This is a genomic window from Fischerella major NIES-592 (assembly GCF_001904645.1).
Classification (GTDB): Bacteria; Cyanobacteriota; Cyanobacteriia; order Cyanobacteriales; family Nostocaceae; genus Fischerella; species Fischerella thermalis.
Genome location: NZ_MRCA01000006.1, coordinates 79,014 through 136,684 on the forward strand (window position 1 = coordinate 79,014; position 57,671 = coordinate 136,684).

Genomic DNA, 57,671 nt, shown 5'->3' on the forward strand with positions numbered 1-57,671 from the left:
GTAGCGTTTTGTAGAGCAGCTTGGCTAGCTTGGTTAACTACGGTGTTAGCAGTACCAACAGCAGCACCGTTTTGTTCCAAGTTTTGACCAGAGAATTGAGCGTTGTAACTACCATGGCAGGAAGCACCATTCTTAAATTTGGTGATATCTTGAATAGCTGTTTGGTTAGCGTTGTTTACAACTGTGTTACCAACTCCAACAGCAGCACCATTTTGAGTCGCATTTTGTTGGCTGCTTTGCACATCAGCCAGAGCCGCACCAGGAGCAATCATCAAACCAGCAGCTAGTAAACCGAAAGCAAAAGACTTCTTCAACATTGTTTTAGACCTCATTTAGTTTTGTGTTGTTTGTGTGTTTTTGGTTAGAGGGTTTACACCTTTGACTCTTTGAGGAGTTGTTTTCGGTGTCTCTGTCGTGTTTTTGTTTTGTTAATGAGAGCTACAAAGTCCAATTTATTCATTCCGGATTAGTCTGAAAGATTTTTGGAAAAAACTTTGTTTTTGTTTTGTCTACCCTCAGATATAAGGAGATAAAGGCTAGGGAATAAGGGCTTTCCAAATTCCTAACGACCTAATTACCAAAACAAGCTTTCGTCCTTGAACCTCTAGCTCATCTCTTGTAAAAATTACTTTTGCAAGAGATTTAGGATCTTAGTACACTTCACACTTAATATTCTTAACCAAAATTCTTAGGTGTAGTCAAGAGCTGGGTTAAGTTTTTAAGGCGTTAATTTTTTTTTGATGCTACGATCTACGACTATAGGTAGATCAAAAGTGCTGTAGCTGTGAAACGGAAGGCAAAACCAAACATCGCTTTTCTGCGTGAAAAAGCAGGGCTAACTCAGCTGGAGTTATCGCGTCTTGTAGGCGTGACAGAAAGCACTATTCAAAATTGGGAAAGTGGCAGGACTGGAACAGAACAAATAGAAAGAATCATTAAGTTTTGCAAAGCACTGAATTGTCAAGTAGAAGACTTAATTGAGTATGTAAACATCCCACAGGAGCCAGCTACAAAACCTAGTTCCCTTAGCGATATACACAATATGTTGGGGACAGACGAACCTTCATCAACTTCCAGCCTTGACACACAAGCTGATACAACACTGCAAGAGTCAAGACTCAAGGGTCGATAGTCAAGGGTTTGTTAGTGATTGGTTGTTGGTTGTTAGTGGGTAGGAATCAGTGAACAGTACCAGTCGCAGTTAACATTGAGAAATAGAATTTGATAACTGATAACTCAACTACACCCTCCTCATCTCTTCAGACTTTGCTGCCACAGTGTATCTATAGTTACAAAGTAAAAGCCTTGTTGGAGTAATTGGGGTATGAGTATGTTAGTTATTTCAGCTACATCTTCTCCACCACAAGCACCATCATGCAAAACGATAATAGAGCCGTTATTTACGTGTTGTAGGACTCGCTGTACAACGGTGGTAACTCCCGGTCTTACCCAATCTTCTGGTACAACACTCCACATGACAGAACGATAATTCCACCGTTGTAATAGGTTTAGAGTTTGAGGTGTAAATAAACCATTAGGTGGTCTGACGTCACGTACTTGCTCTGGTTGCAGTTCGCAGGTATCATAAATCGCAGCTTGGGTTCTTTCTAGGCTGTCTTTGAGTTCGCTAGGGGAGAGCAAAGGAAAATTATGGTGATAGTAACCGTGCAGTCCAATCCAATGTCCACGATCGCATACTTCTTTCGCTAAGCTGGGTGAACGGTTGACACAAGCACCCAACCAAAAGAAATTTGCTGTAATTTGATAATGATCTAAAACTTTTAATAATCTCGGTGTGTATTGTGGATGAGGACCATCGTCAAACGATAAAGCGATCGCTTTAGAATTGCAGTCGCCTCCCCACAAACATGTGGGAAACGTTGGTTTGAGAATTGGGTGTAAAACCGGAAATAAAGGATAAAGCTGCATTATTATTAGACATGCTGTTAATTTCTATTTTACAAAAATTAATTTATCGAAAGATGATGATACGTATATATTTGCCATATAAAGTATCATCTTCATTTCTCCCTTCCCTTGTCCTCCTGTTCCTGATCCCACCTATTTATGTAACAAATTCTGTAACAACGACACAGTTCCGGCCTTTACCCGTTTAGATTAGAACAAACTTAAGGGAAATCCCTTAATTAAGGGGTAATCAAGTTCAAAATTATACGCAATATCCGCGATTATCAAATTCTTTTTCTCTCTTTGTTCCTAATATTAGGAATTGGTACAAGAGACTAGACATTAAGACCAGAATGGATTGCGCTCATAATAGTCACCTGTCTATCAACACAATGGTTGTTGTCACAATTGTTGCTAGTTGATCGTTGGTGGTTAGTGGGAAAGATTAACAATGTTCCTTAATTACTGCTTTGGGGCTTAGCTTATTGTTGCGGGCTGACCACTGGACGACAATGGTGTTTGCAGCAGTAATAGCGATCGCCAGTAAATTTGTCTTCAAAATTGGCGACAAACATTTCTTCAATCCTGCCAATTTTGGGATTATCTCTGCTTTAATACTTACCCCTGATGCTTGGGTTTCTCCGGGACAGTGGGGTGAGGACTGGTGGTATGGGCTGTTATTTGCTGGAACTGGTGGGATGATTCTCAAGCGAGTGGGACGTTGGGATACCACAGCTGCCTTTTTGGGGGCATATGCTGCTTTAGAAGCCGTGCGTAATTTTTATCTGGGTTGGACTTGGGATGTTTACTGGCATCGTTTGATGAGTGAATCTTTGCTGCTGTTTGCTTTGTTCATGGTGACTGATCCCAGGTCAATTCCCAATGCTCGCATCGCCCGTGTAGTTTGGGCAGTGTGCATCGCTGTGTTGACTTTTATTTTGCGGAATTATTTGTTTGTTTCCACCGCCGTTTTCTGGGCATTATTTGCTTTGGCCCCATTGACTGTGCTGCTAGATGTGATTTGGCAAGCATCTCGGTTTAGGTGGGAGTTTGGGGAGGTTGGGGATGGATAGGGTCTCCACTCCCACCTTTCCTTGCCTTCTAAATACCCAGTAGTTCATCTAGTTGCAAAGTTGGTAAATCTTCTGGAATTACAGTTCTAACAACAGTAGCTTTGTGGCTTTCTTGTTGGTTGGCTGTATCTACGGCGATCGCTTCTATACGAACTTCTAAACAACCCAAAGGGATATGGATTTGAGTAGTCACCTCTAATCCTGAGGTTGTGGGTAGTAAATTGGTAAGCAAACATGGACCGTCCAGTATCCGACGGGTTTGGCAATCTTCAACCCATAGCTTGATCGCAATCTTAGGGCGTACACAATCCAACTCCACACGTACTCTTACAAATTTCCCACAGATGAGTTCGCCTTCAGGTACATAAAGTTGTGGAGTCGGCAAGGGTTCAGTAATTGCCGATGTGATCGCCGCAGGAATTTCTTCTTGCTGTGAGGAGCTACCGAGTTCTTCTTGTCCATCAGTATCATCTACGACAATTTCTTTAGCTAACCAAGCTGGTTTGTTAAATTGTCGGATTGGTAATAGGGGAGGTGGGGGAGGAAGGGGAAGTGGGGAAGAAGGGGAGATAGGGAGATGGGGAACTCGGGGCCCCCACGACCGACAGGGAGTGGGGATTAGGGGCGATGGGGGGAGTGAGAATTCTTCTGTGGTTTCCTGTTCTTCTGTTGCTTCTAATTGTGTTTCTGATTCTAGAGTTTCAGTATCAACGGGGGACGCAGACTGTTGTTGTGATATCTCTTCGTGAGTGGGTAAAGAGGTATCGTAGTCTTCATACTCGACATCGATAGGTTCAGGCAAAGAGTAGCCATGACTGTGCATCCACTTCCTAATCAAAGGTGACATGTTGGAAGCTTCTACTGTTAACAATTCCGAACTGCGTTGAACAACTACTGCTACAGAGTCATTAAAAGAATCATCTGGATTTTGTTTATCATTTGTTATTAGTTGAGGTTGATCAGCTTCTGCCAGCAAAGGCGATTTTAATTTTTCTGGTAGAATGCTTGTGATATTTTCGCGATCGCCTGGTAAGCTTTTGATTCTTCTCAAAAATGGAAAAATACTGTCATTTCTGCCTTTGTGCTTGACAATGGCAAAAGAAATATTTTTGGGCAATGACTGCAACTGTTTGGGAGTTGCACAAGCAAGGATAATAGCAGTAGTATCCGTAGTTGCCTTTTGCTCAAGATGAGTAACAGGATCTGCTTTTTCCAAAGATTCTATTGGTTTTGGGAGTTCGCAAACAGCAACAGGAGTTTGCTTTTGGGGAAGTTTGGGCAGTTGTGGCGAACGGAGATTAGTAGATTTATAAGAGTGTGTAACTAATGGTGGCAGAATATTTGTAGCAGACTGGGTAAATGAAGACTGAGCTATTTTTTGAGATTTAACAATATTAAAAAGTTCCAAATCTAGCTTGACAGATGGTTTTGGTGCTGGTTCTGGTTCACTGGCTGCTGGAGTATTAATGGCTAGTAATTGAGTAATATCGGCTGTGATTGTAAAAGATTGGCTAGCTAACAGCGTAGTTTCACTAGCAGAGGCAAGTTTACCATGCAAACTCATCTCACCCAAAATTAGTTTCGATTCGCACTCAACAGGAATTTCGATTGAAGAGTTGATTGCGAATGGCAGTAACTTTTCTGACAAGGGTTGGCGTGTTTGGGCTAATATTTCTAAGCTTTGAGGCGATCGCAATTCAAGGCGTAGTTCTCCAGCGACTAACTTTTGGAGAGTGGATGTTTCTGGAGACTGCACGCAGCCGTTAATACTGAGAGTTTGCCCCCAACGGGCGATATAGATTTCTTGTTCTAAATTCAGTAACAGCGGTAGTTCTGGGATGTCTAGAGGTAAATCTTCTAAAACTTCATCTTCTGTAAACTTTTCACAAGCAGGTAAGGCTAACTCCACTAAATGTTGTAATATTTGCTCCGCTGTCTCGCCTTGTAGCCAAACTGGGCTGACAGGCTGATCAATAGTTGCATCTTCATCGTCAATTGTACCGGTTTGGGCGATTGTGGAGATTTCTTCGTATTCACTCTCCCCATCCCCAAATTTCCCCATCAACCCATCTCTTCCTTGGGGCAAAACTTGTAGTTGTAAACTACGTAGCCAGGGTTTACCGAAAATATCTGACATTAAATTGCCAGAACATTGTAACTCCCAGAAACCAGGCTTGAGATAAGTGAAAGGAATGACCGCCATTAAGCCTTCAGCATTAGTACGACGCGATCGCTTATAAACACGCCGCTTTTTTGGCCCTTCCAGAGTTGAATAGTGAATTACCCGCACTTCCACATCCATATTAGCAAGGTTGGAGCGAGCTACAAATCTATATCTACCTTCCGATATTTCTACCTTTGGCGATTCTAGGGTATGCCACGAGCGATCGCCCTGTTTCTGTATCAGAAATTGCCAGTGTTCCATTGTCAGAGATGCCGAGAACGCAGAGCTACGCATGTAATCATAGCTTTAGTTTGTTTGCCAGTTTACACGATTATCAGGAGATATCCACATGTTCTGGTTGTGGGTGGAGAAAGTATTTTAGCTCTAGATGAGTGCCACAGCTTAATCGAGCTTTTGAAAAGCTTTGAGCGCCGGTAGCCCTGGCTCAAACTTTTTGTTGCGTCCTCTGTTGTGCGTAAGTCCAGTTTCATTTTTCACACTACAACAACTTGTAGAGGCGCAAAGCATTGCGCCCCTAACCAGTTATTTTGTTGAAACTTCCTATAAAAGCCGAAAATTGAAGTTTTAAATTTTAAAAATTTATAAATAACTAGTCTTCATGACGATGCTGCCATGCAATACCAAAAGCTGCCGCTGCTCCAGCAAATAATCCAGTACCCATTCCTTCTATAGTTTTAGTAATCGGATCTTTAGTTAAACACTCACTAGTGACCGTACTTGCTTGCAAACAGGAATTGCTTTCTGCCCAGCTAGTGGTACCACCTAGAACTACACCAGCTAAACTACAGGAAACAACGAGCAGTAAAAGGCGCTTGGTTTTTCTATCCATAGATAGTTGTTAGAAATTAAATAAGTTGCAAAGACTCCTCACCTACTTTACACAACAGGCGCGTTATCCAGCAAATTAAGTCCGTAGGAAGTGAGTTGAATGATTACACTAGCAAGTAGTGTTATTCCTTTAATCCAGCTATATTCGTCACTTTCAAGTTCGCGCGCGGTGTGATTATGATACTCATCGCCTGAATACAACAGCGTTGATTAAATTATCTTCCCATCTCACTACCGCCAAAAATCCGCCTTTGCACCAACGTAATTATAACGATGACCATTGCTAGCAGAAAAGCGATCGCAGCTCCATACCCCATTTGTAAGTTACGAAATACAGCCTGATATATCAGTAAAACTACGGTCAAAGTAGCATTGTTGGGGCCACCATTGCCATTTGAGAATATATAAGATTGATCAAAAAGCTGGAATGTCCCAATTATGCCCATCGCCACTACAAAGAAGGTAACAGGTTTGAGCATAGGAATTGTTACGTAAATAAACTTTTGCCAGTCATTAGCACCATCCAACTCCGCCGCTTCGTAGAGTGATTGGGGGATATCCTGCAACGCTGCCAAATAGATGACCATGTAAAAAGGTGCTGTTGACCAGATATTCATGATCATAATACCTTTGAGTGCTACTGCTGGATCACCTAACCAGTTATAAGTGGGTAGTCCCACAAAAGCAAGAAAATCATTGAGTAACCCATCAGTGTTGTAAATCCACATAAAGATTAGCGTCAACACAGCAGAAGAAGTAACTGTGGGTAAAAAGTAAAGGATACGCCACCAGTTTTTTCCACGAATGCCAGAATTGAGAGTCACAGCCAAGACTAACGCCAAAATAGTTTGTATTGGCACGACAATGGCAACGTATTCCACTGTATTCTTGAGAGCAATCCAAACTCGTTCATCTTCTACTAGGCGCGTAAAGTTCCGAAAACCGATGAACTCATACTTAATCCCACCAAGAAGTTGGACTTTGTGCAGCGATAGAAAAACTGCCCAAACAATTGGCAAGATGACAAAAGTAATTAAAACTAAAATAGCAGGCATCATAAATAGATACCCCGCTAAGTTTTCTGCCATATTCCCTCTGGTTTTGCGCCGCCGCTTTCTGGCTTGCAACACGAGAAAACCTCCACCAATCTCGCACCTAGTTAAATGTAGCGATCGCTGGTGCATGATTATCTATACTACTACCTTCAGTGTAGTACAGGCTAAAACTATATTCATATTTCCTTCTTCGTGTTCTTTGCGTCTTTGTGGTTAAATAATTATTTTGAACCGCAAAGACGCGAAGATACGAAGGTAAATCAAAAGCGAATCTTAAAAAAGTTACAGATTGATGTAATTAATTTTCAGCGATGATTTTACAAATATCATCTAAAAGTGAGTCATATTCAATAAACTCTTCTGGATAAAATTCCAAGTAAATTTGATTGAGATTTGGGTTAAGAGATAATATGCATACTTCAATATTAAGTTTTCCTTTCTGCCATCCTTCACTACCAATTCTCAATATCTGGCAATTAATAGCATAATTAAATTGAATCTCGCTTAGCTTGATATGATGTTCACCTAAAGATATTAAGTTAAATAGCTCTAGCATGGAAACACCGGGTTCCAGACTATTAGACTCATATACACGTCGCTGTAATCTGTGTCTAATTAGTTTCTCTACTAGTTCTTTTAGTCTACTTACTTTAAATGTATCTTTCCCTAAAAGTATAACGTCATCGCAATCTAGAGGTATAATTTTATTGTTCATATCAATAATTAGATAAATTCAAGGTATAGTGGGCAATAACCACCATACTTTAAATTAAATCCACAGGATATTCTGCTAATTATTTGACATCAATTTGGTTAAAATATCTACAAATTAGTCTTTTACAGCAATTCTCTTTGAATTGTGAACAATCAGTGAGTTGTTGTTATCATTAGAAATAAAATTAATTGAACTAGAGATCATCGTGTCGCACCCAAATTGGGAAAACTGCACGCTCACAAATTTAAAAAATCCCATTGGTTATCAGCTTTTATCTATTTTTGTCTCCCTGTCAACAAAGTAACACCTCGATAGACCAAAAGTAGTATAGTTGTAAAGAATTATTTGAGATTTCTTATTTGCAATTTCGTAAAATCTGAAAATTGTGAACTATACTTAAGAAGATGTAACAAGCGGCAACACTAATCGTTGCGAGGCAGACAATATGGATGCCAACAAGGTTTTGAAGCAATATACAGCCGGGGAAATAAATTTTAGGCTGGTAATTTGAGAGAAATAAGCTTAACTAAAGCAATTTGAACGAAATACATTTTATTAGGGCAAATTTGAGTAAATTAAACTTGAGCGACTCAGTTCTAAGCAAGACATTCTAAAGTTAATCCAAGCTGAGAGGGCAAAAAAGTTTAATGAGAGAAGGTGCAACTACTATTTCAAGTCTGCCAATTAATTTGGTGAACAGTTGACAAGAATCCATAGAGTAGACGAAAAATGGATTCTTTTTTTGCACCGATAAGCGCCAAATCAACAACTTTGCAAAAATCAATACCAACCAAGCCTAGTCATTATTTTTTGCTGGAGGTCGAGACGACAAGATATTGAGACAAGAAACTTACTTAGGCTGGTTTTTCACTTATATCATGTCCGTTTGAAGACTTATCATATCTGTGAAGGCCGGTAATTGGTAATGGGTAATAGGTAATGGGAAAAACCAATTACCAACTACCAATTACCAACAAGACCAACCATATCGTAAGTAATTAGCCGGACTTGATATTACCTCTTAATTTGTGTTGTAGTAAGCAGAACTCTTTGGGTTCTACTTCAGTTGCACAGATGTTGCATGAACAGTGATCAAACATCTTTGGTAAAAATATGAGCTTTACAACAGAGTCCACTTCCAACCTATTCGCTTTTGATTCCAGCAACCATCTGGTTAATGCTGTACTTACTACCACCGCTTTATTCAAGCGCCTTAGTGTGGATGACCAACTGGCAATGCTTTGGTACGTCTACACTGAGATGGGTCGTTCTATCACGCCAGCTGCTACAGGAGCAGCTCGTTTGCAATTAGCTGAAGGTATACTCAATCAAATCAAGCAAATGCCTCATACTCAACAGTTAGAAGTAATGCGAGACCTAGCTGCCAACAGAAACACCCAGATTAGCCGTTCTTATGGGATTTGGAGCGCCAACACTAAGTTAGCTTTCTGGTATGAATTATCGGAATTGATGGTCAAAGGCTTAGTAGTTCCAATGCCCCCAAGTTACCAGCCATCCCGCGATGTAGTGCAAGTACTAGAAGCCATCAAGCAGCTTGAATTTGGTCAACAAATAACGGTGCTGCGGAATGCTGTTGTCGATATGGGAGTTGACCCGTTAGCTGACTAAGAGAACGAAGGACATTAATTTCTACACGAATAATTTCACACAAGGTGACACCCATGCGCTACACCAATAAAAAAGGAACAACCCTCAATCTAGATGAATGTAAGAATGCCGACAGTTTCTTTATGGAGGCTGAGGTATATATCTGTGAACCATTGGAGATGCATTTCAACCAACAAGGAGAGCTAAAAGCAGGAAAGAAATCGAACAAAGCAATAGCACATCTTCGTAGTGATGGTAGTGAGTTGATCCCCGCTGAGGTCGAAGCGCGTACACACAGGCAGGGTAGTCAATTGCTTAATCTACCTCTCGTACTTGGCTACGTAGTAGATGATGAGGGAATCATGAATAACTACGCAATTGAGCCTGGTATGTCGTTGGCAGAGTATCCCTCACTAGAACAGCAACAGCGTTATATCTTCCAGGGGGCAATAGCTATCCTGTTTGTTACCCTAACACTGATGACTGCATTTACTGTCAGCTAAGCGTAACAATAGCTAGATATTGAGGATCAAACCAAGATATCTAGTACTCTGTCAAGTTTGAATTGAGGGATGAGAAAGTTCGTAGTAAGGACTTTAGTCCTTATTTTCTAAGCATTTTGATCTTGATGGCATTATGATGCGGCTCAACCGATTAGAAACCCGAGGTAAAAAGTTGATTTTCAGTGGCTACCCCCAGATCGATCGCATTCCTACTAGAACACTAGAACAGCGATTTACTAACCAAAAATATGTCTTTAATCCACGCAGCAATCAGGCTTTGATATAGTTACTAATAGTTTAAAGGCAAAAAATAGAACTGTTGGATTTTAAGCGCTAATACTATAAATTATTGTGCTGTCAAGCTCTCTTTTGTGCTTCCTCAACTCCGGCATTCAGCGTTTGATGCGCTGTTTCGTAACAGCCGAGACATAAGTCAAAGTCGGCTAGGAGGATGGGTTGCGCTCTAATACGTTATAGATGGCAATCGCATACGAAATTTATTTATGTGCGAAAAACAAAGCGTCTGTGTGGGAGAATCGCTATTAAATTGGCCAACCAACAAATGCTTCCTAGTCCTAATAAAATGTATGTGGGAGCCATAACTACTCCCATCATAAACCAAGCAAATACGTGCAGTATCATCAATAGAGCAAAGAAACTTGCAATAAGAGCAGTTAGCCAGATATGAATAGCCGGACGACCCAACAGTGTAAAAATTATTGTTGATGAGGTAGCAACTAAATTGGCTGGAATGAGAAAGGCACAAATGCCAATGCAATAAGTGCTTGAGAATGCCATTAAGGTGTTGAAATCTAATATGAATTTTCCTGGGTTAAGTGCCAAATTGTATATAAATGTTTTATGGACTTTTGTATTTATATTCTCAATATTAATTAGTTTCTATATGTACAGATTAAATTTTTTAATCTCCCTCCACAGTGGTGGTGTGAGGGATTTGTGCCAACCTACTTAATGTTGCAATTTCTAATCTGCTTCTGGAGTAGTTCTAAGAATAGATAGATGGTGTAGACGCTTGGATTTATTTGTGGAAATTTTTCTTACGTTGTCTATGTCTCGCAAGTTCCTTACGCTTACGTTTTTGCTCTGGCGTTTCAAAATGACGATGCTTCTTCATATCTGCAAAAATACCTGCCTTAGAAACTTTTCGCTTAAAACGACGCAAGGCTGATTCAATTCCTTGATTATCGTCTACTATTATTTGGGTCATTCTATGTCCTTACTTGATTACTACTGGCTAGTATTAAAGCATCCAGTAAATCTGAGAAAAAAAGGACAGACTCATTGTCTGGCCTTAAGACATTAGAGTGTAAATTTCTGAGTTCAAAGTTTAGTAGTGGTTTCGGACGCCATACTTGCCTCCGTTCCCACCAAACGAACCCTTGTTTTCTCTAGGTCTGGCTTTGTTCACTTTCAGGTTACGTCCCATCCACTCAGAACCATCAAGAGCCTCAATGGCTCATGCTTCTTCAGCATCTGAACCCATTTCTATAAAAGCAAAGCCACGGACACGACCTGTTTCGGGGTCAATGGGTAAGGACACCTGCTTTACGGAACCATATTCTGCAAACACAGTATTTAAAGTGTCTTGTGTAACTCCATAAGAGAGGTGACCTACGTAAAGTGACATAAATTGTCTGCAAAATTAAATGGTGCAGAGATTTAAATTTCGGAGACAAGTCTGTCAATAACAAAAAGAAAAAGCCTGTTACTACTAAAAACAAAATTTGTGTCCGATTTTTATTATCATCTTCAACCTTAACACGAGATTCAGTGTCTCTAAAGAATATCTTTCTAAAGGCTTATCCACAGTGTTAAGCAATCTTTCACCAATTGTATCTCAATCTCAGCTTAATGCCTATCTTAATTCAACATCTTGCTCAAAAACCAAGATAAAATCATTTACAGTTTTTTTGTATTGAAAACCATAATCCAATAAAGCTTGCTTTAAAGTTTGCAACTCAGATTCTTGGAGTTGAATTTTCTTGGGTGCTATCTCAATAGCTTCTTGATTGACTGTAAAACTGAAACACTCTTTAAATTGCTTATAATCCCAGTTTAATTTTCTAGCTGCATTTAACTCTATGGCAGCTAATGTATCATCAAATTTGCTTGCGGCCATAAATTGATCTCTCCAATCATATTACCTATATTTTAACAGTCACAAGATATAACAAACCAAATATAAATATTAATTTAGAGCTAAGAATTAAGACAAGATATTTTAGATATTTTTAAAATATCAATCTTTTGATAAATGCTTTACTAAGAGTGATGGAGTAGTAATTTATAGTTAATAAATTAATGCAATTGCTTTAACGGGAGTGGGAGTTACTTAGAACTGTTGGGCTGGGTGTTGGCTTTTTTAGTCTCATGCAATGCAATTATAGACACGCTCAAAATAATATTTACAGCTCTTTGCATCTAGATGGAGTACACCCCACCCTAATCCTCCCCACTTGCGGGGAGAGTGCGCGTAGCGCGGGTGAGGTTCTTCTGTACCTCATTCAGATGAAATCTGCTGTATATAAAATATTTAGGGAAATGTAACTGCTATAATAACAATAAAATAACTGCGATAATGCCACACATTAGTAAGGTGGCCAATACGGCTGCTAGTGAAGTCTTGAGATTATATGTAAATAGAGAAATAAATTTTAGGTAGGCAGATTTGCTCAGGATAAGTCTAACTAAAATAAATCGGAGGAATGATGATAACAATCCGTAGCTTAACCTACAAGTGAATTATTTTTTGTACTCGTCAGCATCAAATAACTACATAAACTTAAAGTTGAATTAGTACGTTTATTTCATCCCACTAATTAAGCACCAATATTGGAGAGTAATAATGTCAAAGAAAAAATGGCAATAGAGAAGCCAAAAAAACCAAAAAAGATCCTCAGAAAAAAAAGGAGAAAAAAGACCCAAACAGACATGACACTATAGGTCAATAACTGTTAGATAGCCCTAAATTTTTGGAATGTAAATTCTGCGATCGCATTGACCAAAATACCAAAACTTATATTGAGTTGGTGAGATCGCTAATAAGCGTATCCTGGCATTATTACCCATTATTATATTTCTAGTTCTTCGGGCTAAGTTCGCAAACATGAATGCCAGTTGATCTGTATGGCTTTTTAGCAGCTTAACAATACGGTCTTTGAGACCGTTTCACCAATGATGGTGATTAAAACAGCAGCTTCTAGAAGAGTGCCTGAGTCTGACATGGAGAACTCCAGAGATTAGGGTTTGGCTGAGAAAGCTTAAAGTTTTCGCTGCCCAGTCCAGCTTCTGTATTAAAAAGGCTCAAGCATTTCTGCCTAAGCTGGTACTGAATGCAATTAATGTGCTACATATTGAGTCAGCTTCAAAAGGGCGTTGTTGCGTGAATAGACAAAATGGTAAATTTTACCTATCGTCGATGTTTTCTCACCGCCTAGCCCAGAGATGAAGACGAAAGCCCAGTACAAAGTTAAGAATTGGAACGCCTATGATGCAGCACTAAAGCTTCGAGGCAGTATAACTGTTTTGGGTGAATGAAGAAGTCATCGAGCAGTGGCACAATCAACAGAAAACGGGGAGAAAGGGAGCATCGAATTATTACTCTGATGTGGCAATCGCCACTATGGGAACGATTCAATCAGTGTTTCATTTGCCTGGACGACAAGCAGAGGGATTTTTGGAGTCGTTATTCATGCTCATGGGAATTGAGCTAGCCGTGCCGGATCACTCCACACAGAATAGTTGCAAGAATCGTTGTATAAAGTTATGTAAACCATGTGAATTTTTAACAGAAGTACGAGAAAATACGCAGGTGCATACAAGTCTAACTTACAGCAATGATAAGTCAGTGTTTCCAAACTGCCACACTTGCGACGGCAGTATTAAGACAACAGCCAACAGATGAAACAGCACTTGGCGCGATCGCTTATTCTTTAAGATACATCTTTCATATCAAAGACTAGGCAGCTTTGAGAAAACTAGAAACACTCACTACCAGCGAGTTACTAACTTGGATACAACAAGCCAAAATCCCAGCATCTCAAGGACAAGTTGCTGAACGTATTCCCAGTTTGGCTGTAGCTAATTCCAGTTGGTTTGCTGTGCAAATCTGTTATCCATCAGGAGAAAGTATCGGTGCAGGCGATACGGCTTGTGTTTTTCCCTTCATGAGTGCTATTAAGCCGTTTTCATTGCTGTATCTACTGGAAGATTTGGGAGTAGAAAAGGTTTTTCGCTGGGTTGGGGTTGAACCTTCCCTTGATGCGTTCAATTCTATAGAACAATTAGTGGCTGATGGTGGATATCCTCGTAACCCGATGATCAACAGTGGAGCAATTACCATTGCTGATAAATTACCAGGAAATAACGCTAGCGATCGCACTCAAAAATTCTGTCAATGGCTGAATCAAATCGCAGGTTGTCAACTTAAGTTAGATGAAGTTACCCTCGCTTCGGTACGTTCCGCAGGTTCTGAAACTAACCGAGATATTACCCGTTATTTAGCTGAGGCTGGTTATGTAAATAACTCAGAAATAGCTCTTGACACCTATGAACAAATATGCTGTCTATCTGGGACAGTTACCGACTTAGCCTGTTTGGGAAAAATTCTCGCTTTTGCAAGTGAATTAATTTCATCGAAACATCGTCAGATTGTCAATGCTTTGATGTTAACTTGTGGGCTGTACGAAGCTTCTTTTCAATATGCTGTACAGATTGGTTTGCCGATGAAATCAGGCATTAGTGGTACACTTCTAGCGATAGTGCCAGGTCAAGGTGCGATCGCTTGTTACAGTCCCCCATTAGATCATGTAGGTAATCCTGTGGGTGCGATCGCTTTTGTTGAAGTATTATCCCAGCATTTGCAGTTGAGTATTTTTGCAAATTCATAGACGTGCTTTTATCGAGATTTTGGCTCTAAAACCCCGTCCTAGTAGTCGCCATAGGGCATTGGGAGACTCTAAACGGACGTGGAGAGACTGTAAGACTACCTAGTAGCAAGTTTCTGTGAAGCGTCAAGGAATCCTCGCTCCTTTAGGACAAGGAGGTATGTCAACAGAGGTCATAGATCCCCGACTTTTCAAAAAGTCGGGGATCTGAACAACCACAACCTGTCAAAATCAATCGGGTGGACTGGTAGGTTCGACAGTCGGTGTTGCGGTGGGGATGGGTGTGGGTTCTATTTCAAGAACAGGTGGTTTTTCTTCCTTGGGCTGTATTTCTGGTGTTGGTTCGACAGTCGGTGTTGCGGTGGGGATGGGTGTGGGTTCAACAGTTGGTGGCTTGGTTGTGTAATTAGGATCTACAATTGAGCGAACTTGATCTGCTGATAGTTCTCCTCTAACTATTCTAGAAAGGGTGTCTTTCCCCTTGGGTTCATAGGTTATCAGCCGAACTGTACTGTTAAATTCATTTTTGACGGGACTGCCCTGGTTGTCGAGAAATTCCAGTTTTACCCAGTTTTTACCTGGTTTAAAACCTTTCAGGTAAACTGCTTGCCAGCGGTCAAGCACAAAGCTTTCACCATTAATTGTGCAGCGAATGCGCCAATCTGCAAATGGATTATCAGGATTGTCTTTAGCTAGCAGATGTAACGGCGCATTGGTTAAATAAAAGTCCAGTAAAATCGGTTCTGCCCCATACTTACCATCAGGACGGTTGTAGGTTAACAAGGGCAATACTGGATCAGGCTTATTACTATCGCTCTTAGTGAAAACATGAAATGTTGTTTGGGCGTAAGCACCTTCATTCTTATAGCTTTCGTGCCAAGGACGAGAAGCAAAAACACGGAGAGTATGAGTACCTGGAGGTAAGTTAGATAAAACTAAGGGTTGATTTAGGTCATAAACTTCTATATCTGGTTGATTGTCCAGAATTACCTGGAGATGGGGGCCTAAGTTTAATTTCGAGTCTTTGTAAATAGGAAGATCCTTGACCTGAAAACGGACTGTGACTGTGTTATCTTGAAGAATTTCCTCGGACTTGGGGGAAAGTATTGATACTTGTGGTCTGTATAAGTCAGTAGTTTGCCGTAGTTCTTGGACGGTAATTGGTGGGGCAACTTCTGAGAATTGCTTTGTAGAAATTTCAGGGTTTTGCTGGAAGCTAGCAGATGGTTCTTGACTAACAGCTTTTTCACCACAACTCGTCAGACTTAATATCAGTACTAAAGCGATTAGCAACTTTAGGAGAGTTACAGCTGTCGTCCGTCGCGAGTTCATGTTTTTGACTTAACTCATTAACAACTGAAAGATTATTTTGGCTCAAAGTACCCACTCAAAAACATAACCAAAAGGTGAAATTCCTCGCCCACAAGGGGACGAGGAATTTGGTAATTGGTAATTGGTAATTGGTAATTGGTTTTCCCATTACCCTTCGGGTTCGCTACTTTGCCATCTAGGCATAAGCCAAGACGGCAAGTAGTCTCACCGATTAGCCATTAACCATTACCACGACGGGGCGACTTTTCTCTACACCTACGAGGCGTATCGCATCCCCGTCGCTTTGGTGAAATCTCCCTTACCTCTAGCAGAAAATCTGAATTTTAATTTACTGATGACAGCATAAATTAATCTTATGTAATAAAATAACTATTTTTCTTAATAGTAATTTAACCATATTTTAGTAGCCCATGTAACAGAAATACCTCGATCTGGCAATAAGGTTGTAACTAAAAGATAGAGTAGGTTACTTGAAATTGAACTATAAACTTTGCGAATTGTTTACCTTTGTAAAATATATGGAGAAACTATTGACTTTTTGACAAGTGCTTTGCACTCAAAAAGCAGATTATGCAGTTACTCCAAGGATTTTGAATTATTGTTAAAATGTCTCCAACAATGTGCGAGAGAAGACTTTATAATTCAACAGAAACCACTCTCCACACAAGGTCTTCATCGCAGCTCCAAAAATTAATGGAGAAAGCGACTAAGCTTTACCAAAGCCAGAGAAGACGTCCTGTGGTATCCATAATTCCTCAGTCCTTTTTAAGAGAGGAGGTCGAATGACAATAAGTCCTCCGGAGCGAGAGGAAAAAAAGGCAAGAGTGATAGTCGATAACGACCCGGTTCCTACTTCATTTGAGCGGTGGGCTAAGCCAGGACACTTCGACAGAACTCTAGCCAAAGGGCCCAAAACCACTACGTGGATTTGGAACCTGCACGCACTCGCCCACGATTTTGATACACATACAAGCGATTTAGAAGACATTTCCCGCAAGATATTTGCAGCACACTTCGGTCACTTAGCCGTAGTGACTCTGTGGCTGAGCGGGATGATTTTCCACGGCGCTCGTTTTTCCAATTACGAAGCTTGGTTAAGCGACCCTCTCAACGTTAGACCTAGTGCTCAAGTCGTTTGGCCAATCGTTGGTCAAGATATTTTGAATGGGGATGTCGGTGGCGGCTTCCACGGTATTCAGATTACTTCTGGCTTGTTCCAAGTTTGGCGTGGTTGGGGAATCACCAACTCGTTCCAACTGTACTGCACTGCGATCGGTGGTCTAGTACTAGCAGGCTTACTCTTGTTTGCTGGTTGGTTCCACTACCACAAGCGTGCTCCCAAGTTGGAATGGTTCCAGAATGTTGAGTCCATGCTGAATCACCACTTGCAAGTACTGCTAGGTTGTGGTTCTTTGGGCTGGGCTGGTCACATCATCCACGTATCCGCGCCAACAAACAAGCTGTTAGATGCAGGAGTCGCTGTCAAAGATATCCCCTTGCCGCACGAGTTCATCTTGAACTCAGCGAATTTGATCAACCTTTATCCCAGCTTTGCCAAGGGTCTTGCACCATTTTTCACCCTGAACTGGGGTGTATATTCAGACTTCCTCACCTTCAAGGGAGGTCTTAACCCAGTTACAGGCGGGTTGTGGATGACAGACATTGCTCATCACCATTTGGCGATCGCGGTATTGTTCATCATTGCTGGTCACCAATACCGTACCAACTGGGGTATCGGTCACAGCATTAAAGAGATCCTCGAAAACCACAAAGGTCCCTTCACTGGTGATGGTCACAAGGGTCTCTATGAAAATATGACCACATCCTGGCACGCGCAGTTAGGCACTAACCTTGCCATGCTGGGTTCATTGACCATTATCGTGGCACACCACATGTACGCGATGCCTCCGTATCCGTACTTGGCAACAGACTATGCCACCCAACTGTGTATTTTCACTCATCACATGTGGATTGGCGGCTTCTTAATTGTTGGTGGTGCAGCCCACGCTGCCATCTTTATGGTGCGCGATTACGACCCAGTAGTGAACCAAAACAACGTTTTGGATCGCGTCATTCGCCACCGAGATGCAATCATCTCTCACCTGAACTGGGTATGTATCTTCCTCGGCTTCCATAGCTTTGGACTATACGTTCACAACGACACAATGCGTGCCTTGGGCCGTCCCCAAGACATGTTCTCTGACACAGCAATTCAGTTGCAGCCGGTGTTTGCTCAGTGGGTACAAAACCTACACACCCTAGCTCCTGGTGCAACCGCACCTAATGCACTTGAACCTGTCAGCTATGCCTTCGGCGGTGGTATCCTCGCTGTAGGTGGCAAAGTGGCAATGATGCCGATCGCGTTGGGTACGGCGGACTTCATGATCCACCATATTCACGCATTCCAAATTCATGTCACCACCCTAATTCTTCTAAAAGGATTCCTGTTTGCTCGTAGTTCTCGTCTAATTCCAGACAAAGCAAACCTGGGCTTCCGCTTCCCCTGTGATGGTCCTGGTCGTGGCGGTACCTGCCAAGTATCTGGTTGGGATCACGTATTCCTGGGACTGTTCTGGATGTACAACACCATCTCGATCGCTATTTTCCACTTCAGCTGGAAGATGCAATCTGACGTCTGGGGAACAGTAGACGCAGCTGGTAACGTGTCTCATGTCACTGGTGGTAACTTTGCCCAGAGTGCCATCACCATTAATGGCTGGTTGCGTGATTTCTTATGGGCACAAGCTACACAAGTCATTAATTCCTATGGCAGCGCACTGTCAGCTTATGGATTAATGTTCTTGGGCGCACACTTCATTTGGGCATTCAGCCTAATGTTCCTGTTCAGTGGTCGTGGCTATTGGCAAGAACTGATTGAGTCCATTGTTTGGGCACATAATAAATTGAAGGTAGCACCTGCAATACAGCCCCGTGCTCTGAGTATTATTCAAGGTCGGGCTGTAGGTGTAGCTCACTACCTCTTAGGAGGAATTGCCACAACCTGGGCATTCTTCCACGCACACATCCTTTCAATAGGCTAGTAATCAGCCTGAAGAGTTAGTAGTTAGTAGTTGGTGGTTAGTAGGATTTTGTTGGTGGTTGTATCGTTAAACAACTAACAACAAGCAACTAACAACAAGCAACTAACAACTAACTACTAACCAACGCTGATACGTGATGGCTAAAAGTCAGAGGACTTATCGAAACCTATGGCAACAAAATTTCCAAAATTTAGCCAGGATCTCGCACAAGACCCGACTACACGTCGGATCTGGTATGCGATGGCTATGGGAAATGATTTTGAAAGCCATGATGGCATGACTGAAGAAAATCTTTACCAAAAGATTTTCGCTACTCACTTCGGTCACCTGGCAATCATTTTCCTGTGGGCTTCCAGCCTTCTCTTCCATGTAGCCTGGCAAGGTAACTTTGAACAGTGGATTAAAGATCCCCTTCATATCCGTCCTATTGCTCACGCGATTTGGGACCCTCACTTTGGTAAACCCGCAATAGAAGCTTTTACTCAAGGTGGTGCTAGCAACCCAGTAAATATTGCCTACTCTGGTGTTTACCACTGGTGGTACACCATCGGTATGCGGACAAATGGTGACCTTTACATGGGTTCTATTTTCCTCCTGGTGTTGGCATCCTTGTTCCTGTTTGCAGGTTGGCTGCACTTACAACCCAAATTCCGCCCAAGCCTGGCTTGGTTCAAGATGGCTGAGTCTCGTCTTAACCACCACTTGGCAGGTCTGTTTGGTGTAAGTTCACTGGCTTGGACTGGTCACTTAGTCCACGTTGCGATCCCTGAATCTCGCGGACAGCATGTAGGCTGGGATAACTTCCTCAGCACCTTACCTCACCCAGCTGGCTTACAGCCCTTCTTTACTGGTAACTGGGGTGTTTACGCAGAAAACCCAGACACTGCTAGCCACGTATTCGGTACTTCCCAAGGTGCTGGTACTGCGATTCTCACATTCTTGGGTGGTTTCCATCCCCAGACTGAATCACTGTGGTTGACTGATATGGCTCACCACCACCTAGCGATCGCAGTTCTGTTCATCGTTGCTGGTCACATGTACCGCACTAACTTTGGCATCGGTCACAGCATCAAAGAAATGATGGATGCCAAAACCTTCTTCGGTAAGCCCGTTGAAGGCCCCTTTAACATGCCTCACCAAGGCATTTATGAAACCTATAACAACTCTTTGCACTTCCAGTTGGGTTGGCACCTAGCTTGCTTGGGTGTTATCACCTCCCTGGTAGCGCAGCACATGTATTCCCTGCCTCCTTACGCATTTATTGCTAAGGACTACACAACTCAGGCAGCGTTGTACACTCACCACCAGTACATTGCTATATTCTTGATGCTCGGTGCTTTCGCTCACGGTGCCATCTTCTGGGTACGTGACTACGACCCCGAACAAAACAAGGGCAACGTACTTGAGCGCGTGCTGAAGCACAAAGAAGCGATCATCTCTCACCTAAGCTGGGTATCCCTATTCTTGGGCTTCCACACCTTGGGTCTGTATGTTCACAACGACGTAGTAGTTGCTTTTGGCACACCTGAAAAGCAAATTTTGATTGAGCCAGTGTTTGCTCAGTTCATCCAAGCTTCTCACGGTAAAGTGCTGTACGGACTCAACGTTCTGTTGTCCAACCCAGATAGCGTTGCTTACACAGCTTATCCCAACTACGGCAACGTTTGGTTGTCTGGTTGGCTGGATGCAATCAACTCTGGCACTAACTCCCTCTTCTTAACTATTGGCCCTGGTGACTTTTTAGTACACCATGCCTTCGCCCTAGCTATCCACACCACCACCTTGGTATTAGTTAAAGGTGCTTTGGATGCTCGTGGTTCTAAGCTGATGCCCGATAAAAAGGACTTCGGCTACGCCTTCCCTTGCGACGGTCCTGGTCGTGGCGGTACTTGCGACATCTCTGCTTGGGACGCCTTTTACCTCGCTACCTTCTGGGCATTAAACACAGTAGGTTGGGTAACTTTCTACTGGCACTGGAAGCATCTAGGTATTTGGCAAGGTAACGTTGCTCAGTTCAACGAATCTTCTACATACCTCATGGGCTGGTTCCGTGATTATCTGTGGGCTAACTCCGCTCAGCTGATCAACGGTTACAACCCCTACGGCATGAACAACCTGTCTGTTTGGGCTTGGATGTTCCTCTTCGGACACCTAGTTTGGGCAACCGGTTTCATGTTCCTCATCTCTTGGAGAGGTTACTGGCAAGAGTTGATCGAAACTCTTGTTTGGGCCCACGAACGGACTCCAATTGCGAACCTGGTTCGCTGGAAAGACAAGCCCGTTGCTCTGTCTATTGTTCAAGCTCGTTTGGTTGGTTTAGTTCACTTCTCTGTGGGCTACGTCCTAACCTACGCAGCATTCCTCATTGCCTCGACGGCTGGTAAATTCGGCTAACCCGGCTGCTAGTTTTGTTACCTAAGTAATAAAAATCCCCTGCCGATAGGTGGGGGATTTTTTATGGGATGTATTAAGTGTAAGGTGTGAAGGCAAGATGATTCTGACACCATCTGAGAAAAATGAAATTATTTCATTGGATTAAAATTAAGAAAAGATTTTGGGACGTGATGAAGTCTGGATTGCGGCTGTAATCTATCGTCAAGCTAGTGCTTCCGAGGAAGAGGCAAAGTTACTAGTTGAAGCATTAGGGCTTGATGAAAGTGATATGGAAGAATTAACAGAATATCCTGTCAAAGGATTAGGCCCTGTTGTACCAACAGATCCTCTGATTTACCGTTTTTACGAAATTATGCAGGTGTATGGAATGCCAATAAAAGCGGTGATTCACGAAAAGTTTGGTGATGGGATTATGAGCGCAATTGATTTTACTTTGGATATAGAAAAAAAGAAGACCCCAAAGGCGATCACGTCAAAGTGATTATGTCTGGTAAATTTCTTCCCTATAAAAAATGGTAGGTTTGATTTCTGCTGGATTTTCCTGTCCAGTACCCCTCTTTGCAAACAAGAGGGGAATTAAATAATAATTAATAACAACTTATAAATGTAAATCCTCTTGACACAAGAACACATAACACCACAAATAACAATAAGTTTAACCCCTTATTATACTCAAAAATACGGTTCAGCATATTTAGGTGATAGCCAGGAACTAATTAAATCTATCAAAGATAACAGCATAAATTTAATCCTGACTTCACCGCCATTTGCACTTACACGTCAAAAAGAATACGGTAATCAAAACGCTGAAAAATATATTGAATGGTTTTTACCTTTCGCCTACGAATTTAAACGGGTACTTGTAGATGATGGCTCATTTGTACTGGATTTAGGCGGTACTTACCTGCCTGGAAATCCAGTACGCAGTATCTACCAATATGAATTATTAATCAGGCTGTGCAAAGAAGTCGGCTTTTTCCTTGCCCAAGAATTTTATCACTATAATCCAGCACGACTGCCTACTCCTGCTGAATGGGTGACAATTAGGCGCATTCGCGTTAAAGATTCAGTAAATGTAGTTTGGTGGTTATCGAAAACACCTCACCCGAAAGCTGATAACAGAAAAGTTTTAAAGCCATATAGCCAGAGTATGAAGCAGTTACTTAAAAATGGCTATAAAGCTAAAATGCGTCCCAGTGGACATGATATTTCTGATCGTTTCCAAAAAGATAATCAAGGTGCAATACCACCTAACTTGCTAGAAATTGCCAATACCGAATCCAACAGTGGATACCTGCGTCGCTGTAAAGCAGCGGGAATACAACCCCATCCTGCACGTTTTCCCCAGGGTTTCGCGGAGTTTTTTATCAAATTTTTAACTGATGAAGGCGATTTAGTTTTAGATCCATTTGCAGGTTCCAATACAACAGGTTTCGTTGCTGAGACTTTGCAAAGGCGGTGGATTTCGTTTGAAATGAGTGAAGATTATATTATCGGCAGTCGTTATCGGTTTGAGGTGTAGGGAGCGTTAGGAAATTAGCATTTAAACACCTATCTTGACATTAAACCGAAAATTTTTTCTACAGATGCTGAAACCGTACAGTGGTTAGTAATTGATTGCAGAAAACAATTCAGCACTCAAAACATATTGTGATGATAATTGCCAATATAGTAAAAACCCTACTATTTTTGTAAGAATAGTAATTAATTAGACATGAACGACAATAGCTAAATACGTTAAAGATATTGTAAAACTAATCTCACAAGCTAGCTAATTACACTCATTCAGTGTAAATACTGTAAAAGGTGATAATTTAGCTAATGAAGAATTTTCCTGATACCAGCCAAAAAACGCTGCTTTTGGGAAAAAGAGCAACTATTGGGAGAAATTAGGATATGAGGGATGTTTATCTGTTGGCAGCAGGCTTGTTAACAGGATTAGTTTTACCAGCATCGACTTTACCACAACAACCTATTTTTCATACTGATGATCATCAAGTACATGGAAAGAACAAAGAAAACTTACAACCAGTAGTAACAGAAACATTAGTCCCCACGTTGGAAACTTCTTCACCAGAATTTAGCGAACAAAGTTTGCCTGTAGCAACAGAATCATTTTTAACACCAAGCTATAAACCAATTTGGAAGCCTACGTCTGGAAATGAACTTTATTATCATAGGTTAGCTGCTCTCAAAGCTGGTCAAATTTATACACGTATAGCCGATGAGGAATTAAAGACATTGTGGGATAGCAATAACCATCAATTAACTTATGAAGATTGGAAAAGTTTGTTGGCTATGGAAGCCAAAGCAATGGCTAAAGGTCAAGGTAAAAATCGTTTGAGCATCCTAGTTGGCGATTCTTTGAGTATGTGGTTTCCGAAAGAAATGCTCAAGCGTGAACAATTATGGTTGAATCAGGGAATTTCTGGAGATACTTCTAGTGGGGTTTTAAAAAGATTATCGGCTTTTGCCAAAACGAAACCAAGTGTTATTTATGTCATGGTTGGGATTAACGACTTACGTAAAGGTAGAAGTGATGAAGTGATTTTAAGCAATCATCGCTTGATTATCCGACGCTTACGACAAAATCATCCAGAGAGTATGATTATTGTTCAATCTATCTTGCCCAGCCGCTTGTCTAATATTTCTAATAACCGCATTCGTACTCTCAATCATCAACTTGCTTTACTTGCCCAAAAAGAAGGGGTAAATTATCTTAATCTCTACAATTGGTTTGCAGACTTTGAAGGAAACTTGCGAGAAGATTTAACTACAGATGGTTTACATCTCAGCGAATATGGATATGAAGTTTGGCGAGCAGCGATTGACCGAATAGAGTCTCAACTAGCTTTTGGTTCTTAGAGCGATCGCAACAATCGCAACAAAAATAATAACTTTGATAATGATAATTGTTGACTAACTTGTATAAAATTCACAAGCTATAAATCTTTTGTTTCGCATGGTCATTAGTTGTTAGTCAATTGACAATTGACAATTGACAATTGTCAATTGTCAATTATTAGTGGTTAGTTATTGGTTGTTTACTCCACCCTTATGGGAAGCCGCTGTTGCGTCTACACACTCCTCATACTGCCAGACACTTCAAACAGCGCGTCTCTACATTACTCCCCATCTCCCTACCTCCTCAACCTTTACTAATCATTCCACTAGACCATGTTTCATTGCAAAGCGCACTAATTCAGCTCTGTTGCTAGCGCCTGTTTTTCTCAATAAACTGCTGACGTACTTTTCCACTGTCCGAGGACTTAGGTGCAACTTTTGACCCATGTCAGCATTAGAAAGTCCATGAGTCAAAAGTTCCAGAACTTCTCGTTCTCTGGGAGTCAGCTCTAAGAACCATTGAGATTTTTGAATCTCATTTAACTGTGAGCCGTTACCATCCAAAGTGTTGGTATTTTCTAGATGAGAAAGACGGTATGCAGATTGAATAATTTGCGATCGCGCCAACAAATTACGAATAGCTGCTCCTAACTCTTCTAATTCAAAAGGCTTGGGTAAATACAAATCACACCCAGATTGATAACCAAGAATTCTTTCTTGCGTTTTTGTTCGTGCTGTCAACAAAATTACTGGCAGCAAACGAAATTCAGATTTTTGGCGGACTTGGCGTACCAGTTCATAACCATTCATTCGTGGCATGACAATATCAGTAACCATCAAATCAGGATGATACTCTTGTACCTTTGCTAAAGCCTCTTGACCGTCATCAGCAACAATTACCGAGTAGCCAGACAGTTCAAGATAATCGCTGATAGACAGACGAGTGCCCGGATCGTCATCCACTACAAGGATCGTCAAGGGCATGGACTGTACACCCCTAGCATTTTTTACTAATAAATTTGCTTTTATGATCACTATCGCTGAATACAAATAATAATAGTACTCTTATGTTTCATACTATGACAGGAGTAATAACTAATCACTCCCCAAAATGTTGAATTACAAAGTTTATCTACCCTCAGTGAGAGCTATTGTTTAAATAAAGTAACTCTAGAAAAATCAGACACTTCATAATATATGTCATTAGATGTAATTTTGTTTACAAATTTTCACAAAATATTTATTATGGAAGTAAGACATCAAGTATTTTTTAGAGGTGTACCTACATAAAATATATTTCAAATCAAAAAATTGAATAAAAAACAATAGGTAAATTAAGACAAATAAACATACTTGTAAATCTGAATGTAGCACACAAGTATCTGTTGTTTATAAGACATTGATGACATTTACCTGTTTTCCAAAAATCTTCGGATCAACTTGCTAAATCTATCCAGAGGAAAGAAGAAAATACTAAACAAATTATGTATTGTGTAGTTTAGTTTTGAAAAATCAAGAAAAAAGCCTGTGGTTCCAATTAGAGATAATAATCCAACAAAAATCACGCCTTATGTGACTTATGGGCTGATTGCCGTTAACGTTCTAGCATTTCTTTATGAATCTAGTCTCCCTCCCCAATATTTAAATGGGTTCTTTCACTTATTTGCAGTAGTCCCGCGAGAACTCACAGCTAGTTTTGCAGGTATTTCTGTAAATCAGCCAGTGCCAGAGTGGGTAACTTTATTTACTGCTCAATTTTTGCATGGCGGTTTGCTACACCTTGGTGGCAACATGCTATTTTTGTGGATTTTTGGTAACAATGTCGAAGACAAATTAGGCCATGTTAAGTATTTATTTTTCTATTTAGCTAGTGGTGTTCTCGCAACATTAGCTCAGTGGTACTTTTCACAAAATTCTGCTATTCCCTCATTAGGAGCAAGTGGTGCGATCGCTGGTGTGTTGGGAGCATACATCATCCGTTTTCCCCAAGCTGAAGTTATTGGTGTTGTCCCCTTGGGATTTTTCTTCCCTACCTTCCGTGTACCAGCATACTTTTTTCTAGGATTCTGGTTTCTGGAACAAGCTTTCTACGGTCTTGCTAGTCTGGAAGCTCCAACAAACATTGGCATGGAAAATGGAGGTATTGCTTACTGGGCCCATGCTGGTGGTTTTGTGGTTGGAGCGATTCTTGGCCCGATACTGGGATTATTTCAAGATTCAGAGCAAGAAAAATATAATTGGTAGTCATTGGTCAATGGTCAATTGACACTTGACCCTTGACCCTTGACTTTTTAATAATTTTTCATTGCCCGTTGCATCTCGCGCTGGTCTTGACGTTTTTTAATATCCTCTCGTTTGTCATGCAGCTTTTTACCTTTGACAAGGGCTATACTAACTTTTACCCAACCGCGTTTGAGATACATCTTTAAAGGAACCAAAGTCAATCCCTGCTGCTCCACCTTACCAACTAGCTTGCGAATTTCTTGGCGATGCAGCAGTAATTTGCGTGTACGACGTGGTTCATGATTAAAATACTGTCCACTGGCAGTATAGGGGGAAATATGCACGTTTATCAGCCATGCTTCTCCATTGCGGATCAAAGCATAGCCATCTTGGAGATTTACCCTACCTGCACGAATCGATTTTACCTCAGTCCCCGTCAGCTGAATACCAGCTTCGTAGGTTTCAAGAATTTCGTACAAATATCGGGCTTGCCGATTGTCACAAATAACCTTATAACCGTCGCTCTTATCGCTCATTGAAAATTTTACTTGCGTCTAAATAATAACTAAAAAATCCTTGAAGTTGCCTAGTTATTTATAAAAGGCCATTAAACCAATATAATATGCCCAACTGGATGTTAGTCCTATCCTAGCTTTTCTGAGAAGCCTGGGTTTTATATATCTTAAGCAAGAGTATATAAAGTTTTTAGTTTACAGCTGTGGATTGATTTTGTTGCGATCGCAAGTCGGTAGAGTGGTGAATAAATTTGCAACAGATCAGCAAAGCATCATTATGAAAAATAACCTTACCAAAATGGTTGGCGCTAGTGTCCTTACTTTGGGCATGACAATTCTCCCCTTGACCATACCCGCACAAGCACAAACCACGACAGACCCCACAAATAATAATCCGAATGCACCAACTACCGGAGTTTATGAAGACAGAGGTTTTGATTGGGGATGGTTAGGATTACTCGGTTTATTAGGTTTAGCAGGTCTAGCTGGTAGGAAGCGTAACGACGAACCAACTCGTTATCGCGATCCAAACGCTGTTGGTAGTAGCACCTATAGAGAATAATTCTACATCCACCATCCAATTACACCAAACCAAAAACCGTGCCACAAGCTAAACTTTTAGGAAGATGATAAAAAATGAAAGGCCTTGAGGGATATTCTACTCAAGGCTTTTTTTACAAACTTTAATTTGTTCCAAGTTGTGGATGAAGTGAATTTCCTTGTCGGTTGTGGTCTGACACCACAGGGGTCCAGTAGCTAGCAACTAAAGCAACCAATAGCCACCAGATACTATTGACTACTGGGCGATACCATACAGTGTCTACAAAACCATGACCTAGCATACCTACTAAAGCAGCGATCGCTCCAATCAACCACAAACCGTCTACGCTATTTAATTGTCGGAATCTTTGCAGTTGTAACCAACCTGTATTAAATATTACGACTAATAGCCAAACAAAACTAACCAAACCAACAATTCCTGTTTCCACAGTCACTTCCAACAGAACCGAGTAAGCGCTCAAAGCATTATACCGAGGTAGTTGGTAGAGCGGATAAATCTTATTAAAAACATCGTGTCCAGGGCCGATACCAAAAATCGGATAGTCTTGGATCATTCTGAACACCGCAGTCCAAACATTTATGCGGAAGTTATTACTACTATCATTACGGCCTGCAAAAATACTGGTAATGCGTAGGCGAAAAGTTTCTGAAACCCCAAACATGATGGCAAAAAAAGCCACAAAACACCCCAACAGTATGGGTACTAACCAAATACGCCAAAACCGGGGTAAGTAATCAGCGTACCAATACCGTAATAGCAACACAATAGCAACAAGTGCGATCGCCAAACCAATAAAGCCACCACGACTGTCAGCAAAACGAAAACAGGCAAGATTGACAACCAACATAGTGATAGCCAAACCTTTACGCAGCCATCCCCGCCAAGCAAACACCGCCACAAAACTCAAAATCACAGCTGGTAACAAATATCCAGCCAGTAAATTTGGATTACCCAAATAACTATAGACCCTGGTATTTTTAGACAATGGAGATTCAGGGTCAACCCAAGTTGCCAATTGTGCCGCACCAAAAAACTTCTGTCGCACACCATAGATACTGACAACTAAGGACACATGTAAATATAAAACCAGTAAAAAAGCTCGAATCCGGGGCGATTTGAGTATCCTGGCACAGAGGGCAAAAAACACTAAATAAAGTGTAAAATTTATCAATCCTTCTAAAGCTGCCTTTTTTTCTGGTGATAAAGCCGTAGCAACTACACAGACTCCCCAATACAGCAACACCAGCAAGTGAATTGGCGTAGCAAATAAATTATTTGAAGAGCTTATCTCATCAGACAAAGTTAACAGTAGCCAAAATCCTGCACAAGCAGCTAACAGAACCCCAAGTAGGGTTGTATTCGCCGCGGTAAAAGGTGCTAACACTAACACCAAGCTGACTAAAGTAGCCGCTATGATATCTCCCCACTGCATTAAAATACTGCTTTGCCGCCAAGAGCGCAGCACCCCTACTAGAGAACCATGCAGGTGGCTGGAGTCCAGATATTCCTTGAGTGGGAAATAGGATAATGTGAATTTTTGCCAGATTAGATTCATAAGATGCTGTAAGCAACTAGCACAGAGCGTAGAACTTGGATTTAATGATAGTTCGGTATTTTTCAAAAATAGAAAAATTTCCAGTCCATAGTCCATGCTAATTGAAGACAGACATCCGATTTTAGATTTTGGATTTTGAATTGGTTTCCTATGGAAAAGAAGGAGTTGTTGAGGAAACATCGCTCAAAGCTTCTGCTTTTTCTTGATTTAGTGGCAAACTCAGGATATAGCGGAATCCTGCCTCTGGTGATCCTTGAATTGAAATATATCCGCCGTGCAATTCTGCTAAATGACAACTGAGCAGTAAACCCAAACTTTCCCGCGAGAGAGAACCAGAACACTTAGTTGTATTGAGGATACTTGATGTCGAAACTTTCACAGTTTGGGACTTGTCCAAGCCTAATGGTAGACCGCTTGCGTCTTCTTGATCTTCTAAAAGAGTATTAAAATCAGTGGTTTTCTCGTCTGTTAGTTCTAGCAACGGTAATGCACTCAAGCGAAAATAAGGATCAACCTCGGTGATTCCATCTCCTAACCAAGGATGGGAAACCCACACCGTAATGTTAAGCGTATTTTCCTTGTGAGAAACATGAATTCGCACAACACTACCTGTAGCAGAAAGTTGAATCACACTGAAAATCAGGTGATAGAGCATCTGTCGCACCTTGTCTTTATCCAAAAGCCAAATGCGATTGCGTCCAGGTTCAAGAGATAGGCGAATATCTTGCTCGCGGCGATTAGCAGCCTCTGCAAGAGTATTAATTGCTTGTTGACACAGCATTTCAATATCTACAGGCGATAGATTCAAAGCTGTCTCAGTTTCATCCATTGCTCCCAGTTCAGAAATTTCATTTACTAGAGAAAGCAGGTATCTACCACTGTGTTGGATAATGTCTAAGTATTCTCTCTGCTTGGTAGTCAAAGGCCCATAAATTTCACGTCCCAAAACACTAGCCATACCCAGTACAGATGTTAAAGGTGTGCGTAACTCTTGGGTTAACTGTTCCAACAGTTCTAACTTTAGTTGACTAGTAGGAACCGAACGTGTTGGCAAAGTAATTGAACTGATTCTAATTTCGCTTTCACTCTTTTTAGACTCTGGGAGTGACCAGTCAGAAACGCTATGCGCTGTTTTTATTTCTGAAGTTGCTTGCAGGAGTCGGTTGCGTTCAAATTCACTCATACTCCAACGAGCGATGATTTGTAAAAACTCAATATCTCGATTAGTAAAGTTGCGCGGTACTAAATCCATTACTGCCAATGCGCCCAAACAATTTCCACAAGCATCAATTAGTGGCGCTCCCAAATAAGCACGAATGCCATAATCCTCTACTAATTTGCTGGCAACAGTACTGCCTGCATCTCCTAGTTTCCTGGTATCATTTATAACTATAATTTGCGAATTTTCTACGACCTGGGTGCAAAAAGACTCTTGACGTAGTAATTGGCGATTTTGCGCTAACTGATTCATTAATCCTAATCTAGATAAGCCTACTGCTGATTTGAACCAATGGCGCTCTTGATCGACAAATCCCAAAATGGAAATTGGTGCTTCCAAAAAGTGAGCAGCAGTTTGAGTAGCTTCTTCAAAAACTGGAATCGTTTCTGGTTGTCGTAGCCCTAATTCTGACAATGCCCTGAGACGTTGTTGTTCTCTCGTTTCCGGAGATGCCCAACCATCCTTTAAAGACAACAATTTATTTTCCGACTCTACCATTACCACTGTCACCTTGATAATTCTAGATAATGTAATTTATATAACCACTGTTTATGGGTTATTCGCTATTATTCAGCATTCCCCAATTTTGTGTCTGATCAACAAAGTAGATGTAAAATTTTTCACTCGTCAAAAATTTTTTGCATAGCTAGAACACTAGTTATAAATCAGACATAATGACTGATTTTAGTGCTTTATATCCACTAAAATCCAGTTTTTTACTCAAATTGAACCTCTAAAATTACTGAAGTTGTTGTTCTACTTGTTTCTAACTGGTACAGAACGTTTTTCAGTATTTTGGAACCATATACTGAGCATTACTGATTCTGATCTTGAAGTTTGTTAGTATCTAATTCTACATGGGTAACATAAAACTAATGGGAATGGGTAATGGGGAATAACAAAAAAATGCCAATTACCAATCACCAATTATTTTGAAAAATTTTTTGCATATTACTGAAAAATGGTTATACCAATAACAATCCCTTTTGTAGACTTGAATTTACAACATCTGCCGATTCAAAATCAGTTGCAACAAGCAATCCAAGCAGTAATAGAACAGGGAGATTTTGTTTTAGGAAAAGCACTTTCAGATTTTGAAGCAGCTTTTGCCACGGCTTCTGGTACAAAATACGGAATTGGTGTTGCATCTGGAACTGATGCGATCGCTCTCGGTTTACAAGCTTGTAATATCCATGCTGGAGATGAAGTCATCTTACCAGCTAACACTTTTGTGGCAACGTTGATTGGAGTGCTGCGTACAGGAGCAAAACCAATTTTAGTAGATTGCGATCCCCACACAGCTTTAATTGATTTAGAAGCAGCAGCAAAAGCAATTACAGCAAAAACAAAAGCACTTATTGCCGTACATCTTTATGGTCAGATGGTATCACCAAAACAGCTATTAGACTTGGCTAATACCTACAAAATCCTAATTTTTGAAGACGCCGCCCAAGCACATTTAGCCGAACGGGAAGGATATCGCGCTGGTTCAGTAGGTATAGCAGCAGCTTTTAGTTTTTATCCCAGCAAAAATTTAGGAGCATTTGGAGATGGGGGAATACTCTTAACGCAAAATCAAGATGTAGCTGAAAAAATGGTACGTTTGCGTAACTACGGTGCATCTCGCAAGTATTTTCACACAGAAATAGGAACCAACAGTCGCTTAGATACCATCCAAGCTGCGGTGCTGCACCAAAAATTACCATATCTCCAAAACTGGAATCGCGATCGCCTTACCGTTGCCCAACATTATGATAACGAATTAGCACCCCTAGCAACACAAGGTATTATCCCCATCCAAAACTACAGTTCTGAAGGGCATGTATACCACCTGTATGTGATCAGAATTTGTGAATCTTGCCCTGTAAATCGTTCTGTCATTCAAGAAGAACTTACAGCTATGGGAATTCAAACAGGAATTCATTACCCAATTCCTTGCCATCTGCAACCAGGATTTTCAGATTTGGGCTATCAAAAGGGTGATTTTCCTCATGCAGAAATGCTAGCAAACCAAATCTTGTCCTTACCCATGTATCCAGGTTTAAGCCACAGCCAAATTCAGAAAGTTACAGATGCGATCGCTCATATTCTAAAAGTTAACTCTCCCACTGAAAGCCTTTTGTTTGCTTAAAGGGAAGATGGGGAGACAAGGGAAGGGGGACGACTTGGGGGACAAACCAGACAAGGAAGAAAACAAACAACAAACAACTAACGACTAACAATTAACAATTGACCATTGACTAATGAGCAATGACCAAAATCTATGCTTAATCAACGTTCATTTCAAAATATAATTTCACCAAAGTTTCTTAGCTTAGTAATTCTAGCTATTTTAGGGCTGCTTTATGCCCCTCTTTTACTCCATTGGCTCGATGGTTGGTTACATAAAAATATCAGCACAGAACACGAATATTTTAGTCACGGTATTATTGGTTTACCTTTTGCTGCATATACAGCTTGGCTAAAGCGGAAAATTTGGCAAAGACTACCAGACCGTCAACATCCCTTTGGTGCTGTCCTCTTATTAATAGGAGGAATTTTTTATCTAAGTGGGGTCAGCGAATGGGTTAATCTTTCCTTCCCCGCCATACTTGCAGGATTGTGCTTATGGTTCAAAGGCATCCCTGGCTTAAAATTACAAAAGTTTTCCTTGCTGTTAGTTTTTCTGGCAACACCAACACTACTTCCGTATTTAATAGCACCCTACACCTTTCCTTTGCAGAGTTTCATTGCTGGCACAGCAGGCTTTATCTTAAATCAGTTTGGCATGACAGTCATCGTCGATGAGATCAATATATATGTAGGAGGAAGAATTGTAGAAGTAGCTCCCTACTGTGCAGGCTTAAAAATGTTATTTACTACTCTCTATGTCGGCTTGATGCTACTTTATTGGACTGGTAAATTATCATCTCGACGCAAGACCATTTCATTTTTATTGATTGCAATGTTGATTAGCATCAGCGGCAATATCATTCGTAATACTTTATTAACCTACTTTCATGGTACGGGTAATGAAGGAGCGTTCCATTGGTTACATGACAGTTGGGGCGGCGATATGTTTTCTGCCGTCATGTTAATGCTATTGATACCCGTGCTGAATAATATTGATAATTTCTTCTCTGAATCTGTAGAAATTCAGCAAAAACAAGTTAGTGGTTAGTGGGTAGAATGTTAAGTAAAGTAAAAATAATTCTCATATGCGAGAGTAAAAGTCAATGGTGCTATTTGGATTTGGTAAAAAATTAACCCTGCCTAGTCCTGAGGAAGCTTTGCCAGGACGAGCAGAATCTATGCCAGTTACTAACCGTCATTATGTGCTAGGTAATCCAATCCAGCCTCCGTTTCCAGAAGGGACGGAAATGGCTATTTTTGGTATGGGATGTTTTTGGGGTGCAGAACGCAAGTTCTGGGAACTGTCAGGTGTTTATACTACTGCTGTTGGTTACGCTGCTGGCATCACTCCTAACCCCACCTATAGAGAAGTTTGTACCGGTATGACTGGTCACAACGAAGTAGTGTTAGTTGTGTATGATCCCAAAGTGATTAGTTACACCGATTTACTCAAAGTCTTTTGGGAAAATCATGATCCCACCCAAGGAATGCGTCAGGGTAATGATGTTGGTACACAGTATCGTTCCGGAATTTACGTATATTCTGAAGAACAAAAAAAACTAGCTGAAGCTTCGCGGGATACATATCAAGAAGCTCTCAATAAAGCAGGTTACGGCAAGATCACTACAGAAATCCTTAATGCGCCGGAATTTTATTACGCCGAAGACTACCATCAACAATACCTGGCCAAAAACCCTGGTGGTTATTGCGGTTTAGGAGGGACAAATGTTGCTTGTCCTGTGGGATTAGTTGAATCTTAGTTACATGGCAATACGGTTCAGTTAAGAATTTTTAGTGAGATTTGATGATGTGTAGAGACGTGCCATGGCATATCTCTACATTGTTTTACGTAAATTCGTAGCGGGGCGAAGCATTTGTGTTGGAAGATGGTAACTTTGGGTTGATTGTTAGAAAAATATGATACTAATCAACAAGTATTAAGAATTACTTATAAGTGGTATAAACATTCACTTCTAGATATTAATCACCAAAAAATTGCTCATATTAGGCTTTTTCCTCGTTTATTGTACTTACGCAAAAAACCTCTCAAACTCTTATTTCTCTGTGTCCTCTGTGGTTTGTTTTTTCGTTACCCATGCCTAAGTCCTGATATAGTTGCTGGATATTTTGTTTGTTGTTAATAACTATTCAGAAATTCTTATTAAAAAATATTGCCACTACTTGAAGTAATTGCTAAAGTGTGTATTGGCAACAAGACTAGTAATCCTAGTAAAAATTACAGGAGTAAACTATGGGCCAGATCCATTCTGCCGATCGCGTAAAGTGTTAATTTTCGGCTTTGGATTTTGAGTGAAATTCGATAGTTCATTTGTCTTACCTGATACCGTGATTCCTAAAAGTCGTGATGGTGATTGTATAGCAAAGGTGGGGTAAGACTAGAATTTGGAGGTTAAAATCCATGAATATTCAAGGCAAGGTAGCTCTGATTACCGGGGCTTCCCGTGGTATTGGACGTGCCATAGCTTTAAAACTAGCGCAACAAGGTATGAAACGCTTGATCCTAGTGGCACGCGATCGCCACAAGTTGGCAGAAGTAGCTAAAGAAATCGAGGCAATGGGCGCACAAACTACAATTTTGGCATTAGATTTAACTAAACCAATCTTTGTAAATGTTGCTGTTGCTCAACTTTGGCGTAGTTATGGCCCGATTCACTTGCTGGTAAATTGTGCAGGTGTAGCCTACCAAAACTCCTTCTTGCAATCTAAACTACCCCAAGTTCAAGAGGAACTTTCTCTCAATTTATTAGGGACTTATACCCTAACTCATATGATGGCTCGACGCATGGCAAGCCGCAGCGAAGGAACAATAGTGAATGTCTCTAGCCTCATGGGGAAAGTGGCTGCACCGACTATGGCGACTTACTCGGCTACTAAATTTGCACTTTTAGGGTTTACGCAAGCTTTACGCCGCGAACTTGCTCCATACAACATCAAAGTCATAGCATTATTACCAGCTCTGACAGATACCGATATGGTACGCGACTTACAGTTATTTCGCTGGGTGATACCAATGACTCCCGAACAAGTAGCTCAAGCATTTGTATGTGGATTACAAAAAGACTCATCAGAAATTTTAGTTGGATGGCAAAGCCATTTAGCAGTTTGGTGTCAACGTTTTGCTCCTTGGTTGTTGGAGAAAATTTTACAAATGGCAACTCCCAAAGTTCAAGAATCCAGAAGACACAAAACTGACAAGCAAAATATGTTCAGGACAAGGATGCATTCATCACCAGACTTTTCACATTTTGCCAATAGTTTTGTAAAGCTTAGATAGGTAATAATTATAATTAAGGTGATCGCTCAAACTACATCTATCTTAAAAATAGGGATCGGGGAAGGTGGGGCCCCTGGTGGGGATTAGGGGCAACGGGCATTGGGGATTGATCAAGAGGTTTTCATCCCCTCATTGTGAGCATGAAAATTCTTACCCCTTCTGCCACGGCGCTCCTTGTTCGCCACCTGTGGGCGAACCCGCGCCTCCTCTGTCCTCTGCCTTCATCACAAAAAAGATGTGAGAAATGCGATCGCAGCCATCCATTGTGACAAATTGCTGAACCAAAATAGGGCTAGTTTTTTGGCGTTGCTGAATTTGGTCATGAATTGTGTTTGTCTACATTTTGTAGAGACCTAGCAATGCTACGTCTGGTCACACTCCTCCTACACCCCAACACCCATTTTCAAGCTAGACCGCCACGGGCTATTTATCCCACAATGAGGTGATGAAAACCTCTTCCCCGCTCTTCGCCCGCTCCCTGCTCCCCGATCCCTATTTTCAGGACAGATTATGACTTACGCATAAACCTTGTTGTAATATGCCTGATATTCCTCCGATAGCAGAGGTTTCCACCAGTTCTCATGGGTAAGATACCATGCAACTGTTAGACGCAAACCTTCTGCAACAGTCACTGAAGGTATCCAACCTAACTGAGTTTTAATCTTGGTGGCATCAATGGCGTATCTGCGATCGTGTCCGAGTCTATCTTTAACAAAAGTAATTAAGTTCGCTGCTGGACGTACTGGTAAATTCGGTGCTAATTCATCCATGAGTTGACATAACATTTGCACTAAATTGATATTTTCTACTTCATTGTTACCGCCGATATTGTAAGTTTCGCCTGGTATACCACGATGAATTACTACATCTAAAGCACTACAATGATCGCCTACATACAGCCAATCTCGGACATTTTTACCATCACCATATACTGGTAATTCCTTGCCCATCAATGTATTAATACACATCAGGGGAATGAGTTTTTCGGGAAACTGATAGGGGCCGTAATTATTAGAGCAATTGGTGATAATTGTTGGTAGTCCATAAGTATAGTAATAAGCACGAACTAGGTGATCGCTACCTGCTTTTGATGCCGAATAGGGACTATTGGGAGCATAGGGAGTAGTTTCACTAAAAGGGGGATCATCGGGGTTTAGACTACCGTAAACTTCATCAGTGGAAACGTGTAGAAATCGATAATTTGTAGGTTGAGAATTTGCTTGCCAATGTTGACGAAAAGCCTCTAACAGAGTGTATGTACCCACTACATTAGTTTCTACAAAAGCACCAGGCCCCAAAATCGACCGATCAACATGAGATTCTGCGGCAAAGTGGGCAATAGTATCAATATTCTCGGTTTGTAGTAGTTTGTCAACCAATGAGCGATCGCATATATTTCCTTGCACAAAACGAAAATTCTCTTGCTTCTCCAATCCTGCTAAGTTGGCAATATTTCCCGCATAAGTCAAGGCATCTAAAACTACTACCCGGTCATGAGGATAATTTTGACACCAGTGATGCACAAAATTTGACCCAATAAATCCTGCACCACCAGTTACCAATAACTGACGACTCATTACTCACTCCTCTATTTTGGCTACACTGCCGCAATATAATACTAGCCGCTTGAGAGCAGAGGTGGGAAATTCGGGATTCCCTCTGGGGATTAGGGGCTGTGGGGAGATGGGGAGTGGGTATTGAAAATAACCAAAACCACTAACAACTAACAACTGACAATTGACAATTGACCATTGACCATTGACTAACTTATCTGCCAAATTTTAATAGTTTTATCTGAACTGCCACTGACGATCAACTGACTATCAGGGCTAACAGCAATAGTATTTACTGCTGCGGTATGTCCGTTGAGAGTGCGTAGAAGTTCTCTGGTATACAAACACCAAATTTTGATGGTTTTATCAGCACTACCACTAAAAAGAAGTTGTCCATCTGGACTAACAGCGACTGATTTTACTTCATCTGCATGACCAGTGAAGGTATGCAGCATCTTCCCGCTTTCAAGTTCCCAAATTTTGATGGTTTTGTCAGCACTACCGCTAAATAAAAGTTGTCCATCTGGACTAATGGCAACTGAGTATACTTCACCTCCATGTCCGTTGAGAGTGCGTAGTGGTTCGCCTGTGCGCGGGTTCCATAAGCGAATTTTTTGATCGCTGCTGGCACTGGCTAGGATTTTACCATCAGGACTGATGGCGGCACCATGAACAGCAGAGGAATGCCACAGAGTACAAATGCGATCGCCTTTTTGTAGGTTCCAAATCTTGATTTTGTTACTACCGCTAGCCAGAATTTCTCCATCAGGACTAATCACTACGAAATTCACGGGTTTTTGGTGTCCCAAAAGTTTGTGCAGTAGTTTTCCAGTGGATAGATGCCAAACTTTGACATTACTTCTAGGATGTTCGCAACTGCCAACAGCAAGAAAATTCCCATCTGAACTAACAGCAACCGATGAAACTTCTCCCAAATCATCTTTAAGGGTGCGAATCACTTTACCTGTGTTTAAATTCCAGACTTTAATGGTTTTGTCTGTACTCCCACTGACTAAAATCTGTCCGTCTGGAGTGATGGCGACAGATGAAATTTTGCCTGTATGTCCGCTGAAGGTGTGACTAACAGAAGCATTTCCCAGTTTGTATGTGTGTTTGGAGTTGGCGATCGCATATAAAATTTCTTCTATATTGTTGATACTCTGACTATCGCCAACTGCTGAAAAATATTCTCTAAGCTTTTGCAAATATGGTGTATCTGCTATTGTTGCGGCGGTACGCATCGCCGCAAATAGATTATGAGTTTGCACTTGTGGTACTTCGTGCAATTGTAACCATGTGTCAATAGAGTATTGCAATTGTTCGTCTGCTAAAGAGCGATCGCTCAGATGTGATAGACTCTGGGCTAATTGCAGAGCTAATTCAGGAATCCAATAACGATGTTTTTCTTCTAAAGCTTGGTAGACTTGTTTGTATCCTGAGGCGATCGCTTGCAGTGATTGCAAGTCAATGGGACTGTTGAGCAAACTCGGCAGCAAATCTGGCAGCAGAGGTGAGACATCGTGATGAACCAGGTGATAAATATCAGCTATCCAACCAGCAACTAGACAGTGACAGGTAATTAAAACTTGGCAAAGTTGCTCCAAATCTTGACGATTGATTTGATATCGTAGGGATAATTTACTAACATCTACTCCCTTCGCTCTCCATTTTTCTTCTTTCTCCAAAATTGCTAAATTACTGGCATTTTCTTTACCTAAGTAATTAATTTCCTCTACATTTTCTCCTAGTGCTATTAATTCATCTCGTATACTTCTCCACTCATAGGCGCGGTTTTTTGCCGACTGTTCCACAATTTCTCTGTAAGATATCCGAGAAATAGTTTTATAGTAATAACGCTCTTGCCCCAGCCCCCAATAACCAATCCGAAAATTGAGGTAATCTCCATCTGCTTCCGACTCTAAAATCAAAATTGGCTCTGTTTTCAACATTCCAAACAGAGCCTTAATACTAGATTCACTGTGAAAACGCTTACTATCCCATGCTCCTGCTAAAAACTCTGTTGGTCTAATTGGATCTTGTAAGGAATAATATTCACTGAGAAAATCTCGTAATCCTTCCGCCAACATTAACTCGATGTCAGCAGCGAATTCCTCTTGTCGCAAATCAAACTGATCAAAACCCACTTTTGGAGGTGCTAGGAAAATTTTTAGAGGTCGGCGTTCATAATTAGTATTAGACTCTAGAATCTGCGAAGGATACAACCGTAAAGGCCAACTATCAAATAGTTTATTAACCTCTGGAATCTTTAGTGCTGTTTCCTGTTCTTGAGTTGCAATTTGTAACTGCGTCTGATGGTAGTAAACTGCTAGCTGCTGTTCCTCTAGCTTTTGTTGTTCATCATATCTTCCCAAATAGCTAAGTTTCTCACTAGCACTGCTGACAGTTTGGATAATTTCTTGAATTTGGGCGGGATAATCGTTCTTAGTTTCATTAGGACGTGCATCATTACTTTTTTGCACTAAAGTTGCAATTACAGGCGCAAATTCTAGCACTAATTGAAGTAGTAACTTTAAGCCTTGCTCCATACACAAGATGCCTGCTAAATAAACTTAAAAACTTTCAGTATCATCAACGCTATAGCCTCATTCAATCAGGTATGACTGCCATCCGGCAAATTACCATATATGGCGATTTTACTACTTTATTACATCCAAATTTGCAGAAAAATGAGTCTAGGAGCAATAATCCATCGTAGACTCTGCTATCACAAAGCTGAGTGTTGATTACCAGAAAAATTTAGCGATAATTCGGTAAAAAGTATCAGATATCATAAAAATCAAAATGCGGATAGTGTGATTTGCTTCCCTCCTCAACACCGGAATTAAAAATAGCAAAGAAAGCCTTTAATCCGCAGCATAACTATGGAAACCGACTGAACTTCACCACTTCCATATAATAGTTATACTACACCCATTCAAACCAAAAAAATGTTAAGTAACTTAGATGATGGAGTGATTATAGTCCAAACATTTATTTCTACAGCCACAAATAAATACAGTGGATACCTCAATTTCCTTAACAACTTGAACTGATATGATGTCCGATTAATTGCTTACAATATAAAGCTTGGGCATTGAGCATAGTGAAAAAAATAACCAATGATCACCAATTACCAATTACCCATTACCAATTACCGACCCCGACGGATAATATAACTGTTTAAGCGGACATGATATGAATTATTGCCTCAAAGTATATCTTGATAAGACCTTGATTGTTCAAGGTCTTAGGTTAACAAAAAATTATTAAATTAAAACTCTAAAATTACCTAGAATCTTACTCCCAATTGGCCGTTGATGCCGCGCACAGAGTTGTAACCTGCACCCAAGAATAGATTATCACCAGCGCCCACCTGAACCCCGCCTGAAACTGCAAGTCCTTTATCTTCTGAATAGTATCCTAAGCCTACATATGGTGAAACTACTGGTAAGCTGAGAAATTTTAATACATCTACCCCTGTAGCAATGTCGGGGCCAATTCCCAATTCAGCACCCCAATTCAAAGCCCTTGCACCCACAGAGTAAGTCACATCACCATCTTTGCTACCAACAGATACCCAAGGTTGTGGTACTAATTGAGCATGAGCTACCCTTGGAGTCAATAATACTAAACAGCTAATAAAACTCAAGATAGTCGTTTTCACATTCTTCTCCTACCTAATCTTTGGCTAATAGACGAAAATTCTTAGTGTCTTTGTGCCTTGGTGGTAAAAAATGAAAAGTATAAAGAGTAGGGAAATAACTACTACAATCTTATGAGCGAACCTAAAGGCAGTAAAACTCAAGCTAGAGTTTGGGTGGTGGAAAATGGCAAAATGCGATCGCGCTCTGACTATATCACCACAGAAGAACCTTTAGAAATTCGTCTGCTATCTCCACGCCGTACAATTGCTATCACCATGCGAACTCCAGGAGCAGATTTTGAACTGGCTGCTGGTTTTCTGTATACAGAAGGAGTAATTAGCAACCGCCAAGATATCCAACGTCTGAGTTATTGCGTAGATACAGAAATAGATGGCGAACAACGCTTCAATATTGCCAATGTAGAACTACGAGAAGACTTGCATCCTAATTTACAGCCTTTGGAACGTCACTTCTACACCTCCAGCGCCTGTGGAGTGTGCGGTAAAGCTAGTCTGGAAAATTTACGTTTGCCGGGTGTGACGCCAATACCCCCAGAACCACAAGTGACACCAGAAATTCTCTACAGTCTGCCAGAGCAACTCAAAGCAGCTCAAGGTATATTTAAAGCTACAGGAGGTCTACACGCTGCTGCTTTATTTGATGCTCAAGGGCAGTTGTTAACAGTAAGAGAGGATGTAGGACGTCACAATGCCTTGGATAAACTCATCGGTTCAGCTTTATTAAGCGATCGCTTACCTTTGCATAATCACATTGTGATGGTCAGTGGACGCTCTAGCTTTGAGATTTTACAAAAGTGTATAGTTGCTGGAATTCCAATTATTTGTGCTGTTTCTGCTCCTAGTAGTTTAGCGGTTTCTGTAGCTAAGGAGTTTGGCATCACTTTAATCGGATTTCTGCGCGAACAAAAGTTCAATGTTTATTCTGGACGGGAAAGAATAAATATATAGCCATCACAAAAAATAAATATATAGAAAGAGCAACCGTGACTATTCCTAATAGTCCCAAAGCCCAAGCCTGAGTCCGCGATCGCACTCAAGCAGGTTTGATCCAGTGACCATTTTGGCAAAGGAAAGAATAATTGTCTATAGCCCTCTGTGCCTTTCTTCGGTCAGTAAGTATTCTTTCCTTCACAAAAAGACATAATTCGGTAAAATTAAGTAAAGCAATTTATGCAGTTGTAAAACAAAGGCGTCAGCAATCTCATGCAGCTGAAATTCAGTGCATCTCGGCTTTCCTTAACTCCCCTAATTCTAATCGCACCCTTTTTTCTCTGGGGTACAGCGATGGTGGCGATGAAAGGAGTAATTTCCCACACCACACCATTCTTTATGGCGGGGGTGCGGATAATCCCAGCAGGAGTGCTGATTTTAATTGCAGCTGCTTTCATGGGTAGACCCCAGCCTAAGAGTTGGAATGCTTGGCTGTGGATTGCTTTATTTGCTTTGGTAGATGGGGCATTATTTCAAGGCTTTTTGGCTGAGGGGTTAGTGAGAACTGGTGCTGGCTTGGGATCAGTGATGATTGACTCCCAACCTTTGGCGGTGGCTTTGATGTCTTCTTGGTTGTTTCAAGAAAGAATTGGTTTGTGGGGATGGTTAGGGCTTTTGTTGGGTGTCACGGGGATCAGTTTAATTGGCTTACCGGATGAGTTGATTTTAGGTCTTTTGTCTCACAACACTCCTGAAATTTTGCTTTCTCCCACTCTCCCGTTCCTAAATTCTCTGTTTACTAGTGGCGAATGGTTAATGCTATTGGCAGCATTGAGTATGGCAGTGGGAACGGTGATGATCCGCTTTGTTAGCCGTCATGCTGATCCCGTTACAGCTACAGGATGGCATATGGTTATAGGTGGTTTACCCCTGTGGGGGATTTCATCGGTTGTCGAATCTCAACAATGGCAGAATCTCGTACCATCTGACTGGGCAGCTTTGGGGTATGCTACGGTATTTGGCAGCGCAATTTCCTATGCCTTGTTTTTCTATTTTGCTTCTAGCGGTAATCTGACTAGTCTCAGTTCTCTGACTTTTCTCACGCCTGTATTTGCCTTATTATTCGGCAATTTATTGCTGCAAGAAGTCCTCAGTCCATTACAGTGGATAGGAGTTGGTTTGACTTTAATTAGTATTTACCTGATTAATCAACGCGATGTTTTAGCTGGTGTAGAGGGGAGCAAGGATCGGGGATCAGGTACAAGGGAAGAGGGAGAAGGAGGAGAAGGAGGACAAGAGGAATACTTAACACCCAACCAGCAGCCAGCAACCACTAACCAATGTAGAGACGTGCCATGGCACGTCTCTACAACAACCACCAACCACTAACTTTGACAATTGACAATTGACAATTGACAATTGACCACATCACTTTTCTGGTGCTTCTGATTGCAGAATAGTTTGACAGTATTCGATGATAATTGTCAGGCGATCGCTAATTGTTTTGAGTCGATCAACAGCAGTTGCAGCTTGTCGCGCACCTTGAAGAAACATCACGTCAATTTCCAACAGTCGCAGTTGCTTACTCATCTCTGTCTTGTAGGATAGTTCCCGTATTTTTTCCTCTGCTAAAGGTAAAATCTGCTGCCGAAAAAATTCTTGTAAAGACAAAAGATGCTGTCGCAGTTGCTGGGCATCTGTTTGGTAAGTTGCTGCTTGCGAGCGGAGTTGCTCTAATAGTATTACGAAGGTGTGATATCTCTCTTGATTGACAGACATTCAGTGCTAATTGAGATACTATTAATGTCAAGTAATTTTTCTTATACAATATTCTTTTCTAACCTTTTGTTTAGGTTATGGACTCCAAAATATTAAATTTGGAGTCTGATTTGCCATCATTAGATTCTGATGACTATTATGCTTGACACCCAATACAGGATAATTTGCCCAAGCTTGTTGTTTAAGCAATTATCCTGCGATCGCTTTTTCTTCCGCCGTGTCAGCAGCAAATAGTTTTTCGACGACATTCAAAGTCAAGTGTGTTCACTCCTCCGTCTAACCACCGAAATCATCTCCAGCCCCGCTATATTTTATGATGAGCAGCACAATTGTCAACCACCCTATTGATATAACTCTTCCAGAATGGCTAGAAAGTTGTTTGCGTACACCGCCTGTAGACGGTGCTGCAACGGAAGAAGATCGGAAATATTATGATACAAGTTTGATTTGTCGAGCCTTTGAGTTTGCTTATCAGCTGCATCAAGGTCAGTACCGCAAATCAGGAGAACCATACATCTGTCATCCGATTGCTGTAGCTGGAATGCTACGTGATTTAGGTGGTAGTGCAGCTATGATAGCAGCTGGATTTCTTCATGATGTAGTAGAAGATACAGATGTTACAATAGAAGAAATAGAACAGCGTTTTGGGTCAGAAGTTAGATGCTTAGTTGAAGGCGTCACCAAGCTATCTAAAATCAATTTCAAAAGCAAAACTGAAAGTCAAGCCGAAAATTTTCGGCGGATGTTTTTAGCAATGGCGCAAGATATTCGCGTGATTGTAGTGAAGTTGGCAGATCGCTTACACAACATGCGGACATTAGAATATATGCCAGAAGAGAAACGCCGTCGTACCGCTACAGAAACACGAGAAATTTTTGCTCCCCTAGCAAATCGCTTGGGGATTTGGCGTTTTAAATGGGAATTGGAAGACTTAGCATTTAAATATTTGGAACCAGAAGCTTTTCGACAAATTCAGCAGCTTGTTTCGGAAAAACGTACAGATCGAGAAGAGAGATTGAAAAAAATCTCAGAGACATTAAGAACTCGACTTGCAGAAGCAGGAATTCGCTGTCTTGATATCAGTGGACGTCCCAAGCATCTTTATAGCATCTACCAAAAGATGCAACGGCAAAATAAAGAATTTCATGAAATTTATGATTTAGCAGCACTGCGAATTATTGTACAAACGAACGAGGAATGTTATCGCGCTTTAGCGGTCGTTCATGATGTCTTCCGCCCGATTCCTGGTAGATTTAAAGATTATATTGGATTGCCCAAGCCCAACCGTTACCAATCATTACATACTGGGGTAATAGGCCCTTGGGGACGACCTTTAGAAGTGCAAATTCGGACAATGGAAATGCACCATGTGGCAGAATATGGTATTGCTGCTCATTGGAAGTATAAAGAAACTGGCGGTTCTCACACTGGCTTAACTGCATCAGATGAAAAATTTACTTGGTTGCGGCAGTTATTAGAATGGCAAAGTGATTTAAAAGATGCCCAAGAATATTTAGAAAGCATCAAAGATAATCTTTTTGAAGAAGACATTTATGTCTTTACTCCCAAAGGGGATTTAGTTGCTTTAAAACCCGGTTCTACGACAGTAGATTTTGCTTATCGCATTCACACAGAAGTAGGGAATCGCTGCACAGGAGTGCGGGTAAATGGTAGGATGGTGCCACTTTCAACACGCTTACAAAACGGCGATATCGTTGAGATTATTACTCAAAAAAATGGTCATCCTAGTCTGGATTGGTTGAACTTTGTTCGGACTAGTGCAGCAAAAAACCGGATTAAACAATGGTACAAGCGATCGCGCCGGGAAGAAAATATTGCTCGTGGACGCGAATTATTAGAAAAAGAACTTGGAAAAACAGGTTTTGATAATGTGCTGAAATCAGAAGCAATGCAGGCGGTAGCAGAAAGATGTAATTACCACTCTACAGAAGATTTACTCGCTGGTTTGGGTTATGGGGAAGTTACACTCAACTTGGTGCTGAACCGTTGGCGAGAAATCGTCAAAGCACAGCAGCCTGCTACTAACGAGCCAGATAATACCACACACCTACCTACCACAGCTAAGGCGGCGGCGTTTTTACGAGAGGCGACGCCCATAACTTCCCGTGCTAGTGATTCGCCTATCGTCGGCGTAGAAGGGTTATTGTATCACTTAGCTGGGTGTTGTACCCCCATTCCCGGTGAAGCAATTATCGGTGTAGTAACACGGGGCAAAGGAATTTCGATTCATCGCCAAGGGTGTCATAATCTGGAAAAAGTAGAGTGCGATCGCCTTGTACCTGTAAGTTGGAACCAAGCAGTAGAACACAGTGGTCGTCCCGTAACTTACGCGGTGAATTTGCAAATTGAAGCACTAGACCGAGTAGGAGTATTAAAAGATATTTTGTCACGACTCAGTGACCAAGGAATCAACGTCCGTCACGCAAATGTCAAAACATCGTTTGGTCAACCAGCATTGATTGATTTGGGGATTGAAATTCGCGATCGACCTCAATTAGAACAGTTATTTACTCAAATTAAGAAAATGAGTGATATTCTTAATATCCGTCGCGTTGGTCAAATTGACGAATAACATATTCTAGTCGTGGGAAATAGGTAAAAACAACGCAGTTTATCTATTTCCAATGATTAATTATTAAACGCAAAGGAACGCGGAGTAAGCGCAAAGGAACGCAGAGGGTTTCCATAGAAATTCATCTAAATACACCCATAATCTATCTGTGTGAATCTGTGTTCGTTTTATAAAAAATATTTTCTTCTTGTTCAAAATCTGCATCACACATAAGTTTAAGAAGTTAAATTTATCAACCAAATCCAACAACCACCATTGAGTAAAGCAGTAAAAATTGCACCAATAATCACCCCCTTCATCAGGGCAAATTTTTCTTGTCTTTTGAGCCTTAAAAGAACAGGAATGATATATATAACTTGCGTTATGCCAATCCAAAAAATATAGATAGCAAAAATTTGTTGAAAAATTCTAATTGGATATTGATAGGCGAGAAGTGACTCTAAATACGCAAAAGTACCCAAAATTAAAGTTGCTAGAATATGCATTCCCAAGACTAAAACGATTCCACCGATAATATGAGAAAATTCATTTCTTCTCGACATGTAAGGTCCTTACTGAAGCAAATTAAATTTTTTATTATTAAACAAATCATACCCTGTACTACCTTCGCGATAAAATATATTAAAAGTATCAAAGGGAATGATTCTGCCATCTGGGTGTACGATATGAATACACGATCGCTTCACTGAACGCACATCAAAGTTATAGGGATCAAGAAACTGGACAATCATCACCCGAAAAATATTGGCGTAGGTAATTCCTTCGGGAACGGGAAGCATTGGCAAACAACACAAAAGCTGCTTTAATGATGTGGCGGCAGAACTGGGTGAATGACTGGTGGAAAATAACTCAAAAATGTGGCGTTTGAGTTCTGGGTTTTGTTCGTAAAGTACACTGTTGGGCATAATTTCCACAAACTTTTCAGGATTAATTAACCCAGTCAAAGGTATAACTTTACCATTTAATTTAAGCGCATAAGCCATTGCCAAACAATCGGGATGGCAAGGAACAGGTAGAATATCTTCTGGTTTAAAATAAGGACTTTGTTGTAATATTGACCTGCGTACTTCAGTAAGAGTGTACCTGTCTCGCTTGGGATCAAAGCCTTGCAAACGTCCAGCAGCTTGGATTGGTTGAAACGTCACGCCGCGTACGCAAGGCTGTTGCAAAGCATACTCAATTATTTTGCCGATTTCGTGGTCATTCAGCCCTTTTTTGAGGGTAACAACTAAAGTTGTAGAGATATTATACTCATTGAGGTGAGCGATCGCCATTTCCCTAACGCTACGCAAATCTACACCCCGCAAATCTTTTAGCGCTTCTGCCTCCAAGCTATCAAATTGCAGATATACTTCTATACCAGGCATATATTGACTCAGGCGACTGCAAAAAGTTTTATCTTTCGCAATTCGCACGCCATTAGTATTAATCATTAAATGTTTAATTGGCTTGCTTTTGGCAAGCTCCATAATTTCAAAAAACTCTGGGTGGATTGTTGGTTCACCACCACTCAACTGCACAATTTGTGGTTCTCCCTCATTCGTCACTACCGCATCAATCATGCTTGCAATTTCTGCTAAACTGCGGTGTCGTCTGGATTGATGAGAAACTTGTGAAAATTCTTCCGCACCGGAATCAGCATAACAAATTGGGCAAGAAAGATTGCATCTATCTGTGACTTCTATTAAAGTTAAACAACTATGCTGTTCATGATCTGGGCAGAGTCCACAATCATAAGGACAACCATATTTAATTGGTGTATTAAACTTGAGTGGCATATCTCCTGGTTTGATGAATTCCAGGGATTTTTTGTAATATCCAACATCATCAGCAATTAAAACTTCTTCTCGTCCGTGGGTGGGACAATGTTTAATTAAGTAAACGCGATCATCTTGAAAAATGATTTTTGCTTCGACTTTGCTGAGACACTTGGAACAAATACTATTTGTCAAAGCGTAAAATACGTAATTGCGAGTAGGCATAGTGCAGAAGTTTGTTTTTAAAACCACGATAAAATTTATCTTTTGGAAATCGAACACAGTGCAAGGCGATAAACACCGATGTACACAGATAGATTATTTACCGGAATGCATTTATGTTTTGATGCTAAAATTTCTTGGTGTCTTTGTGGTAAAAAATTAACTTTTGAACCACCAAGCCACTAAGACACAAAGGTAAAAATACTAAATAAGCACAATAACCTTCTGGGGCTTGGCCATACTCCGGGTGTTGGTTTGCATCTTCCACTACTAAGGAATGACCACTTTCTATGACAGTGCCAGTGAGTGAACCATGCAGTGAATAAATGTGTTCGCCCTCGCCCATGTCAATACTACTAGCCAGTACCCTCTCAAACCCTTGCTGACACAGAGTGACGACTGACCAATCTACTTCTAGCAACTCACTGACTCCACAGGCAATATCGTGCAGATAGCTAGATAGTTCCCCAGTTCGATAGTTCAAAGAGGATAAAAGTGCGATCGCTCGTCGCTCACGTTGCCACATTTGGATTTGTAAGTTTTTATTATCAAGAGCTTTGATCATAAATGCAGATTACAGTATTAATAAAATTCTTTTTTTAAATCAAATAGTAATTTGAAATTTTGCTGAGAAACTCCTAAGATTTTCCTAACAAAAATATCATCCTTTTATAGATATTTCCTTAGATATTCATAAATTTTTAACTAGTTATTTGAGCAATAATCAATTTCAAGTTAAGAAGAAAATTATGAGTTTAGAAGGTAAAGTTGCTCTAGTTACTGGTAGTAGTCAAGGAATTGGGCAAGAAATTGTTTTACGTCTTGCTCAAGCAGGGACAAATGTTATCATTAACTATCGCTCTCATCCAGAAGGAGCAGAGGAAACCTTGGCAAAGGTAGAGGCGATTGGTGGTAGCTGCCACATGGCTTTTTGCCCGAAATTGCATGGTTATACTTTGAAAGCAGACTTGGGTAGTGTTGAGGAAGTGCGTCAACTAATTGCAGAAAGTATTAATCATTTTGGCAAGTTGGATATTTTGGCAAATAATGCTGGCATTGAAAAACATGCGCCTTTTTGGGAAGTTACAGAAGCAGATTTTGATGCTGTGATGAATGTCAATTTAAAAGGAGTCTTCTTTGCCACACAAGCTTTTGTCAAACATCTAAATATTGTAGAGAATTGGCTCAAAGGCGATCGCAACACGCCACCCCCACCACCAGAACGTCAAAATGGTAGAAATCAAGAGTGGTTTCATCTCTACAATGAAGACATTCTTTCTATGCCTGATAAATGGGAATATCCCTGGTTTGCTGCTTGGGATTTAGCATTCCACACAATTCCTTTGGCAATGATTGACCCGGATTTTGCCAAGTATCAATTGGATGTTTTAACGCGGGAATGGTATATGCATCCTAATGGTCAAATTCCTGCCTATGAGTGGAAATTTAGCGATGTTAACCCGCCTGTTCATGCTTGGGCAACTTGGCGGATTTATAAGATTGAGCAGAAGATTTATGGACGAGCAGACAGACAGTTTTTAGAGCGGGTATTTCAAAAGCTCATGCTCAATTTTACCTGGTGGGTAAATCCTAAGGATGCTGAGGGTAATAATATGTTTCAAGGGGGCTTTTTAGGGTTAGATAATATTGGTGTATTTGACCGCAGTGCAGCTTTACCTACTGGTGGACATATTGACCAATCTGACGGTACAAGTTGGATGGGAATGTATTGTTTAAATATGTTAGCGATCGCCACAGTATAAAGACACGCCAACTTATATGTTTAAACCAGTAGAGCGAAACTTTAAGTTTTTCTCTACTGGCTTTAACAAAAGTAGAAGTTTTAAGAGAATTTTTAACTGATTGGTGTAAAAAGATGAAAGGTGAATGAGCAATAAATTATGGATTTCTCAACAAATTCTCATTTAGGAGAAACCTTAAAAAAATCTGGCGTTGCATATTTGCGGGATGATTTTATTTTCTCTTTTAATTAAAAAACTTAATTCTTGGCGTTCTTGGCGTCTACCCTGCGGGAAGCCGCTTGCGCGTCTATGGCGGTTCATTACTCATCCCATTTTATGCAACGCCAAAAATCCCAGCCTTATTTATTGTTCATCTCATCCAGTCCAGTAGTAGCCTAGTACTCGACCACATAGGTTTTGACTTTTTGTCAGGCGTCAGAACCCCGACTTTTCAAAAAAGTCGGGGTTCTGGCTCACCTATCAAAATCAATTTGATGCACCACTACATACAGTAGTCTACCCGTCAGTGCATAAATTGATCTTGTTTACCCCTATAAGAATATAGGTTTGTACATTTGTAATTTTGTGCAAATAGAATTATCGCTTATGCACATATCATTAAGCGATTAGCCAGGAAACCGCGACAAGGTAGGAATGAGCCGAGGGTTTTTCTGGAATTCAATTTTGTTCATTTGTAGTTTTGTGTAGATTCTTGTAACCATTATCGTTGATTTATCTATGCACATTAGTATCCCGGATGATCTGAAGCGACAGTTCCACTCGACTTGCGCTTTCAGGGGACTGAAGATGAGCCAAGTAGTAACAGAGCTAATTGAGCAATGGCTGAAAATTAACGATGCTTCTACATCTGATTTTGAAGCTGGTGAGTTTGTGAACACAGAGCCAGTAACTAAGCCGTAATCGGGTAGCGATCGCTTACAACCAACCACAATCATTCTCAACTTGTATTGAAAATATAGGATGTTGATAAGTATGGTTTTATCTGGTCCACAACGTAGAAAACTACAAGAAGCTTTAATTGATGCTTTTCCGACTACAGCATCTTTAGAGCAGATGTTGTCATTTGAATTAGATAAAAGCCTAGATGCAATTGTTGGAGGGGGTAGTTTAGCAACAGTTGTGTTTAATTTAATCAAAGTAGCAGATTCTCAGGGATGGGTTGAAAATTTAGTTCGTGCTGCATGTCAGTCAAATCCTGGAAACTCCAATTTAAAGGCTATTGCGAAAGAACTGTTAACAGAAAACTCATTGATAGTACCGCCTGCTCCTTCTCCCGAACCTCCGACACAACCAACTCAGCAGCAGAAAATATTGATTTTGACAGCGATTCCTCATGGATTACGTTTGGATAAAGAGATTCGAGAAATTGAGGAAGCTATCCGACGATCTGTAAGACGAGATTTATTTGAAATTCGTGTAAGAACTGCTGTACGTCCTCAAGATATTCGTCGCGCGATCGCAGAAGAACAACCTCAAATAGTTCATTTTTGTGGACATGGCCAATCAGATGGCAGCTTGGTGTTAGAAGATGATGGGGGAAACAATAAACCAGTTTCACCAGAAGGTTTAGCATCACTGTTTGAATTACACACCGATTATGTTCAATGCGTACTGCTGAACGCTTGTTATTCAGAACAACCAGCTGAGGCGATTAAGCAGCATATTAATTATGTTATTGGTATGAACAACCCAATCAAAGACAAAGCAGCGATCGCGTTTGCTCAAGGGTTTTATGACGGTTTGGGTTACAAAAACTTAGGTAATCAAGATTTGTTCCAAAGAGCTTTTAAAGAAGGTATGGCTGCCATTATGCTAGAAAATCCTTCACAAGGCTCAATACCAGTTTTGAAAACAAAATAGAACAGTTTGCACCAAAATCAAACCAGAGATTATTTCTTCTCAACATTTATCAAGCAACGGTCACAATTCCCAATCTACCTACCTTTTAAACATATAAATAGATGAATTTAAAATATGAACTTATCCTCTAAATTGCGTAAGGGACTACAAGAAGCTTTGATTAATGCTTTCCCTACAAAAGCATTCTTGGAGCAGATGTTATCATTTGAGTTAGATAAAAATCTAGAAGCAATTGCAGGAGAAGGTAATTTAGAAACTGTTGTCTTTAACTTAATAAAAAGAGCAGAATCAGAAGGGTGGGTTGGAAAACTAGTACGTGCGGCACGTAAGCAAAATCCTGGAAACTTGCTTTTGCAAGCTATTGCCAGAGAATTATTGATAAATACTTATCATAAAGAAAAGGAAGCTGAACAACAAGCTGTTAAACTCAACTATAATGATACTGGCTACTACAATAACAGTGGTTTGTCTCACTACAATTTAGGTGAATATCAAGCTGCTATAGAAGATTTTAGTCAAGCAATTAAACTTAATTCTAATATTGCTAATTACTACTATAATCGTGGATTGTCTCGCTACAATTTAGGTGAATATCAAGCTGCTATAGAAGATTTTAGTCAAGCAATTAAACTCAATCCTAATGATGCTGACTACTACAATAATCGTGGATTGTCTCGCTACAATTTAGGTGACCATCAAGCTGCCATAGAAGATTTTAGTCAAGCAATTAAACTCAATCCTAATGATGCTGACTGCTACTACTATCGTGGTATTTCTCGCTATACTTTCAATGAGTATCAAGGTGCAATTGGAGATTACAATCAAGCGATTAACCTCAATCCTAATGTTGCTAATTACTACAATAGACGTGGGATGTCTCACTATAATTTAGGTGAATATCAAGCTGCCATTGCAGATTATAATCAAGCGATTAAAATTAATCCTAATGTTGCTAATTACCACTACAATCGTGGTCGATCTCTTCATGATTTAGCTGATTATCCAGGTGCAATCGAAAATTATAATCAAGCGATTAAAATCAATCCTAATGGTGCTGACTACTACTATCGTGGTTGGTCTCGTGGTGATTTAGATGATTACCAAGGTGCAATTAAAGATTACAATAAAGCTATTCAAATTAATCCTAATGATGCTTTCTACTACAATAATCGAGCTATAGCTCGTGAGAAACTAAATGATAACGAAGGCGCAATTAAAGATATTAACAGGGCTATCCAAATTAATCCTAACGATCCTCTGTTTTACAAAAACAAGGCGCAATTCTATGAGAATAAAAGTAAGAGACAAGAAGCAATATTAAATTACGAAGAAGCATCAAATCTTTATTTAAGACAAGGAAAGATGGAAGAATATCAAAAAGTAAGAGACAAAATTAAAAAATTAAATTCACCTCTATGGTGGCTTTAATTTAATTTCAATTTATAGCAGGAATAATTAGTAAATCTTAAGTAGTGGCGTGTCATGGCTAAAATAATGCAATAAATCTCTTCTTCTATCTCTGTGTCCTCTGTGTCGGGTGCGGTTTATTAATGCACCATTTTAGTCCTATCAGTCAGTCCACTACAGTAATTTTATTTTTACTATCAGTACAACAATCCGTGTAGAAATTGTGAAAATTGAGAGACTTAGATCCCCGACTTCTTAAAAAAGTCGGGGATCTGGTTGATTTATAAAAAAGACTCACAAATAATCGTAAACAACAACGATTACTTATGAGTTATGGATAAGTAAAATATTTATCTTCCTAAATACCTAGTTGCCATCTGCATCGCATCAGCAATATCAACATCACCATCATTGTCAGCATCTAGGAAAGAATTCAAGACAGAGTTCCCGCCTGCTTGGGAACTTGCACCTGTTTTCAAGAAATTCAGAACGATAGGAACCAACACCGGTAGTAATTGTTCAATCATACCAGCATCCAAGCCTGTACGCTGGGAAACAGCTTCAGCCACCTGTCGTTGCATTCCTAGCGAAAATAGAGAGTTTACAGCTTGGGAACTGGGAGAAGTACCGCCGTATTGATTAACTACAGCTTGCGCTTCTGCGTTACCACCATGAGCTTGCTTTTGTTGCAAAGCAGAACGTACATAACTACCCACAATACCAATAACTGATTGCATGGTAGAAGGATCTGCACCAGTCCGATTACTTAGCTGCTGTACAGTATTGACGATATCACCTAACTGCCCTGTACTGCCTTGTTGGCTAGGATTGTCGATCGCATTGATAATTTGGTCAAAAAGTCCCATAAGCTTTGGTGATCCCTTATCAGAACATGGGTTTTGGGGGAGTAGTAAAACCCCGAACCGCGAGAAAGAGGATACATGAACTCCCCCAGTAAAAATAGGTAATTCGATATTACCTATTTTTACTTAAGGTAGACTCGTTGAACCAACAATCCCCGTCACGATGATTTAGGGGTAGTGTTAATTACTTGGCTGCAAGCAATTGTGACACCTCTGCGTGTGCTAATACAACGCTAGCTTCCCGTTGGAGAGCAGTATAGTATTTTCTGGCAAATGCATTACCTTCCTCTTGTGGTGTCAGCAGTGCGCGGACATCAGCAATCAAATTTTCGACATCTTCCAGTGATACTGGTTTATCTGCTTGCAGCATTTCATCGATTTGCACAACCACTTCAGATATGCGATGTAGCCAAGCGAATTGTTCATCTTCGATGACGAGTCGAAGTAATTCTCCGTTCGATACTCGTCCACGCACCTGTTCGTAACTGATGCGTTCTGTATCCAGCAACATCCGGTGAAGGTGTAGCAATCTATTTCGCAAATCGCGCAGATATTGATGTTGATGTATTCGCTGTAGAAGCATGTTAGAAGTCAATGGAACCCATCCTCTCGTTACAATAGTTTGCAGTAGCTGGAATGATTTTGCAGAGTTAGTTGAGTGGTACGCCAGCAATTAGCAACAAATTCAATGGTGATTTCGCATCTGAATAAATTGGCGATCGCCACTTCCTCACCTTCCAATTCAATGTTGTAAAAAGTAAACGGCAAAAGCTGGTAGTTTGTTCAATCCACAACCAGATATTTACGGTTTTTGTTAAGTTGCGCCGTCATCAAGATAACCGTGCTGGATAACTCTTATATATGATTAGTCTTATATTAGCATCCATATCAGAAATGACAGATAGAGCTTCAACTACTTTATTTTCGGAAAACCGTCTATGTCGCTAGCATATGCAATAATGGGTCTGCTTCAGCAAGAACAGAGGACAGGCTACGAACTGAAAACAAACTGCTTCGATCAATATCTTGTTCACTTGTGGCCAGCAGACCAAGCACAGATTTACAGAACCCTTGATAAACTACTGAAACACGGTTGGATTACTTGTAATATTGAGATTCAATGCGATCGCCCTAATCGTAAAGTCTATAGTGTGACGGTAGTCATAATAATAACTGAAATACGTAAAATATTAATATTTTAGGATGAAGAAAACAATTGAACTACTTGTGACAAATCTACATTTCCACCGCTAATAATCACACCAATCTTCGCGTCAGGTTCACTAATTACACCTTCTAATAAAGCAGCAGCAGCTAATACTCCAGTGGGTTCTACAACTATTTTTAAGCGTTCCCATAAAAAGAACATAGTCCTAACAATTGCTTCCTCAGAAACTGTCACCATGTCATCGACGTAATTTAATACGAGAGGAAACGTAATTTTACTTAAACTGGGAGTCCGCGCACCGTCAGCAATAGTATCAGGATTATTGATAGTGTGGAGGGTTTTAGTGTGAAAAGAACGGGTAGCATCGTCAGCGCGTTCTGGTTCTACACCGATGACTTTACAATTGGGTGAAAGTGCTTTAGCTGCGATCGCACTTCCAGAAAGTAAGCCGCCACCACCACAACACACTAACAGTAAATCTAATCCACCAACTTCCTCTATGAGTTCTTTCGCTGCTGTCCCCTGTCCCGCGACTATGTGGGGATGGTCGTAGGGAGGGATAATTGTTAGACCCCTATCTAGTGCTAAAGTTTGGGTTAACTCTTCCCTATGTGTTTCGCTACGGTCATATAAAATTACCTCTGCACCATAACCACGAGTTGCTGATTGTTTGACAGTGGGGGCATCGTCTGGCATGACTATAGTTGTGGGGATGTTGAGCAAACTTCCAGCCAAGGCGATCGCTTGAGCATGATTCCCTGATGAAAATGTGATCACACCTTTTTGTTTTTGATCTGCTGATAACTGCAAAAGTGCATTGTATGCACCGCGAAATTTAAAAGAACCTGTGCGTTGAAAGTTTTCGCATTTGAAAAAAACTTGACTATTTGTGTGTTGATTGACAGTTGTTGAAGTAATAATTGGCGTACGGTGAGCAATACGGTCAAGATGCTTCGCAGCCGTTTCGATATCGACAAACGTAACAGAATGAAACTGTAACATAACACCTGTATGAGTAGACCTGTTATAAACCAAGCTATGGCAAAAATTAGGTTTTGAACCTCGACCACCGATACACACCGATAAACACCGATGATTTATCTGTGTACATCGCCTTGCACTGTGTTCGTTTTTTCTAAAACAATTCACTAAACACTAGCCTCAATGTTATAAACCAAGCCGTGGCAAAAATTAGGATTTGAAAATCGACCACCGATAAACACCGATAAACACCGATAATTTATCTGTGTGCATCGCCTTGCACTGTGTTCGTTTTTTCTAAAACAATTCACTCAACACTAGCCTTCTTCTAGCATTGCTTTGCTGGGATATAGTGCAGCTAATTCCTGACTGACATGATAAGCGATCGCGTTATTAGGCAGTCTCAGTGCTTCTGAAATTAGTTGTTGTATTTTCACGATGATTTCAATTCCTTTCAACCGATAACTTGTATCATTTCCAAAAACCATGAGTCTACTTTAGTAGACTTCAGCTACTAGCCCCAAATTTATTTAAGGGTAGGATATTGAATTTCAGCTTTGAACCAAATAAATTTAGGACTTATCCAAGAACTCTCCCAAACTCTTATTCCTTTGTGTTATTTGCGTTCTTTGCGGTTCATTTTTTCATGATTTTGCTAAGTTATGAAATTATTTTATTAAGATTCAAAAACGTAATTTTCTAAATAACTACTACAACGTTTTAAGATTCAATTCCCGAAATTTTTACAGCTTCAACAGATATTTTTCCAACTCCTGCAACAATGGATCAATAGTTTTTCGCTGAATCGTATGTGGCGGTTTCCATTCTACCCACACATAGCCACTATGTTCACTGGTTTTAATCAGAACTTCGTTCTTTAACCATGCTAAAAATATGACAACTTTTTTCTCTGCTTTTTTGTTTTGAGTCCGCTTAGATTTAACTAAATAAGTGACATGAAACTGGAATTTATGATCTAATTCAATATCATTAATTCCAATTCCAGTTTCTTCAAATAATTCGCGTAAAGCACAACTGATTTCATCTTCACCTGTTTCTATATGACCTTTTGGTAGATCATAACGGTTGGGTTTTAACAGGAGTAAAAAACTCATTTGTGGTTGCGATCGCATTACAAGCACACCACAAGATTTGATTTTACGCATTCTCCAATTTAAATAAATAAATGAGTAAATTCATACATCAAATCTACCCTACCTTTACGCAACATAGCGGGATCTAGTCTTTCTGTGGTGT

The 57,671-nt window shown here is 40.5% G+C and carries 48 protein-coding genes and 10 pseudogenes (1 of these 58 only partly in view); 28 read left to right on the forward strand and 30 right to left on the reverse strand.

Translation table 11 applies throughout. The annotated features are described in order from the left end of the window. Nucleotides 1–317: filamentous hemagglutinin (locus tag NIES592_RS12930; RefSeq protein WP_073556061.1), on the reverse strand; the 317-nt coding region annotated here is incomplete at its 3' end. 467 nt (nucleotides 318–784) lie between these two features. Here NIES592_RS12930 and NIES592_RS12935 point away from each other — a divergent pair. Continuing rightward, nucleotides 785–1,132: a helix-turn-helix transcriptional regulator gene (locus NIES592_RS12935; protein ID WP_009454550.1), complete on the forward strand. Its 348-nt coding sequence runs from the start codon at nucleotides 785–787 to the stop codon at nucleotides 1,130–1,132. Between the two features lie 119 nt (nucleotides 1,133–1,251). Here NIES592_RS12935 and NIES592_RS12940 read toward each other — a convergent pair whose 3' ends face one another. After that, nucleotides 1,252–1,929 (reverse strand): polysaccharide deacetylase family protein, encoded by a 678-nt coding sequence (locus tag NIES592_RS12940; protein ID WP_062247354.1) that lies wholly within the window; start codon nucleotides 1,927–1,929, stop codon nucleotides 1,252–1,254. A gap of 228 nt (nucleotides 1,930–2,157) precedes the next feature. Between NIES592_RS12940 and NIES592_RS12945 the strand changes: the two are divergent. Continuing rightward, a pseudogene (locus NIES592_RS12945) lies at nucleotides 2,158–2,981 on the forward strand (RnfABCDGE type electron transport complex subunit D). Between the two features lie 28 nt (nucleotides 2,982–3,009). On the opposite strand, the gene NIES592_RS12950 reads toward NIES592_RS12945, so the two are convergent. The 4 genes from NIES592_RS12950 to NIES592_RS12965 form a co-directional block, all read right to left on the reverse strand. Beyond that, nucleotides 3,010–5,439, reverse strand: coding sequence for a hypothetical protein (locus tag NIES592_RS12950; RefSeq protein WP_178379543.1), 2,430 nt, complete (start codon nucleotides 5,437–5,439; stop codon nucleotides 3,010–3,012). A 316-nt stretch (nucleotides 5,440–5,755) separates the two neighbouring features. After that, the gene (locus tag NIES592_RS12955) at nucleotides 5,756–5,995 is read right to left on the reverse strand and encodes a hypothetical protein (RefSeq protein ID WP_073555955.1); all 240 of its coding nucleotides are present in this window, start codon (nucleotides 5,993–5,995) and stop codon (nucleotides 5,756–5,758) included. A gap of 214 nt (nucleotides 5,996–6,209) precedes the next feature. After that, nucleotides 6,210–7,082: a carbohydrate ABC transporter permease gene (locus tag NIES592_RS12960; RefSeq protein WP_370745871.1), complete on the reverse strand. Its 873-nt coding sequence runs from the start codon at nucleotides 7,080–7,082 to the stop codon at nucleotides 6,210–6,212. A gap of 265 nt (nucleotides 7,083–7,347) precedes the next feature. Further along, nucleotides 7,348–7,764: a KGK domain-containing protein gene (locus NIES592_RS12965; RefSeq protein ID WP_009454564.1), complete on the reverse strand. Its 417-nt coding sequence runs from the start codon at nucleotides 7,762–7,764 to the stop codon at nucleotides 7,348–7,350. A gap of 536 nt (nucleotides 7,765–8,300) precedes the next feature. Here NIES592_RS12965 and NIES592_RS26275 point away from each other — a divergent pair. The 4 genes and pseudogenes from NIES592_RS26275 to NIES592_RS25895 form a co-directional block, all read left to right on the forward strand. Next, nucleotides 8,301–8,378, forward strand: a complete 78-nt coding sequence (locus NIES592_RS26275; RefSeq protein ID WP_371915101.1) for a hypothetical protein — start codon at nucleotides 8,301–8,303, stop codon at nucleotides 8,376–8,378. 499 nt (nucleotides 8,379–8,877) lie between these two features. Next, nucleotides 8,878–9,393 carry an orange carotenoid protein N-terminal domain-containing protein gene (locus NIES592_RS12970; protein WP_016867249.1) on the forward strand — a complete coding sequence of 172 codons (516 nt, stop codon included), beginning with the start codon at nucleotides 8,878–8,880 and terminating at the stop codon, nucleotides 9,391–9,393. Nucleotides 9,394–9,515: 122 nt separating this feature from the next. After that, nucleotides 9,516–9,875, forward strand: a complete 360-nt coding sequence (gene psb34, locus NIES592_RS12975; RefSeq protein ID WP_256678128.1) for a photosystem II assembly protein Psb34 — start codon at nucleotides 9,516–9,518, stop codon at nucleotides 9,873–9,875. Nucleotides 9,876–9,990: 115 nt separating this feature from the next. Further along, nucleotides 9,991–10,086: pseudogene (locus NIES592_RS25895) on the forward strand (DUF2993 domain-containing protein); the annotation flags it as partial. A 290-nt stretch (nucleotides 10,087–10,376) separates the two neighbouring features. Here NIES592_RS25895 and NIES592_RS12980 read toward each other — a convergent pair. The 4 genes and pseudogenes from NIES592_RS12980 to NIES592_RS12995 all read right to left on the reverse strand — a co-directional run bounded on the left by NIES592_RS12980 (nucleotide 10,377) and on the right by NIES592_RS12995 (nucleotide 12,015). Beyond that, the gene (locus NIES592_RS12980; protein WP_016867252.1) at nucleotides 10,377–10,694 is read right to left on the reverse strand and encodes a hypothetical protein; all 318 of its coding nucleotides are present in this window, start codon (nucleotides 10,692–10,694) and stop codon (nucleotides 10,377–10,379) included. Between the two features lie 220 nt (nucleotides 10,695–10,914). Next, nucleotides 10,915–11,103, reverse strand: a complete 189-nt coding sequence (gene rpsU, locus NIES592_RS12985) for a 30S ribosomal protein S21 (RefSeq protein WP_073555957.1) — start codon at nucleotides 11,101–11,103, stop codon at nucleotides 10,915–10,917. 120 nt (nucleotides 11,104–11,223) lie between these two features. After that, nucleotides 11,224–11,523: pseudogene (locus NIES592_RS12990) on the reverse strand (RNA recognition motif domain-containing protein). A gap of 228 nt (nucleotides 11,524–11,751) precedes the next feature. Continuing rightward, nucleotides 11,752–12,015, reverse strand: coding sequence for a hypothetical protein (locus NIES592_RS12995; protein ID WP_016867255.1), 264 nt, complete (start codon nucleotides 12,013–12,015; stop codon nucleotides 11,752–11,754). A gap of 1,410 nt (nucleotides 12,016–13,425) precedes the next feature. Here NIES592_RS12995 and NIES592_RS26280 point away from each other — a divergent pair. The 3 genes and pseudogenes from NIES592_RS26280 to NIES592_RS13005 form a co-directional block, all read left to right on the forward strand. Then, nucleotides 13,426–13,620: pseudogene (locus tag NIES592_RS26280) on the forward strand (transposase); the annotation flags it as partial. A gap of 112 nt (nucleotides 13,621–13,732) precedes the next feature. After that, nucleotides 13,733–13,858 (forward strand): hypothetical protein, encoded by a 126-nt coding sequence (locus tag NIES592_RS25900; RefSeq protein ID WP_256678129.1) that lies wholly within the window; start codon nucleotides 13,733–13,735, stop codon nucleotides 13,856–13,858. Nucleotides 13,859–13,864: 6 nt separating this feature from the next. Then, entirely contained in the window at nucleotides 13,865–14,785 is a 921-nt protein-coding gene (locus NIES592_RS13005) for a glutaminase (RefSeq protein ID WP_073555958.1), read from the forward strand. Nucleotides 14,786–15,013: 228 nt separating this feature from the next. Here the strand turns inward: NIES592_RS13005 and NIES592_RS13010 are convergent, their stop codons facing one another. Beyond that, a complete protein-coding gene (locus NIES592_RS13010) occupies nucleotides 15,014–16,114 on the reverse strand; it encodes a hypothetical protein (protein ID WP_256678130.1) in 1,101 nt (366 codons plus the stop codon). A gap of 782 nt (nucleotides 16,115–16,896) precedes the next feature. Between NIES592_RS13010 and psaA the strand changes: the two genes are divergently transcribed. The 5 genes and pseudogenes from psaA (at nucleotide 16,897) to NIES592_RS13035 (ending at nucleotide 24,414) form a co-directional block, all read left to right on the forward strand. Then, the gene (gene psaA, locus NIES592_RS13015; protein WP_009454571.1) at nucleotides 16,897–19,155 is read left to right on the forward strand and encodes a photosystem I core protein PsaA; all 2,259 of its coding nucleotides are present in this window, start codon (nucleotides 16,897–16,899) and stop codon (nucleotides 19,153–19,155) included. Nucleotides 19,156–19,323: 168 nt separating this feature from the next. Further along, entirely contained in the window at nucleotides 19,324–21,549 is a 2,226-nt protein-coding gene (gene psaB, locus NIES592_RS13020; protein ID WP_062247340.1) for a photosystem I core protein PsaB, read from the forward strand. Between the two features lie 151 nt (nucleotides 21,550–21,700). Then, nucleotides 21,701–22,068 (forward strand): annotated as a pseudogene (gene cynS / locus NIES592_RS13025) (cyanase); the annotation flags it as partial. A 97-nt stretch (nucleotides 22,069–22,165) separates the two neighbouring features. Continuing rightward, nucleotides 22,166–23,071 (forward strand): DNA-methyltransferase, encoded by a 906-nt coding sequence (locus tag NIES592_RS13030; protein ID WP_073555959.1) that lies wholly within the window; start codon nucleotides 22,166–22,168, stop codon nucleotides 23,069–23,071. A gap of 374 nt (nucleotides 23,072–23,445) precedes the next feature. Further along, nucleotides 23,446–24,414 (forward strand): SGNH/GDSL hydrolase family protein, encoded by a 969-nt coding sequence (locus NIES592_RS13035; RefSeq protein WP_073555960.1) that lies wholly within the window; start codon nucleotides 23,446–23,448, stop codon nucleotides 24,412–24,414. Between the two features lie 297 nt (nucleotides 24,415–24,711). On the opposite strand, the gene NIES592_RS13040 is transcribed toward NIES592_RS13035, so the two are convergent. Further along, nucleotides 24,712–25,377 carry a response regulator transcription factor gene (locus tag NIES592_RS13040; protein ID WP_062250629.1) on the reverse strand — a complete coding sequence of 222 codons (666 nt, stop codon included), beginning with the start codon at nucleotides 25,375–25,377 and terminating at the stop codon, nucleotides 24,712–24,714. Between the two features lie 543 nt (nucleotides 25,378–25,920). Between NIES592_RS13040 and NIES592_RS13045 the strand changes: the two genes are divergently transcribed. Then, nucleotides 25,921–26,637 carry a rhomboid family intramembrane serine protease gene (locus tag NIES592_RS13045; RefSeq protein ID WP_062247335.1) on the forward strand — a complete coding sequence of 239 codons (717 nt, stop codon included), beginning with the start codon at nucleotides 25,921–25,923 and terminating at the stop codon, nucleotides 26,635–26,637. A gap of 47 nt (nucleotides 26,638–26,684) precedes the next feature. Here the strand turns inward: NIES592_RS13045 and smpB are convergent, their stop codons facing one another. Next, nucleotides 26,685–27,152, reverse strand: coding sequence for an SsrA-binding protein SmpB (gene smpB / locus NIES592_RS13050; RefSeq protein ID WP_009454587.1), 468 nt, complete (start codon nucleotides 27,150–27,152; stop codon nucleotides 26,685–26,687). Nucleotides 27,153–27,408: 256 nt separating this feature from the next. On the opposite strand from smpB, the gene NIES592_RS13055 reads away from it, so the two are divergent. Then, on the forward strand, nucleotides 27,409–27,693 hold the full coding sequence (locus NIES592_RS13055) for a WGxxGxxG family protein (RefSeq protein WP_062250627.1): 285 nt from the start codon (nucleotides 27,409–27,411) through the stop codon (nucleotides 27,691–27,693). 121 nt (nucleotides 27,694–27,814) lie between these two features. Here NIES592_RS13055 and NIES592_RS13060 read toward each other — a convergent pair whose 3' ends face one another. Then, a complete protein-coding gene (locus tag NIES592_RS13060) occupies nucleotides 27,815–29,248 on the reverse strand; it encodes an IctB family putative bicarbonate transporter (protein WP_073556062.1) in 1,434 nt (477 codons plus the stop codon). 148 nt (nucleotides 29,249–29,396) lie between these two features. After that, nucleotides 29,397–30,965, reverse strand: a complete 1,569-nt coding sequence (locus tag NIES592_RS13065; protein WP_073555961.1) for a GAF domain-containing sensor histidine kinase — start codon at nucleotides 30,963–30,965, stop codon at nucleotides 29,397–29,399. A 463-nt stretch (nucleotides 30,966–31,428) separates the two neighbouring features. Between NIES592_RS13065 and NIES592_RS13070 the strand changes: the two genes are divergently transcribed. The 4 genes from NIES592_RS13070 to NIES592_RS13085 all read left to right on the forward strand — a co-directional run bounded on the left by NIES592_RS13070 (nucleotide 31,429) and on the right by NIES592_RS13085 (nucleotide 35,874). Further along, entirely contained in the window at nucleotides 31,429–32,598 is a 1,170-nt protein-coding gene (locus NIES592_RS13070; RefSeq protein WP_073555962.1) for a DegT/DnrJ/EryC1/StrS family aminotransferase, read from the forward strand. A gap of 132 nt (nucleotides 32,599–32,730) precedes the next feature. Further along, nucleotides 32,731–33,627 (forward strand): cyanoexosortase B, encoded by an 897-nt coding sequence (gene crtB, locus NIES592_RS13075; RefSeq protein ID WP_009454596.1) that lies wholly within the window; start codon nucleotides 32,731–32,733, stop codon nucleotides 33,625–33,627. Nucleotides 33,628–33,682: 55 nt separating this feature from the next. Beyond that, the gene (gene msrA / locus NIES592_RS13080) at nucleotides 33,683–34,339 is read left to right on the forward strand and encodes a peptide-methionine (S)-S-oxide reductase MsrA (protein WP_016871679.1); all 657 of its coding nucleotides are present in this window, start codon (nucleotides 33,683–33,685) and stop codon (nucleotides 34,337–34,339) included. A 659-nt stretch (nucleotides 34,340–34,998) separates the two neighbouring features. After that, nucleotides 34,999–35,874, forward strand: a complete 876-nt coding sequence (locus NIES592_RS13085) for an SDR family NAD(P)-dependent oxidoreductase (RefSeq protein ID WP_062247327.1) — start codon at nucleotides 34,999–35,001, stop codon at nucleotides 35,872–35,874. A gap of 150 nt (nucleotides 35,875–36,024) precedes the next feature. Here NIES592_RS13085 and NIES592_RS25905 read toward each other — a convergent pair whose 3' ends face one another. The 4 genes from NIES592_RS25905 to NIES592_RS13105 form a co-directional block, all read right to left on the reverse strand. Then, entirely contained in the window at nucleotides 36,025–36,159 is a 135-nt protein-coding gene (locus NIES592_RS25905) for a hypothetical protein (RefSeq protein WP_256678131.1), read from the reverse strand. A gap of 230 nt (nucleotides 36,160–36,389) precedes the next feature. Then, a complete protein-coding gene (rfbB, locus tag NIES592_RS13090) occupies nucleotides 36,390–37,451 on the reverse strand; it encodes a dTDP-glucose 4,6-dehydratase (RefSeq protein ID WP_073555963.1) in 1,062 nt (353 codons plus the stop codon). Between the two features lie 185 nt (nucleotides 37,452–37,636). Continuing rightward, nucleotides 37,637–39,973: a WD40 repeat domain-containing protein gene (locus NIES592_RS13100; RefSeq protein WP_073555965.1), complete on the reverse strand. Its 2,337-nt coding sequence runs from the start codon at nucleotides 39,971–39,973 to the stop codon at nucleotides 37,637–37,639. 743 nt (nucleotides 39,974–40,716) lie between these two features. Next, nucleotides 40,717–41,091 carry a hypothetical protein gene (locus NIES592_RS13105; RefSeq protein ID WP_073555966.1) on the reverse strand — a complete coding sequence of 125 codons (375 nt, stop codon included), beginning with the start codon at nucleotides 41,089–41,091 and terminating at the stop codon, nucleotides 40,717–40,719. A gap of 111 nt (nucleotides 41,092–41,202) precedes the next feature. Between NIES592_RS13105 and fdhD the strand changes: the two genes are divergently transcribed. Continuing rightward, nucleotides 41,203–42,039 (forward strand): formate dehydrogenase accessory sulfurtransferase FdhD, encoded by an 837-nt coding sequence (gene fdhD, locus NIES592_RS13110; protein WP_062247318.1) that lies wholly within the window; start codon nucleotides 41,203–41,205, stop codon nucleotides 42,037–42,039. Here the strand turns inward: fdhD and NIES592_RS24110 are convergent. Continuing rightward, a pseudogene (locus NIES592_RS24110) lies at nucleotides 42,002–42,118 on the reverse strand (potassium-transporting ATPase subunit F); the annotation flags it as partial. The gene fdhD and the pseudogene NIES592_RS24110 sit on opposite strands and share 38 nt — an antisense overlap. A gap of 176 nt (nucleotides 42,119–42,294) precedes the next feature. On the opposite strand from NIES592_RS24110, the gene NIES592_RS13115 reads away from it, so the two are divergent. Further along, a complete protein-coding gene (locus tag NIES592_RS13115; RefSeq protein WP_073555967.1) occupies nucleotides 42,295–43,410 on the forward strand; it encodes a DMT family transporter in 1,116 nt (371 codons plus the stop codon). A 39-nt stretch (nucleotides 43,411–43,449) separates the two neighbouring features. On the opposite strand, the gene patD is transcribed toward NIES592_RS13115, so the two are convergent. Next, the gene (patD, locus tag NIES592_RS13120; RefSeq protein ID WP_073555968.1) at nucleotides 43,450–43,800 is read right to left on the reverse strand and encodes a heterocyst frequency control protein PatD; all 351 of its coding nucleotides are present in this window, start codon (nucleotides 43,798–43,800) and stop codon (nucleotides 43,450–43,452) included. 316 nt (nucleotides 43,801–44,116) lie between these two features. On the opposite strand from patD, the gene NIES592_RS13125 reads away from it, so the two are divergent. Then, the gene (locus NIES592_RS13125) at nucleotides 44,117–46,393 is read left to right on the forward strand and encodes a RelA/SpoT family protein (RefSeq protein ID WP_062247312.1); all 2,277 of its coding nucleotides are present in this window, start codon (nucleotides 44,117–44,119) and stop codon (nucleotides 46,391–46,393) included. A gap of 215 nt (nucleotides 46,394–46,608) precedes the next feature. Here the strand turns inward: NIES592_RS13125 and NIES592_RS13130 are convergent, their stop codons facing one another. The 3 genes and pseudogenes from NIES592_RS13130 to NIES592_RS13140 form a co-directional block, all read right to left on the reverse strand. Continuing rightward, nucleotides 46,609–46,935 carry a hypothetical protein gene (locus tag NIES592_RS13130; RefSeq protein WP_062247311.1) on the reverse strand — a complete coding sequence of 109 codons (327 nt, stop codon included), beginning with the start codon at nucleotides 46,933–46,935 and terminating at the stop codon, nucleotides 46,609–46,611. 9 nt (nucleotides 46,936–46,944) lie between these two features. Continuing rightward, entirely contained in the window at nucleotides 46,945–48,375 is a 1,431-nt protein-coding gene (locus NIES592_RS13135; RefSeq protein ID WP_073555969.1) for a radical SAM protein, read from the reverse strand. Nucleotides 48,376–48,573: 198 nt separating this feature from the next. Beyond that, nucleotides 48,574–48,937 (reverse strand): annotated as a pseudogene (locus NIES592_RS13140) (GAF domain-containing protein); the annotation flags it as partial. 184 nt (nucleotides 48,938–49,121) lie between these two features. Here NIES592_RS13140 and NIES592_RS25585 point away from each other — a divergent pair. The 4 genes and pseudogenes from NIES592_RS25585 to NIES592_RS13165 all read left to right on the forward strand — a co-directional run. Then, nucleotides 49,122–49,526, forward strand: a pseudogene (locus tag NIES592_RS25585) (SDR family NAD(P)-dependent oxidoreductase); the annotation flags it as partial. A gap of 15 nt (nucleotides 49,527–49,541) precedes the next feature. Beyond that, a pseudogene (locus NIES592_RS25590) lies at nucleotides 49,542–50,126 on the forward strand (MGH1-like glycoside hydrolase domain-containing protein); the annotation flags it as partial. A gap of 981 nt (nucleotides 50,127–51,107) precedes the next feature. Then, nucleotides 51,108–51,995 (forward strand): effector-associated domain EAD1-containing protein, encoded by an 888-nt coding sequence (locus NIES592_RS13160; protein ID WP_073555971.1) that lies wholly within the window; start codon nucleotides 51,108–51,110, stop codon nucleotides 51,993–51,995. Nucleotides 51,996–52,109: 114 nt separating this feature from the next. Then, nucleotides 52,110–53,423, forward strand: coding sequence for a tetratricopeptide repeat protein (locus NIES592_RS13165; RefSeq protein WP_073555972.1), 1,314 nt, complete (start codon nucleotides 52,110–52,112; stop codon nucleotides 53,421–53,423). Between the two features lie 329 nt (nucleotides 53,424–53,752). Here NIES592_RS13165 and NIES592_RS13170 read toward each other — a convergent pair whose 3' ends face one another. Together NIES592_RS13170 and NIES592_RS13175 are read right to left on the reverse strand one after the other, a co-directional pair. Next, nucleotides 53,753–54,268, reverse strand: a complete 516-nt coding sequence (locus NIES592_RS13170) for a DUF937 domain-containing protein (protein WP_073555973.1) — start codon at nucleotides 54,266–54,268, stop codon at nucleotides 53,753–53,755. A gap of 181 nt (nucleotides 54,269–54,449) precedes the next feature. Further along, a complete protein-coding gene (locus NIES592_RS13175; RefSeq protein ID WP_062247193.1) occupies nucleotides 54,450–54,776 on the reverse strand; it encodes a hypothetical protein in 327 nt (108 codons plus the stop codon). A 427-nt stretch (nucleotides 54,777–55,203) separates the two neighbouring features. On the opposite strand from NIES592_RS13175, the pseudogene NIES592_RS13180 reads away from it, so the two are divergent. Beyond that, a pseudogene (locus NIES592_RS13180) lies at nucleotides 55,204–55,422 on the forward strand (PadR family transcriptional regulator); the annotation flags it as partial. A 41-nt stretch (nucleotides 55,423–55,463) separates the two neighbouring features. On the opposite strand, the gene NIES592_RS13185 reads toward NIES592_RS13180, so the two are convergent. The 4 genes from NIES592_RS13185 to NIES592_RS13195 form a co-directional block, all read right to left on the reverse strand. Further along, nucleotides 55,464–56,435 carry a threo-3-hydroxy-L-aspartate ammonia-lyase gene (locus tag NIES592_RS13185; RefSeq protein ID WP_073555974.1) on the reverse strand — a complete coding sequence of 324 codons (972 nt, stop codon included), beginning with the start codon at nucleotides 56,433–56,435 and terminating at the stop codon, nucleotides 55,464–55,466. Between the two features lie 296 nt (nucleotides 56,436–56,731). Continuing rightward, the gene (locus tag NIES592_RS25190; protein WP_178379537.1) at nucleotides 56,732–56,902 is read right to left on the reverse strand and encodes a hypothetical protein; all 171 of its coding nucleotides are present in this window, start codon (nucleotides 56,900–56,902) and stop codon (nucleotides 56,732–56,734) included. A gap of 255 nt (nucleotides 56,903–57,157) precedes the next feature. Beyond that, nucleotides 57,158–57,580 (reverse strand): bis(5'-nucleosyl)-tetraphosphatase, encoded by a 423-nt coding sequence (locus tag NIES592_RS13190; RefSeq protein WP_073555975.1) that lies wholly within the window; start codon nucleotides 57,578–57,580, stop codon nucleotides 57,158–57,160. Nucleotides 57,581–57,588: 8 nt separating this feature from the next. After that, nucleotides 57,589–57,671, reverse strand: the final stretch of a protein-coding gene (locus tag NIES592_RS13195; protein WP_073555976.1) for an AAA family ATPase. 1,120 nt of this gene lie beyond the right edge of the window; only the last 83 of its 1,203 coding nucleotides appear in the window; its start codon lies beyond the right edge, outside the window; it ends in the stop codon at nucleotides 57,589–57,591.

Coding starts and splice junctions, on each gene's coding strand:
- NIES592_RS12940 (WP_062247354.1), bottom strand. CDS start 1,929: ATGCAGCTTTATCCTTTATTTCCGGTTTTACACCCAATTCTCAAACCA.
- NIES592_RS12950 (WP_178379543.1), bottom strand. CDS start 5,439: ATGCGTAGCTCTGCGTTCTCGGCATCTCTGACAATGGAACACTGGCAA.
- NIES592_RS12955 (WP_073555955.1), bottom strand. CDS start 5,995: ATGGATAGAAAAACCAAGCGCCTTTTACTGCTCGTTGTTTCCTGTAGT.
- NIES592_RS12960 (WP_370745871.1), bottom strand. CDS start 7,082: ATGGCAGAAAACTTAGCGGGGTATCTATTTATGATGCCTGCTATTTTA.
- NIES592_RS12965 (WP_009454564.1), bottom strand. CDS start 7,764: ATGAACAATAAAATTATACCTCTAGATTGCGATGACGTTATACTTTTA.
- NIES592_RS12970 (WP_016867249.1), top strand. CDS start 8,878: ATGAGCTTTACAACAGAGTCCACTTCCAACCTATTCGCTTTTGATTCC.
- psb34 (WP_256678128.1), top strand. CDS start 9,516: ATGGAGGCTGAGGTATATATCTGTGAACCATTGGAGATGCATTTCAAC.
- rpsU (WP_073555957.1), bottom strand. CDS start 11,103: ATGACCCAAATAATAGTAGACGATAATCAAGGAATTGAATCAGCCTTG.
- NIES592_RS12995 (WP_016867255.1), bottom strand. CDS start 12,015: ATGGCCGCAAGCAAATTTGATGATACATTAGCTGCCATAGAGTTAAAT.
- NIES592_RS25900 (WP_256678129.1), top strand. CDS start 13,733: ATGATAAGTCAGTGTTTCCAAACTGCCACACTTGCGACGGCAGTATTA.
- NIES592_RS13010 (WP_256678130.1), bottom strand. CDS start 16,114: ATGAACTCGCGACGGACGACAGCTGTAACTCTCCTAAAGTTGCTAATC.
- psaA (WP_009454571.1), top strand. CDS start 16,897: ATGACAATAAGTCCTCCGGAGCGAGAGGAAAAAAAGGCAAGAGTGATA.
- psaB (WP_062247340.1), top strand. CDS start 19,324: ATGGCAACAAAATTTCCAAAATTTAGCCAGGATCTCGCACAAGACCCG.
- NIES592_RS13035 (WP_073555960.1), top strand. CDS start 23,446: ATGAGGGATGTTTATCTGTTGGCAGCAGGCTTGTTAACAGGATTAGTT.
- NIES592_RS13040 (WP_062250629.1), bottom strand. CDS start 25,377: ATGCCCTTGACGATCCTTGTAGTGGATGACGATCCGGGCACTCGTCTG.
- smpB (WP_009454587.1), bottom strand. CDS start 27,152: ATGAGCGATAAGAGCGACGGTTATAAGGTTATTTGTGACAATCGGCAA.
- NIES592_RS13055 (WP_062250627.1), top strand. CDS start 27,409: ATGAAAAATAACCTTACCAAAATGGTTGGCGCTAGTGTCCTTACTTTG.
- NIES592_RS13060 (WP_073556062.1), bottom strand. CDS start 29,248: ATGAATCTAATCTGGCAAAAATTCACATTATCCTATTTCCCACTCAAG.
- NIES592_RS13065 (WP_073555961.1), bottom strand. CDS start 30,965: ATGGTAGAGTCGGAAAATAAATTGTTGTCTTTAAAGGATGGTTGGGCA.
- NIES592_RS13070 (WP_073555962.1), top strand. CDS start 31,429: ATGGTTATACCAATAACAATCCCTTTTGTAGACTTGAATTTACAACAT.
- crtB (WP_009454596.1), top strand. CDS start 32,731: ATGCTTAATCAACGTTCATTTCAAAATATAATTTCACCAAAGTTTCTT.
- msrA (WP_016871679.1), top strand. CDS start 33,683: ATGGTGCTATTTGGATTTGGTAAAAAATTAACCCTGCCTAGTCCTGAG.
- NIES592_RS13085 (WP_062247327.1), top strand. CDS start 34,999: ATGAATATTCAAGGCAAGGTAGCTCTGATTACCGGGGCTTCCCGTGGT.
- rfbB (WP_073555963.1), bottom strand. CDS start 37,451: ATGAGTCGTCAGTTATTGGTAACTGGTGGTGCAGGATTTATTGGGTCA.
- NIES592_RS13100 (WP_073555965.1), bottom strand. CDS start 39,973: ATGGAGCAAGGCTTAAAGTTACTACTTCAATTAGTGCTAGAATTTGCG.
- fdhD (WP_062247318.1), top strand. CDS start 41,203: ATGAGCGAACCTAAAGGCAGTAAAACTCAAGCTAGAGTTTGGGTGGTG.
- NIES592_RS13115 (WP_073555967.1), top strand. CDS start 42,295: ATGCAGCTGAAATTCAGTGCATCTCGGCTTTCCTTAACTCCCCTAATT.
- patD (WP_073555968.1), bottom strand. CDS start 43,800: ATGTCTGTCAATCAAGAGAGATATCACACCTTCGTAATACTATTAGAG.
- NIES592_RS13125 (WP_062247312.1), top strand. CDS start 44,117: ATGAGCAGCACAATTGTCAACCACCCTATTGATATAACTCTTCCAGAA.
- NIES592_RS13130 (WP_062247311.1), bottom strand. CDS start 46,935: ATGTCGAGAAGAAATGAATTTTCTCATATTATCGGTGGAATCGTTTTA.
- NIES592_RS13135 (WP_073555969.1), bottom strand. CDS start 48,375: ATGCCTACTCGCAATTACGTATTTTACGCTTTGACAAATAGTATTTGT.
- NIES592_RS13160 (WP_073555971.1), top strand. CDS start 51,108: ATGGTTTTATCTGGTCCACAACGTAGAAAACTACAAGAAGCTTTAATT.
- NIES592_RS13165 (WP_073555972.1), top strand. CDS start 52,110: ATGAACTTATCCTCTAAATTGCGTAAGGGACTACAAGAAGCTTTGATT.
- NIES592_RS13170 (WP_073555973.1), bottom strand. CDS start 54,268: ATGGGACTTTTTGACCAAATTATCAATGCGATCGACAATCCTAGCCAA.
- NIES592_RS13175 (WP_062247193.1), bottom strand. CDS start 54,776: ATGTTGCTGGATACAGAACGCATCAGTTACGAACAGGTGCGTGGACGA.
- NIES592_RS13185 (WP_073555974.1), bottom strand. CDS start 56,435: ATGTTACAGTTTCATTCTGTTACGTTTGTCGATATCGAAACGGCTGCG.
- NIES592_RS25190 (WP_178379537.1), bottom strand. CDS start 56,902: ATGGTTTTTGGAAATGATACAAGTTATCGGTTGAAAGGAATTGAAATC.
- NIES592_RS13190 (WP_073555975.1), bottom strand. CDS start 57,580: ATGCGTAAAATCAAATCTTGTGGTGTGCTTGTAATGCGATCGCAACCA.